Origin of the sequence: Brachybacterium subflavum (assembly GCF_009299795.1) — a bacterium.
Taxonomy (GTDB): domain Bacteria; phylum Actinomycetota; class Actinomycetes; order Actinomycetales; family Dermabacteraceae; genus Brachybacterium; species Brachybacterium subflavum.
The window spans coordinates 740440-794139 of sequence record NZ_VIGP01000001.1; the positions used below are offsets into that span (position 1 = coordinate 740440).

59 protein-coding genes (2 of these 59 cut by a window edge) are annotated in these 53700 nt (G+C 71.2%); 24 read left to right on the forward strand and 35 right to left on the reverse strand.

The genetic code is table 11. The annotated features are described in order from the left end of the window. Positions 1-864: the 3' portion of an alcohol dehydrogenase catalytic domain-containing protein gene (locus FHG10_RS03215; protein WP_152351857.1), read on the forward strand. It extends 330 nt beyond the left edge of the window; only the last 864 of its 1194 coding nucleotides appear in the window; its start codon lies beyond the left edge, outside the window; it ends in the stop codon at positions 862-864. A gap of 616 nt (positions 865-1480) precedes the next feature. Here FHG10_RS03215 and hxlA read toward each other — a convergent pair. Together hxlA and hxlB are read right to left on the reverse strand one after the other, a co-directional pair. After that, positions 1481-2104 carry a 3-hexulose-6-phosphate synthase gene (gene hxlA / locus FHG10_RS03220; RefSeq protein WP_152351858.1) on the reverse strand — a complete coding sequence of 208 codons (624 nt, stop codon included), beginning with the start codon at positions 2102-2104 and terminating at the stop codon, positions 1481-1483. 53 nt (positions 2105-2157) lie between these two features. Continuing rightward, the gene (gene hxlB / locus FHG10_RS03225; RefSeq protein WP_152351859.1) at positions 2158-2730 is read right to left on the reverse strand and encodes a 6-phospho-3-hexuloisomerase; all 573 of its coding nucleotides are present in this window, start codon (positions 2728-2730) and stop codon (positions 2158-2160) included. A gap of 92 nt (positions 2731-2822) precedes the next feature. Here hxlB and FHG10_RS03230 point away from each other — a divergent pair, with 92 nt between their 5' ends. Beyond that, the gene (locus FHG10_RS03230; protein ID WP_152351860.1) at positions 2823-3674 is read left to right on the forward strand and encodes a helix-turn-helix transcriptional regulator; all 852 of its coding nucleotides are present in this window, start codon (positions 2823-2825) and stop codon (positions 3672-3674) included. Positions 3675-3998: 324 nt separating this feature from the next. Here the strand turns inward: FHG10_RS03230 and FHG10_RS03235 are convergent, their stop codons facing one another. After that, positions 3999-5756: an oleate hydratase gene (locus FHG10_RS03235; protein WP_152351861.1), complete on the reverse strand. Its 1758-nt coding sequence runs from the start codon at positions 5754-5756 to the stop codon at positions 3999-4001. 87 nt (positions 5757-5843) lie between these two features. Between FHG10_RS03235 and FHG10_RS03240 the strand changes: the two genes are divergently transcribed. Both FHG10_RS03240 and FHG10_RS18375 read left to right on the forward strand, forming a co-directional pair. After that, entirely contained in the window at positions 5844-6491 is a 648-nt protein-coding gene (locus tag FHG10_RS03240) for a TetR/AcrR family transcriptional regulator (protein ID WP_227488000.1), read from the forward strand. Positions 6492-6657: 166 nt separating this feature from the next. Beyond that, complete coding sequence (locus FHG10_RS18375; protein WP_264674021.1) at positions 6658-6789, forward strand: hypothetical protein; 132 nt, start codon at positions 6658-6660, stop codon at positions 6787-6789. A gap of 61 nt (positions 6790-6850) precedes the next feature. Here FHG10_RS18375 and FHG10_RS03245 read toward each other — a convergent pair whose 3' ends face one another. The 4 genes from FHG10_RS03245 to FHG10_RS03260 are packed head-to-tail and all read right to left on the reverse strand — an operon-like array spanning position 6851 to position 9023. Then, the gene (locus FHG10_RS03245) at positions 6851-7087 is read right to left on the reverse strand and encodes a VOC family protein (RefSeq protein ID WP_193636175.1); all 237 of its coding nucleotides are present in this window, start codon (positions 7085-7087) and stop codon (positions 6851-6853) included. A gap of 30 nt (positions 7088-7117) precedes the next feature. Continuing rightward, a complete protein-coding gene (locus FHG10_RS03250; RefSeq protein WP_152351862.1) occupies positions 7118-7690 on the reverse strand; it encodes a DapH/DapD/GlmU-related protein in 573 nt (190 codons plus the stop codon). Between the two features lie 41 nt (positions 7691-7731). Continuing rightward, entirely contained in the window at positions 7732-8589 is an 858-nt protein-coding gene (locus FHG10_RS03255) for an aldo/keto reductase (RefSeq protein WP_152351863.1), read from the reverse strand. Next, complete coding sequence (locus tag FHG10_RS03260) at positions 8586-9023, reverse strand: cupin domain-containing protein (RefSeq protein WP_152351864.1); 438 nt, start codon at positions 9021-9023, stop codon at positions 8586-8588. Before FHG10_RS03260 ends, FHG10_RS03255 begins: the two co-directional genes overlap by 4 nt. A gap of 153 nt (positions 9024-9176) precedes the next feature. Here FHG10_RS03260 and FHG10_RS03265 point away from each other — a divergent pair, with 153 nt between their 5' ends. Further along, complete coding sequence (locus FHG10_RS03265) at positions 9177-10082, forward strand: helix-turn-helix transcriptional regulator (RefSeq protein ID WP_152351865.1); 906 nt, start codon at positions 9177-9179, stop codon at positions 10080-10082. Here FHG10_RS03265 and FHG10_RS03270 read toward each other — a convergent pair. The 4 genes from FHG10_RS03270 to FHG10_RS03285 form a co-directional block, all read right to left on the reverse strand. Continuing rightward, positions 10054-11076, reverse strand: a complete 1023-nt coding sequence (locus FHG10_RS03270; RefSeq protein WP_152351866.1) for an aldo/keto reductase — start codon at positions 11074-11076, stop codon at positions 10054-10056. The two genes, FHG10_RS03265 and FHG10_RS03270, sit on opposite strands and share 29 nt — an antisense overlap. Positions 11077-11177: 101 nt before the next feature. Beyond that, a complete protein-coding gene (locus FHG10_RS03275; protein ID WP_152351867.1) occupies positions 11178-11558 on the reverse strand; it encodes a cyclophilin-like fold protein in 381 nt (126 codons plus the stop codon). A 47-nt stretch (positions 11559-11605) separates the two neighbouring features. Next, positions 11606-12316: a DUF998 domain-containing protein gene (locus FHG10_RS03280; RefSeq protein WP_227488001.1), complete on the reverse strand. Its 711-nt coding sequence runs from the start codon at positions 12314-12316 to the stop codon at positions 11606-11608. Next, a complete protein-coding gene (locus FHG10_RS03285) occupies positions 12313-13218 on the reverse strand; it encodes an SDR family oxidoreductase (RefSeq protein ID WP_152351868.1) in 906 nt (301 codons plus the stop codon). The genes FHG10_RS03280 and FHG10_RS03285 overlap by 4 nt, the downstream gene beginning before the upstream one ends. A gap of 96 nt (positions 13219-13314) precedes the next feature. Here FHG10_RS03285 and FHG10_RS03290 point away from each other — a divergent pair, with 96 nt between their 5' ends. Next, on the forward strand, positions 13315-13992 hold the full coding sequence (locus FHG10_RS03290; RefSeq protein ID WP_152351869.1) for a TetR/AcrR family transcriptional regulator: 678 nt from the start codon (positions 13315-13317) through the stop codon (positions 13990-13992). A gap of 143 nt (positions 13993-14135) precedes the next feature. On the opposite strand, the gene FHG10_RS03295 is transcribed toward FHG10_RS03290, so the two are convergent. Next, positions 14136-14582 (reverse strand): hypothetical protein, encoded by a 447-nt coding sequence (locus FHG10_RS03295; protein WP_152351870.1) that lies wholly within the window; start codon positions 14580-14582, stop codon positions 14136-14138. Positions 14583-14831: 249 nt separating this feature from the next. Here FHG10_RS03295 and FHG10_RS03300 point away from each other — a divergent pair, with 249 nt between their 5' ends. After that, the gene (locus FHG10_RS03300; protein WP_152351871.1) at positions 14832-15230 is read left to right on the forward strand and encodes a cupin domain-containing protein; all 399 of its coding nucleotides are present in this window, start codon (positions 14832-14834) and stop codon (positions 15228-15230) included. 65 nt (positions 15231-15295) lie between these two features. Here FHG10_RS03300 and FHG10_RS03305 read toward each other — a convergent pair whose 3' ends face one another. Together FHG10_RS03305 and FHG10_RS03310 are read right to left on the reverse strand one after the other, a co-directional pair. Continuing rightward, positions 15296-16120, reverse strand: a complete 825-nt coding sequence (locus tag FHG10_RS03305; RefSeq protein ID WP_152351872.1) for an NAD-dependent epimerase/dehydratase family protein — start codon at positions 16118-16120, stop codon at positions 15296-15298. A 93-nt stretch (positions 16121-16213) separates the two neighbouring features. Continuing rightward, complete coding sequence (locus FHG10_RS03310) at positions 16214-16960, reverse strand: SDR family oxidoreductase (RefSeq protein WP_152351873.1); 747 nt, start codon at positions 16958-16960, stop codon at positions 16214-16216. A 237-nt stretch (positions 16961-17197) separates the two neighbouring features. Here FHG10_RS03310 and sigJ point away from each other — a divergent pair, with 237 nt between their 5' ends. Further along, positions 17198-18193 carry an RNA polymerase sigma factor SigJ gene (gene sigJ / locus FHG10_RS03315; RefSeq protein ID WP_152351874.1) on the forward strand — a complete coding sequence of 332 codons (996 nt, stop codon included), beginning with the start codon at positions 17198-17200 and terminating at the stop codon, positions 18191-18193. A gap of 134 nt (positions 18194-18327) precedes the next feature. Here the strand turns inward: sigJ and FHG10_RS03320 are convergent, their stop codons facing one another. Next, positions 18328-19182, reverse strand: a complete 855-nt coding sequence (locus FHG10_RS03320; RefSeq protein WP_152351875.1) for an NAD(P)H-binding protein — start codon at positions 19180-19182, stop codon at positions 18328-18330. Positions 19183-19338: 156 nt separating this feature from the next. On the opposite strand from FHG10_RS03320, the gene FHG10_RS03325 reads away from it, so the two are divergent. After that, positions 19339-19989 (forward strand): TetR/AcrR family transcriptional regulator, encoded by a 651-nt coding sequence (locus FHG10_RS03325; RefSeq protein ID WP_152351876.1) that lies wholly within the window; start codon positions 19339-19341, stop codon positions 19987-19989. A gap of 33 nt (positions 19990-20022) precedes the next feature. Here the strand turns inward: FHG10_RS03325 and FHG10_RS03330 are convergent, their stop codons facing one another. After that, the gene (locus FHG10_RS03330; protein ID WP_152351877.1) at positions 20023-20955 is read right to left on the reverse strand and encodes an NAD-dependent epimerase/dehydratase family protein; all 933 of its coding nucleotides are present in this window, start codon (positions 20953-20955) and stop codon (positions 20023-20025) included. Between the two features lie 127 nt (positions 20956-21082). Between FHG10_RS03330 and FHG10_RS03335 the strand changes: the two genes are divergently transcribed. Continuing rightward, entirely contained in the window at positions 21083-21856 is a 774-nt protein-coding gene (locus FHG10_RS03335) for a TetR/AcrR family transcriptional regulator (RefSeq protein WP_152351878.1), read from the forward strand. Positions 21857-21896: 40 nt separating this feature from the next. On the opposite strand, the gene FHG10_RS03340 is transcribed toward FHG10_RS03335, so the two are convergent. Then, positions 21897-22352 (reverse strand): hypothetical protein, encoded by a 456-nt coding sequence (locus FHG10_RS03340; protein ID WP_227488002.1) that lies wholly within the window; start codon positions 22350-22352, stop codon positions 21897-21899. Between the two features lie 48 nt (positions 22353-22400). After that, positions 22401-22643, reverse strand: coding sequence for a PspC domain-containing protein (locus tag FHG10_RS03345; protein WP_152351879.1), 243 nt, complete (start codon positions 22641-22643; stop codon positions 22401-22403). Between the two features lie 133 nt (positions 22644-22776). Here FHG10_RS03345 and FHG10_RS18380 point away from each other — a divergent pair, with 133 nt between their 5' ends. Both FHG10_RS18380 and FHG10_RS03350 read left to right on the forward strand, forming a co-directional pair. Further along, positions 22777-22908, forward strand: coding sequence for a hypothetical protein (locus tag FHG10_RS18380; RefSeq protein ID WP_264674022.1), 132 nt, complete (start codon positions 22777-22779; stop codon positions 22906-22908). 103 nt (positions 22909-23011) lie between these two features. Beyond that, positions 23012-23647 carry a dihydrofolate reductase family protein gene (locus FHG10_RS03350; protein WP_152351880.1) on the forward strand — a complete coding sequence of 212 codons (636 nt, stop codon included), beginning with the start codon at positions 23012-23014 and terminating at the stop codon, positions 23645-23647. On the opposite strand, the gene FHG10_RS03355 is transcribed toward FHG10_RS03350, so the two are convergent. From FHG10_RS03355 to FHG10_RS03365, 3 genes are all read right to left on the reverse strand, one after another. Next, on the reverse strand, positions 23644-24282 hold the full coding sequence (locus FHG10_RS03355) for a class I SAM-dependent methyltransferase (RefSeq protein WP_152351881.1): 639 nt from the start codon (positions 24280-24282) through the stop codon (positions 23644-23646). The two genes, FHG10_RS03350 and FHG10_RS03355, sit on opposite strands and share 4 nt — an antisense overlap. A 74-nt stretch (positions 24283-24356) precedes the next feature. Beyond that, positions 24357-24797: an alternative ribosome rescue aminoacyl-tRNA hydrolase ArfB gene (gene arfB, locus FHG10_RS03360; protein WP_152351882.1), complete on the reverse strand. Its 441-nt coding sequence runs from the start codon at positions 24795-24797 to the stop codon at positions 24357-24359. Further along, positions 24790-25386 carry a 1-acyl-sn-glycerol-3-phosphate acyltransferase gene (locus tag FHG10_RS03365; protein WP_152351883.1) on the reverse strand — a complete coding sequence of 199 codons (597 nt, stop codon included), beginning with the start codon at positions 25384-25386 and terminating at the stop codon, positions 24790-24792. The genes arfB and FHG10_RS03365 overlap by 8 nt, the downstream gene beginning before the upstream one ends. Positions 25387-25488: 102 nt before the next feature. Between FHG10_RS03365 and FHG10_RS03370 the strand changes: the two genes are divergently transcribed. The 3 genes from FHG10_RS03370 (at position 25489) to FHG10_RS03380 (ending at position 28044) form a co-directional block, all read left to right on the forward strand. Continuing rightward, the gene (locus FHG10_RS03370; protein WP_152351884.1) at positions 25489-26289 is read left to right on the forward strand and encodes a phosphatase PAP2 family protein; all 801 of its coding nucleotides are present in this window, start codon (positions 25489-25491) and stop codon (positions 26287-26289) included. A 130-nt stretch (positions 26290-26419) separates the two neighbouring features. Beyond that, positions 26420-27052, forward strand: a complete 633-nt coding sequence (locus FHG10_RS03375; protein ID WP_152351885.1) for a dihydrofolate reductase family protein — start codon at positions 26420-26422, stop codon at positions 27050-27052. A gap of 206 nt (positions 27053-27258) precedes the next feature. Beyond that, complete coding sequence (locus tag FHG10_RS03380; RefSeq protein WP_152351886.1) at positions 27259-28044, forward strand: DUF899 family protein; 786 nt, start codon at positions 27259-27261, stop codon at positions 28042-28044. A gap of 13 nt (positions 28045-28057) precedes the next feature. Here FHG10_RS03380 and FHG10_RS03385 read toward each other — a convergent pair whose 3' ends face one another. Both FHG10_RS03385 and FHG10_RS03390 read right to left on the reverse strand, forming a co-directional pair. After that, entirely contained in the window at positions 28058-28378 is a 321-nt protein-coding gene (locus FHG10_RS03385; RefSeq protein ID WP_152351887.1) for a putative quinol monooxygenase, read from the reverse strand. Positions 28379-28564: 186 nt separating this feature from the next. Continuing rightward, positions 28565-29290 carry a hypothetical protein gene (locus tag FHG10_RS03390; protein ID WP_152351888.1) on the reverse strand — a complete coding sequence of 242 codons (726 nt, stop codon included), beginning with the start codon at positions 29288-29290 and terminating at the stop codon, positions 28565-28567. Between the two features lie 376 nt (positions 29291-29666). On the opposite strand from FHG10_RS03390, the gene FHG10_RS03395 reads away from it, so the two are divergent. The 3 genes from FHG10_RS03395 (at position 29667) to FHG10_RS03405 (ending at position 32855) form a co-directional block, all read left to right on the forward strand. Next, a complete protein-coding gene (locus FHG10_RS03395) occupies positions 29667-30533 on the forward strand; it encodes an IclR family transcriptional regulator (RefSeq protein ID WP_227488003.1) in 867 nt (288 codons plus the stop codon). A 169-nt stretch (positions 30534-30702) separates the two neighbouring features. After that, the gene (locus FHG10_RS03400) at positions 30703-31290 is read left to right on the forward strand and encodes a hypothetical protein (RefSeq protein WP_152351889.1); all 588 of its coding nucleotides are present in this window, start codon (positions 30703-30705) and stop codon (positions 31288-31290) included. Next, entirely contained in the window at positions 31290-32855 is a 1566-nt protein-coding gene (locus FHG10_RS03405) for a GMC family oxidoreductase (protein ID WP_152351890.1), read from the forward strand. Before FHG10_RS03400 ends, FHG10_RS03405 begins: the two co-directional genes overlap by 1 nt. Before the next feature lie 134 nt (positions 32856-32989). Here the strand turns inward: FHG10_RS03405 and FHG10_RS03410 are convergent, their stop codons facing one another. From FHG10_RS03410 to FHG10_RS03420, 3 genes are all read right to left on the reverse strand, one after another. After that, a complete protein-coding gene (locus tag FHG10_RS03410) occupies positions 32990-33619 on the reverse strand; it encodes a stage II sporulation protein M (RefSeq protein WP_152351891.1) in 630 nt (209 codons plus the stop codon). 111 nt (positions 33620-33730) lie between these two features. After that, entirely contained in the window at positions 33731-34570 is an 840-nt protein-coding gene (locus tag FHG10_RS03415) for an SDR family oxidoreductase (protein ID WP_152351892.1), read from the reverse strand. 187 nt (positions 34571-34757) lie between these two features. After that, positions 34758-35741 carry a LysR family transcriptional regulator gene (locus tag FHG10_RS03420; protein WP_152351893.1) on the reverse strand — a complete coding sequence of 328 codons (984 nt, stop codon included), beginning with the start codon at positions 35739-35741 and terminating at the stop codon, positions 34758-34760. Between the two features lie 87 nt (positions 35742-35828). Here FHG10_RS03420 and FHG10_RS03425 point away from each other — a divergent pair, with 87 nt between their 5' ends. Continuing rightward, positions 35829-37619 carry an L-aspartate oxidase gene (locus tag FHG10_RS03425; RefSeq protein WP_152351894.1) on the forward strand — a complete coding sequence of 597 codons (1791 nt, stop codon included), beginning with the start codon at positions 35829-35831 and terminating at the stop codon, positions 37617-37619. Between the two features lie 63 nt (positions 37620-37682). Here the strand turns inward: FHG10_RS03425 and FHG10_RS03430 are convergent, their stop codons facing one another. Together FHG10_RS03430 and xylB are read right to left on the reverse strand one after the other, a co-directional pair. After that, positions 37683-39260 carry an AMP-binding protein gene (locus FHG10_RS03430; protein WP_152351895.1) on the reverse strand — a complete coding sequence of 526 codons (1578 nt, stop codon included), beginning with the start codon at positions 39258-39260 and terminating at the stop codon, positions 37683-37685. A gap of 93 nt (positions 39261-39353) precedes the next feature. Continuing rightward, the gene (gene xylB, locus FHG10_RS03435) at positions 39354-40763 is read right to left on the reverse strand and encodes a xylulokinase (RefSeq protein WP_152351896.1); all 1410 of its coding nucleotides are present in this window, start codon (positions 40761-40763) and stop codon (positions 39354-39356) included. Positions 40764-41042: 279 nt separating this feature from the next. Here xylB and htpX point away from each other — a divergent pair, with 279 nt between their 5' ends. Then, on the forward strand, positions 41043-41894 hold the full coding sequence (gene htpX / locus FHG10_RS03440) for a zinc metalloprotease HtpX (RefSeq protein ID WP_152352026.1): 852 nt from the start codon (positions 41043-41045) through the stop codon (positions 41892-41894). Positions 41895-41931: 37 nt separating this feature from the next. Here the strand turns inward: htpX and FHG10_RS03445 are convergent, their stop codons facing one another. Next, entirely contained in the window at positions 41932-42729 is a 798-nt protein-coding gene (locus FHG10_RS03445) for a VOC family protein (RefSeq protein ID WP_152351897.1), read from the reverse strand. Positions 42730-42874: 145 nt separating this feature from the next. On the opposite strand from FHG10_RS03445, the gene FHG10_RS03450 reads away from it, so the two are divergent. Next, the gene (locus FHG10_RS03450; RefSeq protein WP_152351898.1) at positions 42875-43558 is read left to right on the forward strand and encodes a hypothetical protein; all 684 of its coding nucleotides are present in this window, start codon (positions 42875-42877) and stop codon (positions 43556-43558) included. 12 nt (positions 43559-43570) lie between these two features. Here FHG10_RS03450 and FHG10_RS03455 read toward each other — a convergent pair whose 3' ends face one another. The 6 genes from FHG10_RS03455 to FHG10_RS18435 form a co-directional block, all read right to left on the reverse strand. Further along, on the reverse strand, positions 43571-44356 hold the full coding sequence (locus tag FHG10_RS03455; RefSeq protein WP_227488004.1) for a helix-turn-helix transcriptional regulator: 786 nt from the start codon (positions 44354-44356) through the stop codon (positions 43571-43573). 72 nt (positions 44357-44428) lie between these two features. After that, complete coding sequence (locus FHG10_RS03460; protein WP_152351900.1) at positions 44429-45277, reverse strand: sugar phosphate isomerase/epimerase family protein; 849 nt, start codon at positions 45275-45277, stop codon at positions 44429-44431. A gap of 61 nt (positions 45278-45338) precedes the next feature. Further along, positions 45339-46511: a Gfo/Idh/MocA family protein gene (locus tag FHG10_RS03465; RefSeq protein WP_152351901.1), complete on the reverse strand. Its 1173-nt coding sequence runs from the start codon at positions 46509-46511 to the stop codon at positions 45339-45341. 160 nt (positions 46512-46671) lie between these two features. After that, the gene (locus FHG10_RS03470; RefSeq protein ID WP_152351902.1) at positions 46672-48111 is read right to left on the reverse strand and encodes an MFS transporter; all 1440 of its coding nucleotides are present in this window, start codon (positions 48109-48111) and stop codon (positions 46672-46674) included. 303 nt (positions 48112-48414) lie between these two features. Then, on the reverse strand, positions 48415-49260 hold the full coding sequence (locus tag FHG10_RS03475; protein ID WP_152351903.1) for a SurA N-terminal domain-containing protein: 846 nt from the start codon (positions 49258-49260) through the stop codon (positions 48415-48417). Positions 49261-49492: 232 nt separating this feature from the next. Beyond that, complete coding sequence (locus FHG10_RS18435) at positions 49493-50518, reverse strand: transglycosylase family protein (protein WP_152351904.1); 1026 nt, start codon at positions 50516-50518, stop codon at positions 49493-49495. A 574-nt stretch (positions 50519-51092) separates the two neighbouring features. Between FHG10_RS18435 and FHG10_RS03485 the strand changes: the two genes are divergently transcribed. The 3 genes in view from FHG10_RS03485 to FHG10_RS03495 are tightly spaced (at most 1 nt apart) and all read left to right on the forward strand, a layout consistent with a single transcriptional unit that may run on beyond the window. Continuing rightward, positions 51093-52136, forward strand: coding sequence for a tripartite tricarboxylate transporter substrate binding protein (locus FHG10_RS03485; protein WP_193636176.1), 1044 nt, complete (start codon positions 51093-51095; stop codon positions 52134-52136). Next, positions 52133-52720 (forward strand): tripartite tricarboxylate transporter TctB family protein, encoded by a 588-nt coding sequence (locus FHG10_RS03490; protein ID WP_152351906.1) that lies wholly within the window; start codon positions 52133-52135, stop codon positions 52718-52720. Before FHG10_RS03485 ends, FHG10_RS03490 begins: the two co-directional genes overlap by 4 nt. Position 52721: 1 nt before the next feature. After that, on the forward strand, positions 52722-53700 hold the 5' portion of the coding sequence (locus tag FHG10_RS03495) for a tripartite tricarboxylate transporter permease (RefSeq protein ID WP_152351907.1). The gene runs 560 nt beyond the window's last position; only the first 979 of its 1539 coding nucleotides appear in the window; its start codon is at positions 52722-52724; its stop codon lies off the right edge, out of view.

A 53700-nucleotide genomic window follows, 5' to 3' on the forward strand; every position in this document is an offset into this window, starting at 1 on the left:
GAGGCGTGCGAGACCGTGAACCCCGACGTGTCCTGCGGCGCCTACGGGTTCAACCTGGGCGACTTCCAGGGTGGGCAGGCGGAGTACCTGTTCGTCCCCTACGCCGACTTCCAGCTGCTCCGCTTCCCGGACAAGGACCAGGCCATGGAGAAGATCCGTGACCTCGCCCTTCTCTCGGACATCCTGCCCACCGCGTTCCACGGCCTCGTCGAGGCCGGGGCCAAGCCCGGCTCCACCGTCTACATCGCCGGCGCCGGACCTGTGGGACGCTGCGGCGCCGCGGCGGCCCGTCTTCTGGGTGCGTCCTGCATCATCGTCGGTGACTACCACCAGGACCGGCTGGACCTGATGAAGAACAACGGCTGCGAGACCATCGACCTGAACCAGGACGTGCCGCTGACCGATCAGATCGAGGCCATCCTCGGCGAACCAATGGTGGACTGCGCCGTCGACTACGTCGGCAACGAAGCCCACGGGATCGGCCGCGAGGCCGAGGACATGAACCCGGCTCACGCCATCAACCAGGTCATGGACGCCACCCGCGCAGGCGGCGCCACCGGCATCGTCGGCGTCTACGGCCCCGACCCGCTGGCCTCCTCCAAGGCCGAGCAGGAGGGCACCTACCCGCTCGACTTCGGCAAGGCGTGGATCAAGTCGCCTCGGATCTCCGGCGGCCAGGCCCCGATCATGCACTACAACCGTGAGCTGATGATGTCGATCCTCTGGGACCGCATGCCCTACCTCAGCGACATGCTCAACACCCAGGTCATCAGCCTCGACGAGGCCCCCGACGCCTACGCGAAGTTCGATACCGGTGTCTCGGAGAAGTTCATCATCGATCCCCACGGCATGATCCCCGCCTGATCCCGGGCCGTCATGCACCCGGCCCGCGATCGTCGCTCCAGCGTCGGTCGCGGGTCGGTTCTGTGCACGGATCCGTCGCCGATCCCGTCCTGGACGATGCCCGGGTCGGGCCTGGCGCCGGTGGGGCCGGCATGCCGGAGCTCAGCGGCGGTGACGAGTGCGCAGGGGCGTGATCGGGGGAGACGGGGGCAGGTCGCTGCGACGCTCCTGACGCCCCTCACCTCTCGATCCGGATCGCCTCGCAGGGCGAGGGGGACGATCACTTGTGCCGGGGCCGCCGGCCCGCGCACATCGCGGAGGGACCGGTGTCACCGGCGCCGGTCCTGGCGGGGAGCTCCAGCGGGTGTGTCACGCGGACGAGCGCCGGTCCACCGCGGGGGCCGGCGCGGAGAAGGTCCGAGGGGGCCGCAGCGACATCGCCCACGGCGGGGCCGTCGGGATGCGCCGCGGCGCCGCCCGGCGCCGGCCGGGCACGCCCTGCGGCGAGGAGGATCACGTGGCGCTCTGCGCCGCGCGGGGATCGACTGCGGCATCAGTCCACCGCATCCGGTGGGAGGGGACAGGGTCCGGGCGTGCCGTCACCTGCCCCCTCACCACGGGATGCGGTGGGCGGTGGTCACCGGATGGCGGAGCGGATGGCGGCGGCCGCGGCGGCGACGTCCGATGCGCTGTAGATGGCGCTGCCCGCGACGGCCACGTCTGCTCCCGCCTGCTGGACGGCCTCGACAGAGTCCGCACTGACGCCGCCGGCGACGGAGAACGGGACCTCGGCGGCCTTGCCGGCGGCGAGCAGGGCGTCGAGGCTGTAGCCGTCCTCCGCCTGCTCGTCGAGGCCGGCGTGCATCTCCACGAAGACGGCGCCGAGGGCGACGACCTCCCGGGCCCGTGCGGCCTTGTCGGACACGCCGATCAGATCGACGACGACGCCCTTGCCGTGCTTGGTCGCCGCGGCGACCGCTCCGGCGATCGTGCTGTCACCGGCGACGCCGAGCACGGTCACCAGATCCGCTCCGGCAGCGAAGGCGATGTCAGCTTCCAGCTCGCCGGCATCCATGGTCTTGAGATCGGCGAAGACGGTCTTGTCGGGGTGGGCGGCCTTGACCGCCGTGATCGCCGCGAGGCCCTCGCTCTTGATCAGAGGGGTGCCGAGCTCGAGGATGTCGACGTAGGGGGCGGCCTTCGCGGCCAGGTCGAGGGCGGACTCGGTGGTCAGGGTGTCCATGGCGAACTGCAGTCGCATGTCAGGGTGTCTCTTTCTTGTGGTGGTGTCGATGGTGGAACGGGGAAGAAAGGTCATTCGAGGTTGGCATGACGGGGCCAGAGCGCATCCGCGCTCTGTCCGCTCTTCTGCCACAGGACGTCGAAGAGAGCGTCGCCGACGAGGACGAGGAGCTGCTCGAAGAGGCTGCCGGCGTACTGGGCCGACTGCTGTTCGGACCGGTCCGTCTTCGTCGCCGCCCGGATGACCAGGACGGCGTGGGACAGCTGAGCAAGCGGTGACTCGGGGTCGGTCGTGATCCCGATGACGCGGGCACCGACGGATCGCGCCGTCTCAGCCGCGCTCACCACCCCCGAGGTCGTGCCGGAACCGCTGGCGGTCAGGAGCAGGTCACCCTCTCCGATCGCAGGGGTCGTCGTCTCACCGACGACGTGGACCTGCAGCCCGAGGTGCATGAGGCGCATGGCCGTCATCTGCAGCGCGAGCCCGGACCGTCCAGCCCCGTGGACGAAGACTCGCCGGGCGTCCGCTGTCAGCTCGACGGCGGCCGCGAGCGCGGGCGCGTCGGGAAGGGCAGCTGCCCCCTCGATCTCGTTGACGATCCGCGTCAGCGAATCCTGGATACCTCGTTCTTCCATGTCGACCATCTTGGGCCGGTCCGCGGCGGTCCACTGCTGCCCAATGAGCGGGGCGCCCCCTTCGATCGGGTGGGCCTCCCGGATCGAGCTAGAGTAGGGGAGTGAGCGACCTCCCGACCCCGCTGGAACGTGCCCGCTCCCTGTCGCGGGACCGTGCCCTGACCGAGCAGGCCGATCAGCATGCGATCACCCTCGAATCGATCCTTGCCGTGCTCCGCTCCGGCCGACTCGCGGATGCGGCCGCGCGCAGGGAGGCCACGGAGATCGCCTCCTCCGCGCTCATCCGTGCTCGTTCGGTCCATGCGCAGCAGGAGAGCGTGCTCGAGCCGGTAGCCGAGGCATTCTCGCGCCTGCGCACCGAACTGCGTCCTCTGATCCGCTCCGGGCCGCTGCACGTCCAGTTCGCCGAGCCTCCTGCGCGAGGGCGGGCGCTGCCGGGCCCGGTCGCTCGGGAAGCCCGCGCCATCTCCCGCACAGCAGTGCTCTCGCTCATGGACCGCGCGGACGCTGCGCGCGCCCGGATCGGCTGGGACTGCGATGGCCGCCACCTGCTGATGGAGGTCCGTGACGACGGGGGAACCGCGGTGACGGCGCACGACGACTCCTTGCGTCCGATCGTGGAGCGAGTGGTGGCGCTCGGGGGAACAATGGACGTGGAGACGACCCCGGGCTGGGGGACGACGCTGCGGATCGAGATTCCACTGGACCCACCCAGCGCAGCGCTCACCGTGGAGGGCGCCGAGGAGCTCACCGACCGCGAGAAGCAGGTGCTGCGCCTGGTCGCGACCGGGATCTCGAACCAGCGCATCGGCGACCAGCTCGGGATCACGGCCAACACGGTGAAATACCACGTGGCCAACCTGCTGCGGAAATACGGCGCCCGCACGCGCGCCGAGCTCGCAAGCATCGCTCACTCCCATGATGCGCACTCTCCGAGCGCCCAGACTCGATAGCGGGCCTCGGTCCGGACGGTGACTGCGGTGCCCCGACCTGGCATCCGGCGCGGCAGATCCCACCATCGCCGGTCGGCCGGCACTGCGAGCGGTGGCGTACCCGCAGCATGGGCGTGGGTCCGGGCTGTCGAGCGAAGGTGACCACCAGCGGACATGGTGCGCATCCTTCTGGGCCGCCCATCGGCCACGCCAGAAGAGTCACCTATCCGTGCGGCGGTCCCCCTTCTCAGGCCTTGAGCACGCGGCACCGACATTCTGCCGACCAACCCCTGGGCGCGCCTCGGGGCCGGGCCGAGGCGCACTCCGGGTGGGCGGGCACGAGGCTCAGATCAGGCCGTGCTCCTCGAGGAGCTGACCGATCTCTCCGTGCTCGAGCCTGTCGCGCAGGTAGCTGCGCAGCGCGGCCGGGCCGGGGATCTCCACCTTCTTGCCGTCGCGCATGCGCGCCGAGGCCTCGAGGAGGTCGCGCACGTCATACGTGGAGCCCCAGGTCTCCGGCACGCCGCGCTCCACGTCGAGGAGCTCGTAGACGGCCTCCATGCCGGTGCGCACCGAGTACTCGGTGGTGAAGATCGTGTCGCGTCCGGTCTCCGCGAACTGCCCGAGGAACGCGAAGTTCTCGGCACCCTCCGGGACGACCCGAGGCCGATCCCCAGCGCGGCGGGGCATGAAGAAGCTCGTCACGTAGGGCATCATCACCGGCACGCACCGGGCGCCGGTCGCCGCGAGCTCAGCGATCTCCTCCACGGGCACACCCAGGTGATAGAGCCACTCCTGGGTGATCTCCTCTCCGGTGCACTGCGACAGGGGCTTCTTCACGTAGTCGCCCTCGACGTCGACGAACAGGCCGTAGACCCAGACGACGATCTGATCCTTCGGCTGCTTCTTGAAGTGCGGCTGGCGATTGACCGTCCAGCTCAGCAGCCAGGAGGAGTCCTCGGCGGTGACGATGCCGCCGGTGACCACGCGGCCGCTGAACGGATCGCGCTGGGCGATGCGCTCGATGTAGGCCGGGATGCGCTGATCGAGCGTCGTGACCGTGGCCGATTCCCACTTCGTCTCCTCGATCGAGGAGCAGAAGACCTCCGGGCGCCCGAACGACGGGTCCTTCTTCGCGATGCGCTTCCACAGGTCCCAGGCCGGGGCCGGGCCCTCATGGAGCACGGCGGGGGTGTGGTGGTCACCGTCATCGGAGTTGTCCACGAGCGACCCGATCGTCATCAGCGCGAGGTCGTGCTCACCGAGCTCGATGGTCTCCTCGGCGCCGTCGCGGCGGCAGCGGATCGCGGTGGCGCGGATCTCGCCGTTGCGGTGGGCGAAGTCCACATCGAGGACCTCGGTGTCGGACTGGAAGACGACGCCGTGTTCGGTGAGGTAGTGCATGAGCGGCAGGACGAAGGACTCGTACTGGTTGTACTTCGTGAACTTCAGCGCCGTGAAATCGGGCAGTCCGCCGATGTGGTGGACGAACCTGTGGAGATAGAGCTTGACCTCGAGCGCGGAGTGCCACTCCTCGAAGGCGAACATCGTCCGCCAGTACATCCAGAACGGCGAGTCGAGGAACTCACGGCCCATCACCTCGTCGATGCGCTTGCCCTCCATCTCCGCGCGCTCGGCGAGAAAGATCCTGAGCAGGTCCTTCTGCGCCCGCTTCGGCAGGCTGAAGCGGCCCTCGTGGCCCGCGTCCTCGCCCTGACGGACGGTGGCCCGGCGCAGCGAGTAGTTGGGGTCGTCCTTGTTGAGCCAGTAGAACTCGTCGAGCACGGAGGCGTCCTCGAGCTCGAGCGAGGGGATGGAGCGCATCATGTCCCACAGGCACTCCATGTGGTCCTCCAGCTCCCGGCCGCCGCGGATGACGAAGCCCTTGTCCGGCACGTCAAGGCCGTCGAGCGCACCGCCGGCGACGTCGTCCTTCTCGAGGATCGTGACGTTGGCACCGGGGATCCCGGCGTCGCGGATCAGGAAGACGGCTGCCGCGAGCCCGGCCAGCCCGCTGCCGACGATGTAGGCCTTCGTCTCCTGGGCGTGCTGTGCGGGGCGGGGACGCGCGAACGCCTCGTAGTTACCTGCAGTGTGCTGCATGGTCCATCCTTCCCGACGCGTGCCGGACGGCGGTCATCCGGCCTCGTAATTGAGTGTACTCAATAATGAGTCGACTACAATCGGGGTGTGAGCACTCAGGATGCCATGCGGCACGGGCGAGCGGCGGCGCTGGGCAGGCGCGAGCGGGCGAAGGCGGAGAAGCGCGCCCGCATCCTCGCTGCGGCGCGCGCGCTGTTCGAGGAGCGCGGTTTCGAGCGGACCTCGATGAGCGAGGTCGCGCGCGCGGCTGATGTGGCCGAGGGGACTGTCTTCCAGTACGCGGCGACGAAGGTGGAGCTGCTCATGATGGTCGTCGATGCGCTCTGGGGAGCCCACGAGCAGGCGAACACGGCCCCGGCGCGCTCCGCGCCGGCGGCGGGGGAGACCGCGGCCCAGATCGCGGCCCTTATCTCGCCGTTCGTCGCCGCGATGCGCCGCTGGCCCGAGCCCACGACGTGGGTCGCCCGCGAGATCCTCTTCGGTGCGGATATGCCGCACCGCCAGCGGGTCCTCGGCCGCGTCGAGGGGCTCGAGGAGCAGATCGCCGCGCGCCTGCGCGACGACCGGGCCGGCGCCCCCGGCGCGGCTGCGGCAACCGGCGCCCGGCTCATCGTCACCGGGGTCCTCGCCGAGCTCAACCGCTCCCGGCAGGGGCGCATCGACGGCGAGGACGTCGATGTGGTGCTCCGCCGGCTCATCGACCTCGTGGTGGCGGGGGTGGGCGCCGCCCGGTGACCCGGAAGCCGTCCGGGCCGTTCGGGCCGCCGCTGGCACCGGCCGGCGCCGCCGCGATTGCCCACCGCGCGGCCGGGCCTCGCCCGATCGGCGCACACGCTGGGACGGTGTCGCCCTGCGGTGAGGGCGCGTAAGGTCGGGAACCCGATTCTTGAGGAGGTCGACGATGCTGAACTGGTTGCGGAAGCTGCGACGGGTCCGCGGGGGTGCCCGGGCCGTCGAGCAGGGCCCCGAAGCCGTGGGCAAGCGTGCCGGACGGCGCGCGATCGACAAGGCGGCACGGCGCGCGCTGCGTTGAGCCGCTCAAGCGACTCGGATGCGCGAGGCATCCTGCACGCACCTGGGGTGACACCAGCCCCTCAGCCCGTGTGCGTCCCGACGTTGACCACTGACCCCGCGGAATCCCGGTAGAAGAAGCGCGTGACGCCCCAGTCCTCACGGGTCAGGGGATGGACGATCTCCACGCCGGCGGCGATCGCCGCCGTGTGCGCGGCCTCGATGCCGTCGACGAAGATCGTGCATGCTGGATTCTCCGTGACCGTCGCGTCCCGGGTCATCAGGCTTAGCTGGTGGCCGTGGGCATCCGCGAGCGTCACGATCCAGCCGTGGTCCCGGGAATGCTCTGATCACTCGGCTTCGAACTCCCGGATCACCCGGGCCGGCACGCCCCCGACGGTGGTCCGCGGCGGGACGTCCTTGGTGACGACCGCCCCCGCGGCCACCACAGCGCCCTCGCCGATCGTCACTCCCGGGAGGAGTGTCGCGTTCGCTCCGATCCATGCGCTCTCGCCCACGACCACGGGTCGGGGGATCGTGGTGGCGCGCCGGGAAGGCTCCAGGTCGTGGTTGAGGGTGGCGATGACGACGTTGTGGCCGATGAGGCAGTCGTCGCCCAAGGTGATGCCGCCCTGGTCCTGGAACCGGCAGCCGGAGTTGATGAACGCCCGCTCGCCGATGCGGATGTTCTTCCCGCAGTCGGTCGTGAACGGCGGGAAGAGCCGGAACGAGGAGGGAACCTCGCGCCCGGTGAGTCGCGACATGATCTCCACCCGCTCGTCGAGCGTGGTGACGCGGGTGTTCAGCTTCATGCACAGGGCGATCGCCTCGTCGGCGAGGTCGTCCATCATGCGTGCCGCCGGGCCGCCCGGGAGCGCGGGCGCGCCGGCGTCCATCTGCGCGAGGAACGTCTCGAGGTCCATGCGTCGTCCTTCTCCGTCGTCCTTCGTCGTCGCCATCCCGCTCACTTGCCGCTGAACACGGGGAAGGCGCTGGACTCGCCGTAGTCCTGACCCTTCATGCTCCTCAGCGTCGTCATGTCCTTCTCCGAGATCTCGAAGTCGAGCTGCGCGTTGGAGCGCATGTGCTCCGGGTTCGCGGTCTTCGGCAGAGGCACGGTGCCCAGCTGGAGCGCGTAGCGGATGCACAGCTGCGGGACGCTCGCGCCGTACGTCTCGGCCATCTCCTGCACCTCGGCGTCGTCCAGGATCTCGCCGTGCGCGATCGGCGAGTACGCCTCGACGAGGATGCCCTGCGCACGGCAGTACTCCAGCAGATCGTGCGGGGTGTTCCCGGCGTGCACCAGCAGCTGGTTCACGTGCGGGACGACGTCCGCGATCTCCAGAAGGCTCTCGAGGTCGGACTGCAGGAAGTTGGAGACCCCGATGGCGCGGATCCGACCGGACCGGTGCGCCTCCTCGAGGGCCTTCCACGCCTGACGGTTGCCCTCCGCGTAGTCGCCGCCGCGGAAGTCGTCCCAGGGCTGCGGGCTGTGGATGAGCATCAGGTCGATGCGGTCCAGGCCGAGCGTGCGCAGGGACTCGTCGATCGCGGCGACCGCGCCGTCGTAGTCCTTGATCTCGGCGGCGAGCTTCGTGGAGACGAACAGGTCGTCGCGGTCCGCTCCGGAGGTGCGGACGCCCTCCCCGACGCCCCGCTCGTTGCCGTAGGCCTGCGCGGTGTCGATGTTGCGGTAGCCGATCTCGACCGCTGACCGCACGACCTCGGCGGCCTTGTCGTCGTCGATGAACCAGGTGCCCAGGCCCAGCTTCGGGATCTCGACGCCGTGGGCGAGGGGATAGGTCTGGTCGAGGATGCTCATGCGCGCTCTCCGCTCGTCGGCAGCTGGTCGTAGAGGTCGTCGGCGACGGGCTCCAGCCATTCGTTGGAGACGTCGTCGCCCGGGGTGATGAAGGCGAGGTGGGAGAACCAGGCGTCGGCCTTCGCGCCGTGCCAGTGCTTGGTGCCCGCCGGGACCCGGATCACGGTTCCCGGCTCCATGCTGATGGGCTCCTCCCCGTCGGCCTGGCACCAGCCGGAGCCCGCGGTGCAGATCAGCACCTGGTCCCCGCCGCCGCTGCTGCCGTGGTGGATGTGCCAGTTGTTCCGGCAGGCAGGTTCGAAGGACACGTTGCTCACCGGCGCGCTTCCCTCGGTGAGCGGAGCCAGGTAGCTGCGGCCGATGAAGTACTGCGCGAAAGCCTCGTTCGGTTCCCCGAGCGGGAACATCTGGTCGAATCCGTCGTCCGTCGTCATGGGTGCCTCCTCATCATGGATCGCGCGGCCGAAGGGACCGCGCCGATCGTGTGGTCCCCACTCCAGCACGGTTCCGGCGCGCGGGGGAGTCTCCCGCGAGAGGGGTTCTGCGGGGGACTCCTTCCTCGCGGCGCCCGCGCGTACCCTCGGCCCATGGACAATCGAGCCGAGGTGCGCGAGTTCCTCACCTCGCGCCGCGCCCACGTCTCGCCCGAGCAGGTGGGGCTTCCCGCCGGGAGGAACCGGCGGGTGGCGGGCCTGCGGCGCAGCGAGGTCGCGGCCCTCGCAGGGGTGAGCGTCGAGTACTTCACGAAGCTCGAGCGCGGCGCGATCAGCGGCGCCTCCCCGGAGGTCCTCGACGGCGTCGCGAGGGCGCTGCTGCTGGACGACGCGGAGCGCGCCCATCTCTTTGATCTCGCGCACGCCGCCAGCCCCGTCGCGCGTCCGCCCCGCAGGCATCCCTCCCGGAGCTGGAGGCCGCACGAGAGTCTGCAGTGGATCCTCGACGCCGTGACCGCCGGCCCCGCGTTCGTGCGCAACGGACGCCTCGACATCGTCGCCGCGAATCCCCTCGGCCGGGCCTTCTACCAGGACGTCTTCGACATGCCGGGGCAGACGCCGAACATCGCCCGGTTCACGTTCCTGGACTCCCGGGCGCTCGACTTCTACCCCGACTGGGAATATTTCGCCGGCGTCACGGTGGCGATCCTGCACACCGAGGCGGGCCGCGATCCCCACAACAAGGAGCTGCACGACCTCATCGGAGAGCTCTCCACGCGCAGCGACGAGTTCCGCCGTCTCTGGGGCTCGCACGACGTGCGCCACCACGGCACGGGGTCCAAGACCTTCCGCCACCCCGTCGCGGGCGAGATCACCGTCGCCTACGAGGGCATGGCGATGGAGTCCGAGCCGGGGCTCACGCTGACCGTCTACGCGGCCGAGCCCGGGTCCGAGTCCGCCGAGCGGCTCCGGCTGCTGGCCTCGTGGGCAGCGAGCGAGGTCGGGGCGGACGGCGCCGACTCGGAATCGGTCAACGGCGGCGCAGCGCCGGGTCTGTGACGGCGGGCACGGGTACCTGATATCGGTCCTGAGGTGCGATGTCGTCGCCGGGTCGGCAGAGAATATCGATCCTGTCCAGTGTCGCGTCGTCGAGGGTGGTCTCGGCGGCCCGGAGGTTCTGCTCGAGGTGTTCCGGCGTGCGCGGGCCGATCAGGACGCTGCTGACGGCAGGGTGGGCCTTCACGAACGCCAGCGCGAGCTCGGGGAGGGAGATCCCGAGGTCGCCGGCGATCTCGCGCAGGCCGTCGAGGACGTCGAGCTTGTGCTGGGCCTCGGGGGTCGAGAGGTCGAACTCCGCCGTGGCGAGGTGGGCGCGCGGCGTGTCCACCGGCTGGTCGCGCCCGATCTTCCCGGCGAGCCAGCCGTTGGCGAGGGGGCTCCATACCAGGATGCCCAGGCCGTGCTTCTGTGCGACCGGGAAGATGTCTGCCTCGACGGCGCGCTGGAAGATCGAGTACGACACCTGCTCGGTCATCGGGCGCGAGAGCCCGCGCCCCCGGGCGACCCACTGCGCCTCGACGACGGCATGAGCGGGGTATGTGGAGGTGCCGAAGTCGATGATCTTCCCCTCCCGCTGGAGGTCGGTCAGTGCAGAGAGTGTCTCTTCGATGTCCGTGTCCCAGTCGGGGCGGTGGACCTGGTAGAGGTCGATGCGGTCGGTGCCCAGTCGGCGCAGGCTGCCCTCGACGGCCTTGCGGATGTACCGGCGCGAGGCGCCTCCGGCCAGCGGACCCTGGCTCGTCGTGTTGCGGAACTTCGTGGCGAGCACGATCTCATCCCGATGGCTGCCGAGGGCCTTCCCGAGAAGCTCCTCGGACTCGCCGGCGCTGTAGACATCGGCGGTGTCGAAGAGGGTGATGCCTGCGTCGAGAGCCCCATGGATGAGTCGATCGGCCTCGGCCTGGCCGACACCACCCCAGGCGCCGAGGTTCATCGCGCCGAAGCCGAGCACGCTGACGTTCATGCCGGTGCGGCCGAGTGTGCGCTGTTCCATGATGCTGCTCTCCTTCTGATGCTCCTGACGATTCCCGTCAGGGTCGGTCGTGTCGCCTGTCCGTGCGGGCCCGCATACTCGCTCTCGCGAAAGCGGCGGGATCAGTCGGCGACGAGGTGTGCGATGACGGGGGAGGCGGTGAGCTGCTCGAGCTGCTGCGCAGAGGCGTCGTAGCGACCGATGTGGACGAGCTCCTCGCGCGGCTCGAATCCGTCCGGGCCGTACCAGAACGCGATGCTGTTCCGCGGGGTGGAGCAGATGACGTCCCCGGGACGGTTGCCGGAGGCTGGTGAGCCCTCGAAGTCGAGCCCCTGGTCGAGGCGGACGAGCTTCTCCAGGCCCTGGTTGTCCGCGAATTCCAGACCCTCCAGCGGCAGCTGGGCGATCAGCGATCGAACGGTGGGGTTGTCCTGATCGACGGAGGCGTCGATGCTCGTGCGGTCGTTGTGGAAGCGAAGGGCGGTGCCGAGGATGTCGGTCATGGAAGGTCTCCGGAGGTGGTGGGGGAGGTGAGGTCGGGCGCGGTCACTCATCCACGGCACCCCGCGGCCAGCACAGCGATCCCGGCCAGCGCCTCGGCGGCCATAACGGTGTAGACGGCGATCCGCTCGGGGATGCCGTCGACGTCCGTGCCGGTCGTGGCCAGCAGATACACGAAGGCGAGGATCCCGAGCGCGCCCAGGGCGATGAGAGCTCCGCCGAGGCCGCGCGAACGTCGGTGGAGCAGGTGGGTCCCAGCGACGATCGCCGCGGCGTTCCCGGCTCCGATCGCCAGCAGTGCTCCGAGCCCGTGGAGGACGGCGGTGCCGTCGTCGACGGCGGCCTGGGACCCATGGAACAGCCCGACGAGGCTGATGCCGACCGCGTGGGCCAGCGCCAGGGCGAGGTATGCCCACCGCGGCCCGTTCCGCACGATCGCGGGCTGGATCAGGAGAGCCGTGATCAGGAACACGAGCCCGTGCAGGATGAACCCGGCGTTCATCACGGCGTGCAGGGGCGAATCCACCATGCGGCCCTGGAACTCGGCGATGTCGGGGACGCCGAGGTCGCTGATGTAGTTGAAGGCGTAGCTGTAGGCCGGGTCCCGCCACGCGGAGGCGGCGATCGCCTCCGCTCCCACGTACATCGCGGCGTTCAGGATCAGCAGCACTGCACCGATCCGGTATCGGAGCCCGCTCAGGGGCGGGGTCACGGCACGGGCGGCGGACGTGTCGGCGGTGCCCGGGTCCCCCAAGCTCATGCAGAGGGGAGGCTGAGGCGGGTGAGGCGCTCGGCCTCGGACCACAGACGAGCGGCAACGTCCGCGTCCTGCCCGCGCGTGGACACCTTGGCGGGGCCGGGCGGGCCGACGAGGTGGAGACGGGGGCCGTAGTAGCCGGCCTGGACCACGTCCGGCTGGGTCGCGGCGTAGAGCATCGGAGCGGCCCCGGCCGCGGCCGAATGCTGCGGCGTGATCCGCCAGGCGATGCGGATCGCCAGTATCGGGGTGTCGCCGTACTGCTTGCCGTTCTCGAAGATGCTGGTGGAGGCGTTGCCGGGGTGTGCGCCCAGCGACAGCAGGTTCCAGCCCCGGCGCTCGGCGATGCGGGCGAGCTCGCGGCTGAGGAGCAGGTCGGCGAGCTTCGAGCGCCCGTAGGCGCCATTGGCGTCGTAGCTCTTCTCCCAGTTGAGGTCATCGAAGTCGATGGGGGACTGGTTCCCGCTGGACATCGTGACCACGCGGGGTGCGTCGGCCTCGAGCAGCAGAGGGAGCAGCCGCAGCGTCAGGGCGAAGGGGCCGAGGAAGTTCGTGCCCAGCTGCATCTCGAACCCGTCCGACGTCTCGTAGCGCCGGGGGAGCATCATGACGCCGGCGTTGTTCAGCAGCAGATCGAGCGGCCGCCCCTCAGCGATCAGCTGCCCCGCGAACTCCTCCACGCTGGAGAGGTCTGCGAGGTCGAGGCGCCGGACCTCGACCCCGGCACTCGGATGCTGGGCGAGGATATCGGCCCTCGCCTCTTCGCCCTTGGCGGGGGAGCGCACCGCCATGATCACGCGCGCGCCCGCTCCCGCCAGGCCCCGCGCCGCCTCCTTGCCGGTGCCGCTGTTCGCGCCCGTCACGACGGCGAGCTTCCCGTGCTGTTCCGGAACGTCGTAGGCCACGGCGCCCTCCTTAAAGACTGGTGGTCTGTTCTTGGGTGCGAAACTAACACACCGGTGGTCTGTAAACAACAGACGGGCGGTCTGTAGGATGCGCGCATGGACTTCCAGAGGGCGCGCAGCGAGGAGCAGCGAGAGCGCAGGCGGCGGGCCATCCTCGACACCGCGGCGTCGATGCTCGAAGAGATGCCCGTCGCGCAGCTCAGCCTCAACGAGCTCAGCCGACGGGTGGGACTCGCGAAATCCAACGTCCTGCGCTACTTCGAGTCCCGCGAGGCGATCCTGCTCGAGCTGCTCGACGCAGAGCTGCGGGCGTGGATCGAGGAGCTGCGCGGGAAGGTGGAGCCGGTGGCCGCGAGTGCGCGGGCGCGCGGCGATCAGATGGCGAGGGCGCTCGCGGAGACCATGGCCGAGCGGCCCGTGCTCTGCGATCTCATCGCGTCGCAGGCCGCCGTGCTCGAGCGCAACATCTCTCGCGACGTCGCGCTGCGCCACAAGCGCGCGACAGCCGCATCGGCCGGCGAACTCGTCGATGTCATCCGCGTGGTGCTGCCCGAGCTCAGCGACGACGAGGCCTACGGGGTGGTCGTCGTGACACTGCTGATGGCGAGCGCCGCCTGGCCCCATAGTCGGCCCTCGGACGCGCTCCAGGCGGCGTACGACGCCGATCCGGAGGTCGCCGCGAGCTATCTCGGATTCATCGACGTCGTCGCCTCGACCGTCGCTGTGCACATCGCGGGCACGATTCTGCGCCGCGCGGCTGCGGGCGACGCCTGACCGCCCTCGTCCCGTCGCCGATGGTGGAGTGGCCCCCGGCGCTTCACCGGCGAGTTCCCTCGATACGCCGGTCGACGCCGGGTTTCGGGGTCTCCTTCACGGGTTCTCCTCGCTGAGCAGTCGCAGGGATTCTCCAGCGGCGATCACGACAGCGCGGAGCCCGGTGCGGCCGATGACTCCCCAGCCCCTGTCGCAGCCCGTCGATCGCGCAGGATCACCGCGATGACGATACCCAGGCCGAGAAGCGCGACGATCGCGTTCGCCGTGGTGAGCCCGACGGCCTCGGCCGGAGTGGCGCCGTGGAGGTGCATCAGGTGGTAGAAGAAGTGCGGGACGGCGAACACCGAGTAGGCGAGCGCGGCAGGGATCGCGAAGTGCGCACTCGGACGCACCAGCGCGATGCCCAGCAGCAGTGCGATGCCCAGGGTGGCGCCGCCGAAGTCGCGGGCGTAGTGCTCGCTGAACGGCGGGGTGAGGTCGACGGTGGGGAAGTGACGGTAGAAGGCGGCCGGTACGAGCGCGTTCGATGCCCCGACGACGAGCTCGTCGAGGAACAGGATCGCCAGAGCCAGGCGGATCGCGATGTTCACGGTGGAATCCTCTCGGTGCGGGGCGGGCCCGTGCGGTAGCCCGGGCGCCGCGGCACGATGCGCGGTCGGCCCTCATGACCGCACAGCACGACGGGATGTGAGGGCGTGGAGCTGTACCGGCCGTGACGCCGACGCCCCGCGCCGGGCCGTGACGTCCCGCGGGATGTGCGCGGGCGCCGCCTCACACAGAAGGCCCGTGGTCGGTCGGATGGGCAGGGGACGGACCTCCCGTCCCGAGAGGAGTGCACCATGAATGCATCCGCGCCCGACATCCGCCTGCTGGACCAGGCCCACGTCGCCGTCGGCGTCGGACCGGCCCACGTCATGACCGTCAGCATGACCCTGGAACCAGGATCGCCGGGCTCGCCTCCGCATCGTCATTCCGGCCCCGTCTTCGGCTACCTCCTCGACGGCGAGCTCGACTTCGAGCTCGAGGGCGAGCCGGAGCGCATCATCCGCACCGGCGAGGCGTTCTGGGAGCCGGGAGGGGACCTGATCCATTACCAGGCGGCCAACCATCTGTCCAACGCTCCGACCACGTTTATCGCGGTGATGGTCTGCGCTCCCGGCGAGGAGATGATGACCGTCGTGAGCGAGCAGGAACTCGCCGAGCGCGCGCATCTGCGCTACCCCCGCTCCGGGCGATGAGACGACGGCGGGGCCCGACGAGATGTCGGGCCCCGCCTGCCCGCGGACATCCGCCGGCCGTGTCGTCAGGGCCTGCGGAACGACTCCCGCCAGCTCGGATGGAGAGGTCGCCAACCGGCTGCGCGGGCCTTGGCGTTGGAGGCGCCCCGGCCCCTCGGGGCGCCGTCGGGCAGGGGTTGGACGGCGGGTGCCGGCGCACCGATGCCGGACGCGTAGACGGGCAGCCACGTCGTCGCCGCGGCGGGCTCGTCGTCGACGATGTTGAAGGTGCCGTCGGCCCAGTCGAGGGCCTGCACGGTCGCCGAGACGGCGTCCTCGACGTGCACGAACGAGGTGATCGCCTCCGTCGCGGGCACCATCCCGGCGCTCACGGCGCCGGCGACGCGCCCGCCGGGCGCGTACCACGTGGAGGGGCCGTAGAGCATCCCGTATCGCAGCACGGTGGAGCGGGGCATCGTCGCCACCAGATCCTCCATCTGCGCGACGGCCGAGCCGGGGACGAGCGGGTCCTCCTCGACGGCGGGCGCCCCGCCCTCCGCGTAGGCCCAGGCGATGCTCTGCACGAGCATCCTCTCGACCCCGGCGGCGCGGGCGGCGGCGACGAGGTGCTCCGTGCCCTCCCGGCGAAGCCGGGCGTTGGCGTCGGTGTCGGCGTCGCCGAGGTCCGTGAGCTCGTGGAGGACAAGGTCGGGGGCGTCCTCCGCCACCACCTCCGTGAGCCGCTGGGCATCGTAGACGTCGACCACCACGCCCCGCGCGCCCAGCGCGCGGAGGGCCTCGAGGGTCGCCTCGCGGCGTGTGGTGGCGGTGACGGTGTGCCCCGCTTCGACGAGACGGGGGATGAGGCGGCGTCCGATCACTCCGGAGCCGCCGGCGAGGAAGATGCGCATGATCGATCCTGCTTTCGTGGATTCGTGGATTCGTGGATTCGTGGATTCGTGGATTCGTGGATTCGTGGATTCGTGGGGGCTCTCCCGGTGCGGTCAGGCCGATCGGGAATCGAGCCAGGCGTCGAACGTCATCTCTCCGTGTCGCGTCCCTCGGGCGGGCAGGAGCGATCCGTCGCGCATGCCGCGCCCCCATGCCCCTGGCAGCGGGATCTGGAGGACGGGGCGACGCCGTCCGGACGCCGCGAGGAGCCGACGGACGAGGTCCGCCATGTTCTCCTCCCGTGGTCCCGCGAGATCCGGCACGAGCCCCTGCGGCTCGCCGGTCGCGATCGCGACGAGCTCGGAGGCGACCTCGCTCGTGGAGATCGGCTGGGAGCGCATCGTGGGGACCACCTGGAGAGGGCCCACCTTCCCGTGCCCGATGAGCTGCAGGGCGAAGTCGTGGAACTGGGTGGTCCGCAGCAGCGACCAGCCGCCGTCCCGGCTCGTCAGCAGGTCCTCCTGGGCAGCCTTCCCCGCGTAGTAGTTCGCGCGCACGCGTGCCGCCCCGATGATCGAGATCGCGACGTGGTGGGGCACGCCGGCCTCGCGCTCGGCGGCCAGCAGGTTCTCGGTGACGGCGGTGAAGAACTCGACAGAGGCGGAGGTCGAGGTGCTGCTGGTGGCGGAGGCGTCGATGACGGCAGACGCACCCCGCAGCGCATCGGCGAGTCCGACGCCCGTCACCAGGTCGGTCCCCGTGCTGCGACTGAGCGGCACCGGCTCGCACCCTGCCTCGTGCAGTGCCTGGATGACGTGGCGGCCGAGTGTCCCGGTCGCCCCTGCGACGACGATCTTCATCGGGTGCCTCCTCGCGTCGACGCGTCGGCCTCGGGCGCTCGCGGTTCCGGGCAGGCGCGCCCGCGTGCTGTGAAGGTCAGTGTCCATGTCATACCCTCACGACCGTCCTGCAACCCAGAATGTGAGGCGAGCGCGCGCGGCAGATGCGGCGCGGCTCCCGTCCACGCGGGCCGAGCGCGTCCACCGGTGCTCACACAACGCTCTGCGGCCCGGTCCTGTCGACGAAGGGAGCATGCCATGGAGCCGATCGAGGCGCACGAGGGCCCGGAGACGACGGGGCCCGGAACCGACGGGCCGGGGAGGGAGGGGCCCGGCATCACGGAGCCGGGGACGGACGCGCCGGGGGCGGAGGGTCCCGACGCCGAGGCGCTGGGGGAGAGGCGCCATCTGCTCTCCCTCGCGTTCCGGATGCTCGGCACGGTCGCCGAGGCCGAGGACGCCGTGCAGGAGACCTACATCCGCTGGTACCGGCTGCCGGAGGAGGAGCGTGCGGCCATCCGGGTGCCGCGGGCGTGGCTGACGCGGGCGGCCAGCCGCATCTGCCTCAACGTCCTGGGGTCGGCGAGGCGCCGCCACGAGAGCTACGTGGGCCCCTGGCTGCCCGAGCCCGTGCCCGCCCTCGCCTTCCCGACGGGCTCGACCAGGGCGGAGGATCCGCTGGACCGGGTGACCCTCGACGACTCGGTGAGCACGGCTCTGCTGGTGGTCCTGGAGGCGATGACTCCCGCCGAGCGGGTCGCGTTCGTGCTGCACGACGTGTTCGCCGTGCCCTTCCCCGAGGTCGCGGAGACCGTGGGACGCACCCCCGCCGCGTGCCGTCAGCTTGCCGCCTCGGCCCGGCGAAGGGTCCAGGCGGATCGCGGCCGACGTGCGAGCCGCAGCGAGCACGACGACATCGTGCGGGCCTTCGCCGCCGCCGCGCGCAGCGGCGATCTCGCCGGGCTGGTGGCCGTGCTCGACCCCGACGTCGTGCTGCGCTCCGACGGCGGCGGCCGGGTGACGGCTGCGCGCAGACCCGTGCTCGGACCTGATCGGGTCGCACGGTTCCTGTTCGGAGCGCTCACCAAGAACCCGGGGGCGACCGTTCTCGAGCAGAACACGCCCGACGGCCTCGGGTTCGCGCTCTGGGACGAGGCGCGGATCTTCGGCGTGGTCACGCTCGAGGTCGTCGACGGGGCCGTGAGCGAGGTCCGGCTGATGATGAATCCCGAGAAGCTCACGCTCTGGAACTGAGCGCACTGCGCGCGTCGCCGATCAGGACGCCGCCGCGCCCTGCCCGACGTCGGCGGAGCCCCGAGCGGACCCGGCCCCGAGCGGATACGAGTCTGGCGCTCCAGGGCCCTGGCGGACCCGGGACCCGGTCGTTCTCACGCGCCGAGGTCCTCCGCCAGCATGTCCGCGGGAGTGTGCGGCGCCCTGCCCAGCAGGCGCGTGAGCGTGGGGTCGGAGCCCGAGAAATGCCCCTCCCGGGTGGCCTGGAACATCGACAGGCTGAACCGTGCGGCTGCTTCCGGGACGCCGGCATCGACCTCGCCGGCGACCCAGTCCTCGTCGTCGACGACGATGCGCTGGACGGACTCGCCCGTGAGATCGGACGCCGCCGCGGCGAAGTCCGCGAGGGTCACGGGACGGTCCGGGACGAGGTCCACGACACCGTCGAAGCCCCCGTCGCTGAGGAGGATCGCCGCAGACGCCTCCGCGGCGTCGCGGCGGTCCACCCAGGCGAACGGGCCGTCGGCCGGCCGGGCGATGGTGCGCGTGGTGCGCCATGGTCCGAGCAGCTGGTCGAGATCGCCGTAGAAACCGTTGCGCAGCGAGGTCCAGGCGACACCGGACTCCGCGAGGTGCTGCTCCGTGGCGGCGTGGAGCGCCAGCGGCGGGTAGGGGGTGTCGAAGCCGGCGCCGAAGGCGCTCGTGTAGAGGATGCGGTGGGCGCCGGCCGCGACGGCCGCGTCGATGGCGCGGCGGTGCTGGGCGAGGACGTCGGCCGTCAGGTCGCTGGAGGAGACCAGGAGCACCTGGTCCGCTCCCTCGAACGAGTGCCGCAGGGCGTCGGGATCGTCGTAGGTCCCCTGGCGCACGCGCACCCCGCGGCGTTCGAGGTGGGACGCGCGCTCGGGGTCCCGCACGCTCACGCCGATCTGCTCGGCAGGGAGCCTCTCGAGGAGCCGTTCGACGGTGGTGCCGTTGAGGGTTCCTGTTGCTCCGGTCGCGATGATCACGGCGGTCGTCCTTCCATCGGGGGTGAGCCCCTCTCGGCCGGAGGAGCCAAGTTGACCCGGGTGGTCAACTTCCTGTGGGGTACGATCCTCGACGAAGTTGACCACATAGGTCAAGTTCTTCCGGCATCAGGAGTGACGAAGGACGGGGGAGCCTGGATGGACCGCCTGGATCCCGGTGCTCTGCGGGCCGATGCGCGACGCAACCACGACCGCATCCGCGCCGCAGCGGTGGAGGTCTTCCGCGATCGCGGCCTGTCGGCTCCCCTCGAGGACATCGCCGCCGCGGCCCACGTGAGCAAGGCGACCGTGTTCAACAGGTTCGGCGGGCGCGCGGGTCTGATCGATGCCGTCATCGACGAGGTCGGCGCGCAGGAGCTGCTCGACGTCATCGAGCGGGCTCGGACGGTCGCCGACGTCGGGGAGCGGATCCGCTGGTACGTCGCGGCGCTGCGCGATCTGCAGTACCGGTCGCCTGCCGTGAACGGTGTGATCCTGCGGCAGGTGCCCGGCTCCCGTCAGCTCATGGAGTTGTGCAGCCGAGGAGAAGCCTTCCACGAGGAGCTCGTCGAGCAGGGGGTTGCGTCCGAGGCTCTCGCCCAGGCGTTCGAGCCGGAGGACTTCCATGCCCTCGCGATCGGGACGGCGCTCGTGCTCGAGGAGCGCGGCAGGCCGCCGCGCCCCGGGTACGACCGACGCACGGCGTTCCTCCTCGACGGGATCGCGCGGCCCGCCCGGGTCGCCCGGCCCGCCCGGCACCCGTCCCACGACGGGTCGGACGAGGGGGCTGATCCCGAAGTTGGGCTCTGACGGCGGCGGGCGACGCCTGCCCGCCGCCGAGGGTCACCGCTGCAGGGACGAGAGGATGATCCGGTCCAGATCGGTCGGCTGCAGCCCGTAGTCCCTGGTCAGCGTGCCCGGGTGGATCACGGCGCGGCGGCGCCACAGGTACAGCTGGTGCGTGAGCTCGCGGAACGTGGGGGAGAAGAGGCCGATCGCGCGCAGCAGCGGCGAGGGGATGCCCGTGGCTCCGCGCCGGCGCTCGCCGACCAGCGCCGCTGTGCGCTCCGCCAGCTCGCGCTGGCTCAGCGGCTCCGGTGAGGGCGCCATGAGGATCGCGTCGCCGTGCGGTGCGAGGTCGTCGGCGCGCTGAGCGGCGAGGGCCATCGCGGCCGCCATGTCCGGGATCGACGTGAGGGTGCGCGGCACGGACGGGTCCCCGAGCACCCACGCGCGCTTGCCCGCGGCCGCGGGCTGGAGCACGAGCTGCAGGAACACCGAGGTCTCGGGCACCGCCGTCGGCCCGAGCAGGTCGGCCGCGACCACGGAGAGCGTCGTGGCCGGGTGCGCGGCCCGAGTGCGCAGCAGCTGGGCACGGACCTCGCCGAGCGGCGAGGCGGGGGCCAGGGGTGCGCCCTCGTGGAGATCCGCGGCCCCTTCGCCGAAGGCGTAGACGGACTCCGGGAAGACGACGGGGATGCCCGCGTCGGCCGCCGCGTCCATGACCGCGCGCTCGCGCTGGGGCAGATCCCGGCGCCACGCGGAGGCGTCGTAGCTCGAGTGGATGCAGTGGAGGATCGCATCGGCGGTGGCGCCGTCCGCATCCGTCAGGGCGGAGCGGAGCGTGGCCGGATCGCCCGCGTCGCCGCGCACCAGGTGCGCGCCGGCCTCCACGTCGGCGCCGCGCCGCAGCACCGTCACGTCGTGGCCGGCGGAGAGGAGATCGCGGGCCAGCTGGGTGCCGATCTGGCCGGCGCCGGTGATGAGGTATCGCATGAGGGAACTCTTTCTGTGAGCGCTGCTCGCTGTCTGACGGGGACGACGCTAACCCGGTGCGCACAGAAAAACAAGAGCAGTGCTCACAGAATTGCCCCAACGGGCGTGCGGTGCGAGACTGACCGGCATGGAGAAGCCGACGAGTGCGACGAGTGCGACGAGCGCGCGACCACGCCGCAGCCACGCCCAGGCGCGCGCCGAGATGCGCGAGGGCATCCTCCGCGTGGGCGGTGAGCTGCTGGAGAAGGACGGTCCCGCCGGGCTCTCCGTCCGCGAGATCGCGCGCGGGCTCGACGTCGCCTCGTCGGCCATATACCGCCACGTGTCCAGTCGCGACGATCTGCTCACGCTCCTGCTGGAGGACGCCTTCACGGACCTCGCGGACCGCGTGGACGCCGCCCTCGCGGTTGCCTCGACGAAAGGGGGTGCCGGGAGACCCGGTCTCGCGGCGCTCGCCGACACGATGCGGGGGTGGGCCCTCGAGCAGCCTCAGCGGTGGGCGCTCGTCTACGGGTCGCCCGTGCCCGGGTACGCGGCGCCGGCGGAACGGACCACGGGGCCGGGCACGCGCGTGATGGCGAGGTTCGTGGAGATCCTGGCGGCAGGCGAGGCGGCTTCCGCCCGCTCGGCGCAGGAGAGCACACCGACTGGTGGCCGGAGCCCCGTCCTCACGAGCGCTCCGGGGGAGGCATACTCCGACGTGCTCGCGTCGGGAGCGGCCGAGCTCGGTGTGGACGCGTCGCCGGAGCTCGTCGCGGCGAGCGTCCTGGCATGGACGGGGCTGGTCGGGCTGATCTCCGCGCAGCTCTTCGGGCAGCTCGGGGCGGACTTCGCGCCGCACGGCGACGAGATGCTCGCGCAGTGGGTCGACGCCACGGCAGGGGCGTTCGAGCTGCGCTGACGCACTCGACCATCTCGCCGGGGATCGGCTCGAGACGCGTCTAGCAGGCAGGGTTCCCGGTGCCGTCCCGAGCGTCGAGCAGCGACCGCAGCCAGCCCACGCGCCGCACCTCTCCGCCTGCTTCCGCGATCCGTGCGCGCAGCTCCCTGTCGTTGGTCACCGCGAGGACCGTGCCGCCCTCGGCTCTCCGGCGGCGGACCTCGGCGACGATCTCGTCGTCCCCGGCGGCGGGAGCGCGTACCACGCGCACCCCACCGGTCTCGGCGATGTCCCGGGCCCGGCCCTCGACGACCAGGCTGATGAGGGGACGGACGAGGCCGGCGGACGGCTCCTCGCCGTCCGCCCCGGGCGCGCTCGACGGCATCTCGAGGTGCTCGAGCCGGTCCCGGAGGCGCTCGGCGGCGCCCGCCCGATCCCGCCACCAGCCGTCGGGCACAGAACCGACCACGTTCGCCCCGTCGATCACGAGCGCCATCGGCTCCGGAACCTCCGTCATGGCACCACCGTCGCACACCGATGCGCAGCGGGGCTCCGGCCCGGCTCCTCAGGCGCGACCCAGGAGGCGCTCGAGCGGGATCGAGTCGTCCTGCCAGGGCAGCAGGAGCCAGGCGACGAAGTAGGCGGCGAAGCCCACGAACGGCAGCAGGAACGCGATGAGCAGCAGCAGCCGCACCCACCACACGTTCAGCCCCGTCCGGGCCGCGATGCCGCCGGCGATGCCCGCGAGCAGACGTCGGGGTCCGCGGTGGAAGCCGACGGAGCGGATCGAGTCGAAGAGGGTTCTCATGCCGAGGACGGTACGCACCGAGCGGACCGCCCGCACGGGGGATGGCCCCCGAGAGGCCGCCCAGCACCTGCCCTGGTCCCGCGGGCCCTGCCCGCGTAGGGTCGGAGGACACCGACGAAGGAGGACGATCTCCATGCTGAAGTGGTTGCGAAGGATCCGCCGAGCGAGCGGGGACGCCCGCGCTGTCGGGAAGGGGCCCGAGGCCGTGGGCAAGCGCGCCGGTCGGCGCGCGGCGCACAAGGCCGTCAACCGCGCGATCCGCTGACGGCGCTCCCGCGCGATCTCCGCGGCGGACGCTCGCCCCTCGGCCCGCCGAGGGGCATGTCCGCGCTCCGTGCAGCCTCCACGGATCCACGAAGGAGTGGCGAATGGGAACCCTGACCTATACCGCGACGATGTCGCTCGACGGCTATGCGGCCGACGCCGATGGTGACTTCCAGTGGTCCGCGCCCGGCGATGGCGTGTTCGCCGTGCACGTCGAGCGCCTGGCCGAGGTGAGCACCGAGATCATGGGCCGACGCACCTTCGAGCTCATGGAGTACTGGGAGGCGGACCCGGAGACCGGGCCCGACGGCGAGGAGTGGAGCGGGGCCGAGCGCGAGTTCGCCCGCCGCTGGCAGCGCCTCGAGCGCATCGTCGCGTCCTCGACGCTCGACGAGAGCCGTGTCGATCCGGCGCGCGCCCGGCTGATCCGGCACCTGGACCTCACGGGTCTGCAGCAGATCGTCGACGAGGCTCCCGGGCAGGTCGAGATCTTCGGACCGACCACGGCGGGCGACGCGATCCGCGCCGGCATGGTCACGGACTTCCATCTGTTCGTGGTCCCGATGATCGTGGGCGGAGGCCTGCGGGCGCTGCCCGACGGGGTCCGTCTCGATCTCGAGCGTGTCCACGAGCGGGCGTTCGCGAGTGGTGCGGTGCACCTGCAGTATCGCGCCCGCGGCGGGGGTCGGGCTCACGAGACGGGCGGGCAGACGGTCACGGAGTCGCCGGAGGGCGCCTAGAGACCCCGCCGGACCACGAGCACGTTGTCGGTGACCTCGGCGGTGCTCGCGCCGTCGGGTGCGGTCGCGGTGCGTCGTCGGGGCTCGACGACGAGTCGGTCCCATTCCTCGGTGAGCGCGAAGGCATCGAGCGTCCGCTCGGGCGCGGGGAACTGCATGTCATGGTTCCAGGACCAGGGCGCGACCGAAGCATGGTCGATGACGAGCAGCAGTCCGCCCGGGGCGACCTGTCGGGAGGCCCGGGCGATGATCGCGTCCCTGTCGATCTCCACCGGTGACTGGAAGTAGCAGGCGAAGACCAGATCGAAGGACCCCTCGGGGATGTCCTGGGCGAGATCCGCCTGGACGGCGGTCACGCGGTCGGTGAGCTGCTCCGCGCGGGCGGTCTCGTCGATGCGTCGTGCGGCGGTGGCTGAGGCGTCGGTCGCGGTGACGGTCCATCCCCCTCGGGCGAGCCAGAGGGCGTCCCCGCCCTGTCCGGCCCCGAGCTCGAGCGCCGTGCCGGGGTGGCGCGCGAACTCGCCGATCAGGTCGACCAGCATCGGGCTGGGGGATGGGGCGTTCGTGGGAGCACCGCGCTCGGCATAGTGCGCCTCCCAGAATCGCTCGCTCTCGGTGGAGTGGTCCGCGTCCATGCGGACATCATGGGCGCGCAGGGCGCGGCAGGACAAACGGCATCACGGGCGGTCGTGCCGTGGTCCCGTGCGGGCTACTCCCGCTCCGGTCGACGGCGCGTTGCCTTGGTCTGCGAGCGCTGCCTCTTCGCCTCGAGCCGGCGACGCTGGGAGCCGCGGGTGCGGCGCGTCGGCCGACGGGGCACCGGAGGGGCGACGGCCTCGCGCAGCAGCCGGGTAAGGCGCTCCCGCGCTGCCACGCGGTTGCGGCGCTGGGCACGGTGCTCCGCGGCAACGACCGCGAGCACCGTGCCGGCGAGCCGGGGCGCGAGATGGTCCAGCGCGCGCTCGCGCTGCGCCCCGTCGAGCGCCGTGGTCGTGGCGAGATCGATGCTCAGCTGCACGCGGGAGTCGGCGGTGTTCACGCCCTGCCCGCCAGGGCCGGAGGCGTGGGAGAAGAGCTCGACGAGCTCCGACGCGGGCACCACGAGCCCGCGCGGAGCCCCCGGGCCCGGCGGGACCTGCAGATCATCCACGGGGCGCGTCCCCGTCGAGCCCCTCGCTCTCCTCCGCCAGGCGCGGCTCGACGCGGCGCTCGGGCCGGACGCCGGCCTTGTCGGCGTAGAACTCCCTGATCACGTCCATGTCCGCGGCGACGTCCCCCGTGAGGTCGAGCGTCGGCCCGAGACCTGCCGTCATCGTCGTGCGATCCACGAAGCCGAGCGTGACGGGCATCCCCGTGCGCCGCGCGATCCGGTAGAACCCCGACTTCCAGTGCGTGTTCCCTCCGCGGGTGCCGTCGGGCGTGATGACGAGGCCGAACACGGAGCCGCCGTGGACCCTCTCGACGACCTCGGCGACCACGCCCCGAGGGTCGGTGCGGTCCACGGGGATCCCGCCGAGCGCTCGCATGAGCGGTCCCCGCCAGGAGCGGAACAGCGTGTGCTTGCCCAGCCAGTGCACCTCGATGCCCAGACGCCAGGCGATCGCGAGCATGAGCACGAAGTCCCAGTTGGAGGTGTGCGGGGCGCCGAGCAGGATCGTCGGGCGCGAGGGTGCCGGCCGGGCCACGAGGCGCCAGCGGCTGATGGCCCAGAAGGCGCGGGCGAGGAGTCGGCGGATCATGCGCACACGGTAGAGGATCCGTCTCCGCGTTCCTGTGCCTCCCGCGACATCGGGGCGCCGGGGGAGTGCGCTCGGGCGGCGGGGCCCCTACTCTGAGCTGCGATGGTCTCCGACGCACGCTCGACTCCCGAGGACCGCCTCGCAGAGCGTCTCGGGGCGGCCGGGACAGTGCGCGAGAAGACCCCCGGCGCGGGTCGCGGACTGCGACTGTGGTCGCGTCTGACCTCGATCCCCGTGCTCGCCGTCCTCCTCGTCGCGACGACGATCGGGGCGGCCGGCCCGCTCCAGGGCATCGACGGCAGGCTCGACCGGCACTGGCTCTACCACGTGGCGCCGCAGCTGCTGCCCTTCGTCCAGGGCGTGCTGGACCGGATCGCCGGGCAGGCCGTGTGCCTCCCCGTCCTCGCCGCGGTGGCGATCGTGCTCGCGGTGCGCCGACGCTCCTGGCGGCCTCCGCTCGTCGCGCTCGCCGCGGAGCTCGCATTCCTCGTGGGCATCGGGGGTCTGAAACTGCTCATCGCCCGCCCCTCGCCGACCCTCGACGACGCGGACCTGCTGGCCGGCGGCATCCAGGAGTTCGGCGAGAAGGGCATCAGCTTCCCGTCGGGGCACGCCTCCGAGGCTGTGCTCATCTACGGCGTCGTCGCGTATCTCATCGCCCGCTACTCGCTCGCCGCGCCGCGCACGCTGCGCCTCGTGCGCATCGGCGTCGTCCTCCTCGTGCTGAACTCCGTGGTCACCTCGCTGCTGCTGGGCTGGCACTGGGCGAGCGACCTGCTGGGAGGCGTGCTCGCCGGGGCGCTGTGCCTGCGGCTCGTGATCCTCGGTGATCAGCGCTGGGGTCGACGGGACGACGCCGGCGACGCCGACGCGCCGGATGCGCCGCAGGGCGCGCAGGAGTAGGTTCTCAGCACACGCGCGCCCCACGCCGGCGGTCTGAAGTCGGCGGCCTGACACCGGCTGCCTCACGCCGGCTGCCTGACGCCGACAGCCCCACGTCGACACCCTCGCGCGCCGAATCGAGGAGCCCGCGATGAACGGTCCCGACACGCAGCCCACCCGCACCGAGCAGTCCCTCACCGTGGACCTGATCCTCTCCCTCGACGGCTGCGCCGCGGGGAAGGGCTGGCCCGGATGGTGGGGGCTCGAGAGCCCCGAGTACCTCGACTGGCTCGCCCAGCAGCCCGACTCCCTCACCCTCATGGGCGCGAACACGTACCAGGTGATGGAGGAGATGTCCGAGCAGGCCCAGCAGATCGACGTCTCCGAGGACGAGAAGGCGAGCTTCGCCCAGCTCGCCGACGCCGACCAGATCGTCTTCTCCGCGACCCTCAGCGCGCCCCTCGCCTGGCCGGGCACGCGACTGATCAGCACCGACGCCGTCGAAGCGGTGCGGGAGCTCAAGCGCACGTCCGTCAAGCCCCTGGTCACCATGGGCAGCATCGACCTGGGCTGCTCCCTGCTGCGCGCCGGAGTCGTGGACCGCTTCCGGGTGGTCCTGTTCCCGGTCATCACCGGACGCACGGGGCTCGAAAGGATCTGGGAGCGGTACCAGGACGTGGCGCTCGACCTCGTCGAGGCGCGCACCTTCGAGGGCGGTCTGCAGCTCCTCGAGTACGTGCCCACGCCGCTCGACGCGCCGCCCGGCACCGCCTGGGAGCGCTGAGCCGGTCTCCGTCCCCGGGCCGCGCGGAACATCACCGCCGACCGTGCCGCGATGACCGCCGCAGGATCGGACATTCCCCCGCGCAGGCGTCGGCGTAGCGTCTGGCGCATATCCGGCCCCGCGAGGAGGGGCCGGAGACCTCGCGGGCTGTCGGCGACCGGCACACGGCGCCCCGGTCCGCGAGGTCCTGCGAAGGAGGCTCGAGGATGAGCAGCACAGCGGAGAGCAGCAGCACGGCGACGGGGCGCGCACTGCCGCCTGTCGTCGACATGGACACCTGGCAGGCCCGGCGCGACGAACTTCTGGTGCGGGAGAAGGCGCACACCCACGAGGGCGACGCGATCGCCGCGGCGCGTCGGCGCCTGCCGATGGTCGAGGTCGACGGGGCCACGCCCGTGGTCGGGGCCGACGGTCCGGTGCCCTTCCTCGACCTCTTCGAGGGCCGCGACCGGCTCGTCGTGTACCAGCACATGTGGCACGACGGCGCCCCGCACCAGGGGCAGTGCGAGGGCTGCACGCTCTCCGCCTGGCACCTGCAGGGCGCGACCTACCTGCACCAGAACGGCGTCTCGCTCGCGATCCTCACCGTGGGCGCATGGGACGAGGTCGCCCCGTTCACCGAGTTCATGGGCTACGACACCGTGCCCTGGTACTCGGTGCGCGAGGCGCCCGCGCCGATCGGCGGCGACATGGGGTACGTCGCGAGCTTCGTGCGCGAGGGCGACCGCGTGTTCCTCACCTATCGGACGACGGGCCGCGGCGTCGAACGGGCGAACCCCACTATGGGGCTGCTCGACATGACGGTCTGGGGACGGCGCGAGGACTGGGAGGACAGCCCCGAGGGATGGCCCGGGCAGAACCCCGCGTGCTGGAGCTGGCGCAGCGACGAGAACGGCACCCCCACCTGGGGAGAGGACAGCCGTCCCACGCCGCAGTGGACCCGCCCCGGCGCCGGGCCGGTCACGACCCTCGGACGCCGCGGCGGGCACTGAGCACAGGGCTCGATCAGTCGACCTGCAGCTCGCCCATCGGGCCCCAGTCCTCCACGTCGACCTGCTGGGAGACGATCTGCGGGGTCGCGCTGAGGTACTGCGGGAAGTCGCCCTGCATCTTCTTGAAGTGCGGGGAGTTCACGTGCGGTCCCGCGCCCTCATCGGTGAAGGCCTCGATGAGCACGTAGGTGTTCGGATCCTTCACACTGCGGGACCACTCGAACCACTTGTTGCCCTCCTCGGCGAGGGTGGCCTCGGTGAACTCGCTCGCGATCTCGGGCCACTGATCGGCGAACTCGGGCTTCACCGGGAACTTGACGTTGATGAGGATCATGACGGTCCTTCCGCTCGATCGGGTGCGGGCCGGGGACGGTCCGCTCGCGTCCCAGCATGATGCCCGATCGGCCGGCGCGGAACCGCGCTTCTTGCCGGATGAGAAGCGCGGTTCCGCGTCGGGAGGCTGAGGGCGGGGTCCTGCCGAGCAGCGGTCTGCTCCGACGGGTCCGACGCCGCCGACCGCTCAGCGCTTGACGGTGCCTGAGGTCGCCCCGGTGCGGGTGGCCGTCTTGGGGTAGGTGAAGCGGTACTGCTTCTTGGCGCTCGAGGTGACCTTCACGGTCGCCTTCCCCTTCGAGAGCTTGACCTTCTTCACCGTCTTCCAGGTCTTGCCGGACTTCACCTGCAGCTTCGCGCTCGCGGGGTTGTAGGCGCGGTACTCGTCCCAGTCGAGGTTGAGGCTCGTGGCCTTGGCCGAGAGGGTCACGGTGCGGCCCTTGCGGCTGGAGCTGAGCGAGGCCTTCGACTTCGCCCGCACGTAGAAGGACTTCTTGGTGTGGTCGGTGTAGTACCTGTAGTCGGTGTACGTGCCCCACGTGTCGCGCTTGGTGTATCCCGCGTCGACGTCGGCCGGGCCCACCGTGTACTTGCCCAGGCCATCGAGCCACGGGCAGATCTGCGGACGACTGAGGGTCTTGCCGTTGGAGGACGACGCCCAACTGACGAGGTCGCGCCCGCGCGTGATGTCGACGTCGATCCGGGACTCCTTGTAGTCCTTCTGCTTCTTGGTGGTCATCGTGACGGTCACCTTGCGGCAGTAGCTCGACGTGATCACCTGGTCGGAGACCTTGTAGCTGGTGATGTCGATCGGGTGCGTGCTCGCGCTCGCCGCGGGGGCGAGGGCGACGGACGCGAGAAGTGCGATCAGGACGGCGACCACCGGCGCCATCAGTCGCTGGATTCTGGACACAGGACCTCCCAGGGAAACGGGCAGCAGGATAAGGGGGGTGATGCAGGTGGGGCAGGAAAAACTGCGAAGGAGGATGTCGTGCGGCGCCCGCCAGCGGACGCGGCATCCAGGGCTCCCTCCGACCCTCGATGGCAGGAAGATAACCCGAGACGGCGACATTCGAGAAGAGTCCGACCGATGTGACGTGACGCGACCCGTCGTGACCGCACGGGTCGTTCGTCGTGAGCATCGTGGGTCCGGCGCGTTCACGCTCTCCCGGCCCCTGCGGGGCGAGCTCCGGCGAGCGCTCAGGACGCAGCTCCCGGGAGGCACCGCCCGCGGGTGCGGTCGACGCTCCCGGTATGACAGTGGCGAGCGGACCTGAGAGGATGGGCTCGTGACGACGGTGTTCAACCAGAAGCGGGGCGATGAAGCCCCGGAAGGTCGGAGCGAAGCTCCGGACCGACTGGGCGAGGACGCCTCGCTGGACCCCCACGAGGACGCTCCCGCAGGTCAGATCCCCCGCGCGTTCGCCGTGCTCGAGGCCGTGGCGGCCGGCGGCAGCAGCACGGCACGCGCGATCGCGGATGCCACGGGCATCCCCCTGCCCACCGTGTACCGCCTCGCCCAGGAGCTCATCCGCGCCGGCTACCTGGTGCACCTGAAGGACGAGAAGCGCTTCGCGCTCGGGTACCAGCTGCACCGCCTCGCCGTCGGCCTCCACGAGGACCTCGGGATCCCGCGCGCCGTGCGCAACGAGGTGTGCGCGATGCACCGCGACCTCGGCATGGCCTCCTACCTCGCGATCCACCGCGGCACAGACTTCGTGGTCGTGTTCGTGGCGGACTCCCCGCAGGCCCCGCGCCTGAGCCCCATGGGCTTCGGATTCCACGAGAGCCCCCACGCGACGGCCTTCGGCAAGGTGGGGCTCGCGGCCCTCAGCATCGAGGAGCGCGACGACTACCTCGCCGGCCGCACCCTCCTCGCGCACACCGATCGCACCCTCACCGATCCCATGGTCCTGCGCCGACAGCTCGACGAGATCTCCGAACGCGGCGTGGCCTGGGAGCACCAGGAGTTCCAGAGCGGCACCGACTGCCTGGCCGCGTCCTTCAAGGCCGACGACGGCATGCTCATCGGCACCGTCGCCGTCTCCGCGCCGGTCCGCGCCTACGAGGGCCGCACGCGCCACATCGAGGACCGCGTGCGCGCCTGCGCCTCGCGTGCGGGCCGCGCCTACCGCCTGGGCGGTCACCAGGGCTGAGGGCGGGTCCCCGCCGTCCGCCCCCGGGGATCGGGGCCCGACGCACTCGCCCGTCGGTCCCCGTTCTCGCCCGACGAGAACGCCCGTGGCCCGGGGTCCCGCCACCTTCCTAGTGTGTGTCTCGGATCACCGACGATCACCGGCGACGACGCCGGAGGAAGGACACGTCATGAGCACATCGGACTGCGGCGAAGCGGTCAACGACGTCGAGGGGACCGCGGAGGCCCATCGCACGCTCGTGGCCCTCATCAAGGCCGCCTTCCCCCACCAGAAGACGGTGCCCGACTCGGCGTACGAACGGGTCGCCGACACGGTCCTCTCCCAGGCCGAGGAGAGCGCGTGGCTGCGGGCGAAGGTCGCCCAGGGCCTGGACTCCCTGCAGGGCCTCGCCGACGGGCGCTTCCACGAGCTGCCCCAGGAGCAGGCATACCTGATCCTGCTGCGCATCCAGCACACGACGTTCTTCGGCTTCATCCGCCAGACGGTCGTGGTGAACCTCTACGAGGACGAGGAGCTCTGGGAGGCCGTCGGCTACGAGGGACCCTCGTTCGAGAAGGGCGGGTACATCGACCGCGGCTTCGACGACCTCGACTGGCTGCCCGACCCGCGCATCGAGGAGTACGACGGCGAGCCCCTGCAGGAGGTCGTCTCCGACCTGCCGACGGCGGCGTCCACCCGCAGCACGCGCGGTGCGGCCGTCCCCGCAGGACAGAGCAAGGCGCGCTCGACGCGCGTGGGATCCGGGAGGAAGAACTGATGACCAGCATCGACCACGACGCGAAGCCCGTCGTCATCGTCGGCTCCGGCGCCGGCGGCGGCACCCTCGCCTACGAGCTCACCAAGCAGGGCATCGAGTGCGTGCTCCTGGAGGCCGGACCCTACCTGCGCAACGAGGACTACATGAACCTCGAGTGGGAGGCCTTCAACCAGATGGCCTGGACCGACACCCGGACCACCTCGGGCTCCTGGCGGGTGGCGACGGACTTCCCGAACCTCCCCGCCTGGATCGTCAAGGCCGTCGGCGGCACCACCACCCACTGGTCGGGCGCGACCCCGCGCTTCAAGGCGCACGAGTTCTCGCCCCGCAGCACCTACGGCCGCATCGACGGGGCGAACCTGCTGGACTGGCCGATCACCCTCGAGGAGCTCGAGCCGTACTACACGCGGGCCGAGGACGCGATCGGCTCCACCCACCGCGGCGGACGCAAGGCCTTGCCCGCGAACAACAACTTTAAGGTGCTCGCGGCCGGAGCCGAGAAGCTCGGCATGAAGCACTACGCGACCGGCCCCTACGGCACCAACGCCGAGCCCTACGACGGACGTCCCGCCTCCATCCAGGACGGCTTCAACTTCCAGGGCGACAAGAACCGCTCGAAGTGGTCGACGATGGTGCGGGAGATCCCACGGGCCCTGGAGACCGGGAAGCTCGACCTGCGGCCCGACTCGCACGTCGCGCAGATCCTCCACGACCGCAGCGGACGCGTGGACGCGGTGCTCTACCTCGACTCCGAGGGCAAGCTGCACCGCCAGTGCGCCTCCGTGGTGTGCGTGGCGGGCAACTCGATCGAGACCCCGCGCCTGCTGCACATGAGCTCGTCCTCGATGTTCCCGGACGGACTCGCGAACTCCTCCGGGCAGGTGGGCCGCAACTACATGCGCCACCTCACCGGCAGCGTGTACGCGCAGTTCGACAAGCCCGTGCACATGTACCGCGGGGAGACCATGGCCGGGCTCATCGCCGATCAGTCGGTGCACAACCCTGCCCGCGGCTTCGCGGGCGGCTACTACATCGAGACCATCTCCCTGGGTCCCGCCTTCATGGCGAGCTTCGTGGAGCCGGGAGCCTGGGGCCCGGAGTTCACCTCTCTGCTGGACGGGTACGAGAACACCGCCGGATGCTGGATCGTGGGGGAGGACATGCCCCAGGAGTCCAACGCGATCACGCTGAACTCGACGGTCACCGATCAGCACGGCCTGCCGGTCGCGGACGTCCACTACGACGACCACGCCAACGACCTGGCCATGCGCGAGCACGCGTACTCCACGTCGCAGAAGCTCTACGACGCGGTGGGCGCGGTCTCCAGCCACCGCACCCCGCCCTATCCCTCGACGCACAACCTGGGCACCTGCCGCATGAGCGAGCGCCCCGAGGACGGCGTCGTGGACAAGTGGGGCAGGGCGCACGACGTGCCGAACCTGTTCATCTCCGACGGCTCGCAGTTCACGAGTGGCGCGGCGGCGAATCCGACGCTCACGATCGTCGCGCTCGCGATCCGTCAGGCCGAGTACCTCGCCGACGCCCTGAAGAAGGGCGAGGTCTGAGGACAAGGACGACGGACACGTACGACGTGAGCCGCTGACCCGAGCAGTCGACGGGCCCGCACCCCGGGAGAGATCCCGGAGCGCGGGCCCGTCGGCTGCTCGCCGTTCCCCGTGGCCGTTTCTCCGCGCCGAGGTCACCGGCCCAGCATCAGCGGGACCAGGTAGGCGAGCGAGAACGCCTCGTAGAGGGCTCCGATCACGAGCAGGACGAGCGCCGGGAGCAGGAGCACGCCGAGGGTGCGCAGGCCGCGCAGGTAGCCGTCGCGCCGACGCTCGACCCCCACGCTCGCGGGGCGCAGCCACGCCCTGCCCAGCATGAAGGCGCCCAGCATGACCAGCACGTAGGCCTGCACCTCGAGGAGCAGTGTCAGCGAGTGCGGCACGAGAGTCGTGCGCACGGTGGGGTCGACGGGAGCGAGGGATGTGCCGATGCTGAGCGCTCGCACGGCGAAGATCGCGATGCCCGCGAAGGGCACGATCAGGGAGGGCACGGAGATCGAGGCGATGACCACCGTCCCCACGTTGATCGCGAAGATGACCAGGGCGAACAGCAGCGGTGTGGCCATCAGCGAGCTCGCGAGGGCCGTGGATCCGTTGGATTCCATGTCGGCCAGGCTCGCGGCGTTCAGCCCGGGGAAGAGCGCGCCGGCCGCCATGCCGGCGAGCACGAGGCCGTAGGCCAGGAGATTCAGCAGCAGGTAGGCGCGCCGGTTCTCGCGGATGATGCCGAGGACGGGGACGAGGGGACTGTGCAGGGACCGCATGGTGCGTCCTCCTGGGGTGAGGGGGGCCGGTTTCCGGCTCTGTCCCCTCACCCCAGACCGTGTGGTCACCACAGGGTCAAGCTTGGCCCTGCGGCCGAGGGCGCGCGTCCCTCAGCTGAACTGGATGCCGCCGTCGACGAGGATCGTCTGGCCGGTGACGTAGTCCGAGTCCTCACCGGAGAGGTAGGAGACCAGGCGCGCGATGTCATCGGGTTCCGAGACGCGGCCCAGATGGATGGACTCCGCGTTCTCCGCGAGCGCCTCGCCGCGCTGCTGCCCGTTCTTCGCCGCGAGCTTCTCGTCGATGAGGTCCCACATGGCGGTGCCCACGATGCCGGGCCCGTAGGCGTTCACGGTGATGCCGTGCTCGGCCCACTCCATGGCCGCCGCCTGGGTGAGGCCGCGCACGGCCCACTTGGTCAGCGAGTAGGGACCGAGGAAGGCGAAGGGACGGAAGGCCACGATCGAGGCGGCGCCGATGATCTTGCCGCCGTGGCCCTGGGCGACCATCTGCTTCGCGGCCTGGCGGTAGGAGTTGAACACTCCCGTGATGTTCACGTCGAGGATCTTCTGGAAGTCCGCGGCGTCGTAGTCCAGCAGCTCCTTGACCTGCGCGATGCCCGCGTTGGCGACGAACACGTCGAGGTGTCCGCCGGCGGAGACCGCGGTCTGCACGAGCGCGGCCACCGAGTCCTCGTCGCTGACGTCCACGGTGGTGCCGGTCGCGGTGCCGCCGGCCTCGGTGATCGAGGCGACGGTCGCGTCGATGCCCTCCTGCATGCTCGGCAGGTCGGCGACGACGACGTGCAGGCCGTCGCGCCCGAGGCGCTGCGCGATGCCCTCGCCGATGCCGCGGGCCGAGCCGGTCACGACCGCGACCTTCCGCCCCTCCGGGGCCTTCGCGCGGGCCTTCTCCACGGTCGAGAGTTCCTGGGATCCGGTGCTGCTCATGGCGTCTCCTCATCGAGTCGTTCTGCTCATCGAACTGATTGCGCGAGCGGTGCTCGCGGTGGCCTGCCAGCAGGTCGCACCCTCAGCAGAGCAAGGGGCCGGGCCGACGGGCAACGCGGGTTCTCGTCCAGCGAGAAGCTGCCGGCGCTCCCGCTCGAACGGCACGCCGCCGAGCCCTGTGGGCAGATCACGCGCGGAGCGCCTCGACTCCGGGGCCGACCATCGTCGGCACGCTCGAGAGGATCAGCTCGTGCATGGCGGCCGCAGCCGCGCTCGGGCGGCCGTCGCGGCGCAGCGCGAGGTTCACCGTCCTCTCCAGGGCGGGACGGACCAGGCGCGCGGAGCGCAGGCCGTCACGGCCGCGGACGACCATCGCCGGCACCACGGCGACCCCGATGCCGCGCTCGACGAAGCGCAGCACCGCGTCCATCTCCGCGCCCTCGACGGCGATCCGCGGGGTGAGGCTGTGGGCCGCGAACGCGGCATCGGTCGCGGCGCGCAGCTCGTAGGAGCGGTTGAAGGCGACCTGGGGGAGGTCGGCGAGCTCGGCGAGGGTCATCTCGTCGGCCATCGCCGTCGGGTCCGTCCCGGGTTCATCGGCCGACGGGCCGGGGTGCTCGGAGCCGCCCCTCGTCGAGGTGACCACGACGAGCTCCTCGCGCAGCAGGGGCACGAGCTGCGCCGCGGATGCCGCGTCGAGGGAGCGATCGCCGCGGCGCCCCTCGCGGGTGACGGTGAGCGCGAGGTCGAGCTCCCCGGCGTCGAGGGCCTCGGCGAGGGTGTGCGCACCTGCCTCGAGCACGTGCAGCTCGATCTCGGGGTGGCGTCCGTGGAAGGCGGCCAGGACGTCCGCCACGAGCGACACGCACAGCGTGGGCGGGGCGCCGATCCGCACGATCCCACGGCGCAGGCCCGCGAGCTCGTCGAGCGCTCGGCGGGCGGCGCGCTCGTCGGCCAGCATCCGCCGGGTGATCGGGAGCAGCGCCTCGCCGGCCGCGGTGAGCGCGGCGCCGCCGCGGCCGCGATCGAACAGCGGCGCGCCCAGCTCGGCCTCGAGACCGGCGATCTTCCGGGAGAACGAGGGCTGGGTGAGGTAGAGCTCCTCGGCCGCGCGCGTGAAGGTGCCCAGCCGCGCGGCGGCGTCGAAGGCCCGCAGGTGATCGATCCTCATGGTCCCCACGGTATATGCACGTCCCGCATCGAAGACAGACGAGAGTTGCATTAGCGCTATGGAAGACGCGTCCGTAGCGTCGGCCCCATGAGCGATGACGCGACCACCCCCGACGACCAGGCGCAGAGCGCGGACCCCACGGCACCTCCCACCCGACTGCTCTCGACCTCGGTCCTCGTGATCGGCACCGGTGGAGCCGGCCTGCGCGCCTCGATCGAGCTCGCCGAGCGCGGCGTCGAGGTCCTCGCCGTCGGCAAGCGGCGCACCCACGACGCGCACACCACCCTCGCCGCCGGCGGGATCAACGCGGCGCTGGGCACCATGGACCCCGAGGACTCCTGGCGCCAGCACGCCGCCGACACCCTGCGCGAGTCCTACTTCCTCGCCGACCCCGAGATCGTCGAGACCGTCACCCGCGCCGCCCCGCGCGGCATCGAGGACCTCGAGCGCTGGGGCATGCCCTTCGCCCGCGAGGCCGACGGCCGGCTCTCCCAGCGCTTCTTCGGCGCCCACACCTATCGCCGCACCTGCTACGCCGGCGACTACACGGGGCTGGAGATCCAGCGCACCCTCATGCGCCGCGCCCGCGAGCTGGACGTCCCGATCATCGACACCGTCTACATCACCCGGCTGCTGGTCGCGGGCGGCGCCGTCTTCGGCGCCTACGGCTTCGACGTCGTCACCGGCCAGGAGGTGCAGATCGACGCCGACGCCGTGATCCTCGCCGCCGGCGGGCACACCCGCATCTGGCGGTACACGTCCTCGCGGCGCGACGAGAACACCGGGGACTCGTTCCGCCTGGCCGCGCTCGCCGGCGCCAGGATCCGCGACGCAGAGCTCGTGCAGTTCCATCCCTCCGGTCTGCTCGCCCCCGAGGACGCCGCCGGGACGCTGGTCTCCGAGGCCGCCCGCGGAGAGGGCGGCGTGCTGCGCAACGTCCGCGGCGAGCGCTTCATGGAGCGCTATGACCCGAAGCGCAAGGAGCTGTCCACACGCGACCGGGTCGCGCTCGCGAACTTCACGGAGATCGCCGAGGGCCGGGGCACGGAGAGCGGCGGCGTGCTCCTGGACGTCTCGCACCTGCCGCGCGAACAGATCCTCGAGAGGCTCCCGCGCGTCTACCGCACCCTCATCGACCTGCAGATGCTCGACATCACCACCAGCCCCATCGAGGTCGCGCCCACCGCCCACTACTCGATGGGCGGGGTGTGGGTGCGTCCCGAGGACCACGGCACAGGGGTCGACGGGCTGTACGCGATCGGCGAGGCGTCCTCGGGGCTGCACGGCGCGAACCGCCTGGGCGGCAACTCCCTCATCGAGCTGCTCGTCTACGGGAGGATCACCGGCGCCGAGGCCGCCCGGTACGCCCGTGAGCGCACGCGCATCGAGCGCGATCCCCGGGCCGTCGCGATCGCCCACCAGGAGATCCGTTCCTTCCTCACCGGCGACGGCATCGAGGTGCCGCGCCGCCTGCAGCGCGAGGTGCGCGACGTGATGAGCGCCCACGCGGGCGTGGTGCGCACCGAGGAGGGGCTGCGCGAGGGCCTGGAGAGGATCCAGGAGCTCGAGACCCGCGCCCTCGAGGTGACCGCCCACCCCGACATCGCCGGCTTCGACGACCTCGCCCACGCCTTCGACCTGCTCGGCTCCCTGCTCGCCGCCCGCGCCACCCTCGAGTCCGCGATCGAGAGGCGCGAGACCCGCGGCTGCCACAACCGCGCGGACTTCCCGGACCAGGACCCTGCGCTGCGCGGGAACATGGTGTGGAGCCCCGACGCCGGCGCGGTCTTCGAGCCCCTGCCCGAGGTGCCCGAGGGGCTGCGCGATCTGGTCGAGGCTCCGTCCGACGACTCCTCGGAGGGCAGGCTCGTCGAGTGAGTGGAGATCCTCGCCGCCGCGGACCCGAGGACCACCTCAGGCTTTCCGGGACCGCACCGGTGCTCAGGCGCCCCGCAGGTTCCGGCGCAGGATCTTGCCGCTCGAGGACTTCGGGATCGCATCGATCATCACGACCTGCCGGACCTTCTTGTAGGGCGCGACGCGCCCCGCGACGAAGTCCATGACGTCCTGCTCCGTGAGCTCCGCACCCTCCTGGAGGACGACGAAGGCCCTGGGGATCTCCTCGCCGGCCTCGTCCCGACCGCCGACGACGGCCGCGTCGGCGATCTGCGGGTGGGCGAGCAGGGTCGCCTCGAGCTCGGCCGGCGCGACCTGGTAGCCCTTGTACTTGATGAGCTCCTTGAGCCGGTCGATGAGGGAGACCGCGCCCTCGGCGCTCACGGTCGCGATGTCGCCCGTGTGCAGCCAGCCGTCCTCGTCGATGGTCAGCGACGTCGCCTGCTCGTTGCCCAGGTAGCCGACCATGACGTTGGGCCCCTTGCAGCACAGCTCCCCGGGCTCGCTGACACCGGTGACGGGCACCGGGATCTCCTCGCGCGTGGCCGGGTCCTGCAGCATGCACTCCATGTTCGGGACGGTGATCCCGACGCTGCTCAGCGGCAGGTCGTCCCTCCCGGCGGGGATCAGCTGCGAGACGGGGCTCATCTCCGTCATCCCGTACCCCTGGCGCACCGAGCAGCCCAGGCGGCGGGCGACCGCGCCTCCGACCTCCCCGTCCAACGGCGCGGCGCCGGAGAACACCGTGGTCACCGCCGAGAGGTCGAACTCGTCGACGAGCGGATGCTTGGCCAGGGCCACCGCGATCGGCGGGGCGATGAACACGAACGTGCAGCGCTGGTCCTGCACGATCCGCAGGAACTCCGGCAGGTCGAAGCGCGGCATCGTCACCAGGGTCGCGCGCTGCAGGAGGGCGAGATCCAGGAGCACCGTCATCCCGTAGATGTGGAAGAAGGGCAGCACGGCCAGCACGCGGTCCTCGGGCCCGACGCCCACGAGGTCGGCCGACTGCGCCACGTTGGCGACGAGGTTGCGGTGGGTGAGCATCACGCCCTTGGGCCGGCCGGTCGTGCCCGAGGAGTAGGGGAGCACCGCGAGGTGCGTCGAGGGGTCCACGGACACCTCCGGAGCGGGGGCGCCGGAGGCGAGCAGGTCGGCGAGAGCCTCGTGCCCCTCGGCGCCGTCGAGCACGATCACCCGCTCGGAGGGGATGCCCGCCGCGGCGGCGCCCTCCGTCGCGGCGGACAGCAGCGGGGAGACGGTCAGCAGTGTCCGCGCCCCCGAGTCCTCGATCTGGGTGGCGACCTCATGACCCGTGGCCAGTGCGTTCACCGTGGTCGCCGTGGCGCCCGCGCGGAGGATCCCGTGGAAGACCGCGACGAAGGCGGGGGAGTTGGGGGAGTGCAGGGCCACCACGTCCCCCACGCCCACGCCGCGGGCGGCGAGCGCGCCGGCGATCGCATCGACCTGGTCCCGCAGGGCGCCGTAGGTGGTCTCTGCTCCCGAGGCGCCGTCGACGACGGCGACCTTCTCCAGGTCCTCCGGGGAGAGGGAGGAGAACAGCAGGTCGTAGAGCGTCAGATCGGGGATCTCGACGTCGGGGCGGGGGCTGCGGAACGGCATGGTGTCTCCTTCGACGACTCATCGCACGGACGGTGCGAGGAGTCTATGGGCGCACCCCTGCGCCGGGTGGGAGATCCCGGGGAGGAACCGTCATCACGTCCAGTCGGAGGTGCGCGCCTTGAGCTCCCGGTAGGCGTCCATGACCTGGGGCGTGGGCTCTGCCGTGAGAGTGCGCCCGCCGGCGATCTCCCAGGTCGGCGGCTCCTCCTCGCCGGTCAGGGCCCAGGCCGCCTGCCGGGCCGCGCCCAGCGCGACATACTCGCCCTCCGGTGCGATCGTCACCTCGCGGCCGAACACCGCCGGCGCGAGACGACGCACCGCCTCGTTCTGCGCGGCGCCGCCGATCAGCACGATCCTGCGCGCCCGACCGCCGGGCAGCGAGTCGCCCAGGAGGTCCTCGAGCGCAGAGATCCCGTCGGCCAGGGAGCACAGCAGGCCCTCGACCGCGGCGCGGGCGATGTCCGCGCGCGTGGTCGCGGTCGACATGCCCTGGAGGGTGGCGCGGGCCGTCGGCCGGTCGGGCGTGCGCTCGCCGTCGAAGTACGGCAGCAGGGTGACGCCGCCCGCCCCCGGCTCCGAGGCGAGCGCCAGGTCCGCGAGGCCCGCGAAGTCCACCTGCAGCAGCTCGCGCGCGAAGTCGAGGATGCGGGCCGCATTGATCGTCGTGGCCATCGGCAGGAAGCGCCCGGTGGCGTCGGCGAAGCCCGTGACGGTGCCGGAGGCGTCCGCGGGGCGCGCGTCGCTCACCATCGCGCACACCCCGGAGGTGCCGATGGAGACCGAGACGTCGCCGGGGCCGAGCGAGAGCCCGAGGGCCGCGCCCATGTTGTCGCCGGTGCCCGCGGCGATCGCCGCGCCGGAGGCGGTGCGGGCCATGACCTGCTGGGGCGCGGCCGGCAGCTCGGGGAGCGCGAGGTCGCGCCCGCCGGTCGCCAGGCGCAGGAGCTCGTGGTCCCAGCCCTCCTCGCGGGTCGAGTAGTAGCCGGTCCCCGAGGCGTCCCCGCGGTCGGTGAAGAAGGCGTCGCCGCCCGCGGAGAGATGGCGGGAGACGAAGTCGTGCGGCAGGAGCACGCGCTCGGCCCGGTCCAGGGACTCGGGCTCGTTCTCGGCGATCCAGCGCAGCTTGGTCGCGGTGAGGGAGGCGACGGGCAGTGACCCGATGCGGTCGACGGTCGCTGCGGCGCCCCCGATGTCCGCGATCAGCGAGGCGGCCTGCGGGGCGGAGCGGGTGTCGTTCCACAGCAGCGCCGGGCGCACCACCTCACCGGCCTCGTCGAGGAGCACCATGCCGTGCTGCTGGCCTCCCACGGAGACGGCGTCGGCCCGCTCGAGCAGGCCCCCGCAGGCCGTCCCGAGGGCCTCGATCCAGGCGCGGGGATCGACCTCGGTGCCGCCGGGATGGGGCGCGCGCTGCTCGGCGAGGACCTCACCGCTCTCCGCGTCGACGAGGACGGCCTTGGTCGCCTGGGTCGAGGAATCGATGCCGAGCACGGCGGTGGGCATGGGGCCTCCAGGGAGCACTGGTCGGGGAGCGCCCCGGGCCCGTGACGGGCCCGGGGCCGGTGACGGGTCCCAGCTTACGGGGCGTGATGTCGCCCGCATCACGCCCCGGACGGGGAACGGGGCGGCGCCGTGGAGCGTTCCCCCAGCAGAGCCCCGCCGCACCTCCAGGAGACGTACATAGTGTGGGGCGAGCCGACAGGGCATCCGGCACCGTGCACCAGCGGCAGGTGCCGCCCTCCCCTCCGGTCCGACGAAGGAGAAGCCGTGGGACGCAGCGTCATGAACATCGTGAAGACAGCCCTGCTGTTCGGCGTGCTCTGGGGCGTCCTGCTCGCCGTCGGCTACCTGCTGGGCGGGAACTTCATCTGGATCTTCGCGCTCATCGGCCTGGTCGGCACCTTCATCAGCTTCTGGAACTCCGGCACCATCGCCATCCGCTCGATGCGCGCCCGCGAGGTGTCCCCGCAGGAGGCGCCGGGCCTGCACCGCATCGTGCGGGACCTCGCGGACCAGGCCGGGCAGCCCATGCCCCGGCTGTACATCTCGCCCACCCAGCAGCCCAACGCCTTCGCGACGGGCCGCAGCCCGAAGCACGCGGCCGTGTGCTGCACCGAGGGGATCCTGCAGCTGCTGGACGAGCGGGAGCTGCGCGGCGTGCTCGGCCACGAGCTCATGCACGTGTACAACCGCGACATCCTCACCAGCTCCGTCGCCGCGGGCGTCGCGGGCGTGATCACCTCGCTCGCGCAGATGGCGCTCTGGTTCGGCGGCGGGCGCGATCGTCAGGGCGGCGGCGGCATCATCGGCGCCCTGCTCGCGATGATCCTCGCGCCGCTCGCCGCGACGCTCATCCAGCTCGCGATCTCCCGCACGCGCGAGTACTCGGCGGACCACGACGGCGCCGAGCTCACGGGCGATCCGCTCGCCCTCGCCTCCGCGCTGCAGAAGATCTCCGGCGGCGTCGCCGCGCACCCGCTCCCGCAGGAGCAGGAGCTGCAGGACACCGCGCACATGATGATCGCGAACCCCTTCCGCGGCGGGGGCATGGGGCAGCTGTTCTCCACGCACCCGCCCACCGAGCAGAGGATCGCCCGTCTCCAGCGCCTCGCCCAGGAGATGGGTCGGGCCTGAGCCGGACGGCCCTCCGCCCCCGGCGCCGCGGAGGCGTTCAGCCCTCGGGGACCGCTTCGCCCATGGCACTGATCTGGAAGGTGGCGCCTTCGGGGTCGGCGACGGTCGCGATGCGGCCGAACGGGGAGTCGACGGGGCCGTCGAGCAGGCTCCCGCCGAGCTCCTGCACCCGGGCGACCGCGGCGTCGGCCGCCTCGACCGCGAGGTAGATCCGCCAGCCGGTGGCGTGCTTCGGCATCACTCCCGCGGCATCGCAGATGCCCCATCCGTTCTTCCCGTCGGCGCCGTTGGTGACGTACCGGAAGCCGTCGTCGTCCATCGGCTCGCTCATCGGGACCAGGTCCGCGTCGACCACGCTGCGGTAGAACGCGCAGGCGCCGTCGAAGTCGTGCGTCATCAGCTCGAACCACACGGGCGATCCCGGCGAGCCGGTGAAGTCGAAGCCCTCGAGCGTGCCCGCCTGCCAGAAGCCGACGCCCGCCTGCGTCGAGTCGAGGACCACCACCATGCTTCCCTGATCGCCCACGGGGTGGGGGCCGGCGACGATGACCCCGCCGTTCTCAGTGACCCTGCGGGCGCGGGAGTCGATGTCGTCGACGAGGAGATACACGCTCCAGGCGGCGGGGAGCGGGTCGCCCTCCGGGCAGGTCATCCCGGTGACGTCCATGAGACCTCCGACGAGGGCTCCGTCGTTGCGGATCAGGTGGTAGTGGTTGAAGTCTTCGCCCATGTCCTCGAACTCCCAGCCGAACAGGCCGGAGTAGAAGGTCTTCGCGGCGTCGACGTCGTGGACGCTGACGTCGAGCCAGGTGGTGCTTCCGATGCTGCGGGTCATGGTCTGCTCCTTCGTCCGAGTGGCACGGGACGGGGCCGTCCCCTGCGCGAGCGCCCTGCCGGGGCGACCGGCGCGCTCACCACGCTAGATGCCGCCGCCCGGCGCGGTATGTCCGTTCCTGCGCGGTGCCGGTATCGTCCGGGCTATGGCCGACTGGTTCCGCAGCACCACATGGACGACCGAGGACGCCGAGCAGTTCGAGCTGCGACTGGGCAGGGCCAGACCCCACAACCGCGCCCAGTACCTGCGGATCCAGGGTGTGCACCTCGAGCGGGAGGGCCTGCGGGCACCCGCGCGCGACCTCTGGCGTCGGGCCATCGATCACGGCGAGCCGGATTCGGAGCGCTGGGCGGCGATGGAGCACCTCGCAGGCTCGCTCCACGAGGACGATCCCGAAGAGGCCGAGCGCCTGCTGCGCGCGCTGCTCGCGAAGAATCCGCCTCTGCAGGGCACCAGCCACGTCGCGCACGTGGAGCTCGCCGACCTGCTCGCCCGACGCGGCACGCGCGCCGCGCTGCGGGAGGCGCGCTCCCTCCTGCGGGCCTCCGAGACGGTGGGCTCCAGCGTGCCGATACAGGACTTCCGACGTGAGCTCGTGCGCGCCAGGGTCCATCACGCCGGGGGCCAGCGGCGCCGCGCGGCGCAGGCTGCTCGCAGCGCGCTCGCGGCCGCCGGCCGGGAGACTCCCGCGGCGTCCGCGCCGGGCCTGGCCGTCCAGGACCTCGCACCGGAGCTCGAGACGTGGCTGCAGTCGGTCGCGGCGACCGCGCGCTCCGACGGGCAGGCGGCCGACGAGCGAGCGCGCCGCGCCCGGTGGCGTCGGGGCTGACCGGCCCCGCGCTCATGGGCGGCGGAGCGAGGGCAGCGCCGAGAGCAGCGGGACCGGGCTCGACCCGTCCTGCGCGCCGAAGCGCAGCGTGACGGCGCCCGCCGCCAGGAGCGGCGCGGGGTGCACGGCGACGACGGGGGCGGCGGGCACCAGCTGCTCCTCGACGCTCGCGTGCGCCGGCACCGCGAAGCCGAGCAGGAACGGCGCGCCCGGGCAGAGCGGAAGGCGTGCATCGAGGCGTCCGCGCAGCAGCATCCCGGCGCGCGGGAGTCCGATCGGCGCGGGGTGCGGATACCAGCCCACCCAGACCGAGGGGTCCCCGCGCGGGCTGAAGCCTGCGGGCAGATCGAGTCCGACGGCGATCGCGCCCGCCCCGTCGCCCGTGATCGTGAAGGGGCGCACGGGGCGGCCCGCGACCTGGTCCGCGAGGCGCCGCAGCGACGCCGGCGGCAGGCCGACACCCGCCCGGAAGCGGCGGGAGAAGCTCGAGAGGGAGTCGAAGCCGACCTCCGTGGCCACGTCGACCACGGGGAGTGTCTCGTCGGCCAGGAGCATCCGTTTGGCCGCGTCGATCCGCAGAGCGGTGAGATAGCGGCCGGGGGAGACGCGGTAGCGCGTCGTGAACAGCCGCGAGAAGTGGAAGGGGCTGTAGCCGGCCTGCTCGGCGAGGTCCTCGACGCCGAGCTCCGCCGAGCGTCCGCGCGCCAGATCGAGCACGGAGGCCCAGCGGGCGGCCGTGCGCGCATCGTCGGCCGTAGCCGGAGCGGAGCCAGCACTCGGGGGCGTGATCGCGGTCACGTCGGAGAGTATACGAAGGAGCCCCGACATCGACCCGTGGGTCGATGCCGAGGCCCCGGCGGGAGCGCCGCGTCAGTAGCCGATCGAGCGCAGGTACTCGCGGGAGTCGCGGATCGCGTCGATCGGGTCGCGGCCGTAGGTGTCGTCCTGCTCGATGAGGAAGTACTCTGCCCCGGCCTTCTCCGCGGCGGGCAGGAGATCGGGCCAGTTCATGTTGCCCTGGCCCACCTCGGCGAACTGGGCGAGGCTCAGGAAGTGGCCGTAGAACTCCCTCATGTCCATATCGCCGTCGTCGAACCGCTGGAAGATCTCGGCATCCAGCGGCGCGATCCGGAAGTCCTTGACGTGGATCAGCTTGCAGGCGCCGGCATAGGCCTCGAGCATGTCCAGCGGCGCCATGCCGCCGCGCTGGACCCAGTGCAGGTCCACCTCGAACAGCAGCGACGGCGCGACCCGGCGCACGATGTCGAAGATGCGCTCGCCGTCGAACTGGATGAGGTCCACGTGGTGGTTGTGGTAGCACAGCGTCACGCCCTGCTCCGCGAGCCGGGCGGCGTAGGGCTCGACCTCGGCGGCCCACGCCTCGCAGGCCTCCTTCGAGACCATCGCGGAGAACGGCATCATGCCGATGCGCAGGAAGCGCGAGCCCGTGCGCCTGCACGCCTCCACGGCGCGGTCGAACTCGGTCTCCAGGGCGAAGCCGTTGCCGCCGGGCGCGATCGAGGCGCTCATGGCGGCGGTCTCGACCCCGAAGTCCTCCTTGCCGCGCACGAGGTCGTCGATGAGCTGGTCGGTCATCTCGACCTGGGAGACCTCGACGGCGTCGATGTCGAGGTCGCGCACGCTGCGCAGCACCTCGTACATCCCCTTCTCGTTGATCTGGTCCTTGAGCATCATGAGCTGGAGTCCGAGGACGGGCATGGTGGCTTCTCCTTCGAATGCGGTGAGAGGTGTTCTGGTGGGCGGGCCGACGGCCCGTGCATCACGAACGGGTGGGGAACTTCCCCTCGGCCTCGATGCGCGCGTTGAGCTCGGTGAGGTACTCGTCGGCCGGGTACTCGACCAGATCGATCTCGCGACCGGTCCATGCCGAGAGCTGCATGCCCGAGGCCAGGCGCACGCCGTTGATGCCCTCGGCGCCGTCGGCGATCAGCGGCGTGCCGTCGTTGATGTGCGCCGCGAAGTTGGTGAGGACGTCGATGTGCTGCTGTCCCCAGACCGACTCGTACTCCTTCTCCTCGACGGTGAAGAGCGAGCTCGGGTCCATCTGACCCTGGAACAGCTTGGCGACGTCCTGCATCGTCATCTCGTTGCTGAGCTCGCGCTCGTTCTTGGACAGTCGGTGGATGGTGACCGTCTTCGAGTCCTCCACGACGATCTTTCCCGCGTCGAACAGGAGCTCGAGGCGGTCGGTGCCGATGATGTCGTTCGTGGAGGTCATGAAGTGTCCGGTGGCGCCGTCGCCGAAGTCCACCACGGCGTTGACCTCGTCCTCGGTGGCGATGTCGCGCTGGAACCCGAAGGCGAGCTTGGCGAACACCTTCTGCGGGACGCCGCACAGCCACTGCCAGAGGTCCAGCTGGTGGGGGGCCTGGTTCACCAGGACGCCGCCGCCCTCGCCGCCCCAGGTGGCGCGCCATGCCGACTGGTCGTAGTAGCCCTGCGGGCGCCACCAGGTGGTGATGATCCACGAGGAGTGGCGCAGCGCGCCCAGCTCGCCGGAGCCGATGAGCGCCTTGAGGTCCTTGTAGACCGGGTTGGTGCGCTGGTTGAACATGATCGCGAAGGTGGTCTCGGGATGCGCGGCAGCGAAGGCGTTCATCTCCTCGACCTGCTTCGTGTACACGCCGGCCGGCTTCTCCGTGAGCGTGTGGATGCCCTTGCCGATCGCGGTGATCGTCATCTCCGGGTGCAGGTAGTGGGGGACCGTGGTGACCACCGCGTCGACATCGCCCGAGTCCAGCAGTGCGACGTAGTCGTCGTAGAACGGCACTCCCGCGTGCTTCTGCGCGGCGAGGTCCTTCTTGGCCGGGTCCGTGTCGGCGATCGCGCCGAGGGACATGCCCTCGATGTTCCCGTCGGCCAGGAGCCCGGCGTACATGCCGCCCTGGGCCCCGAGTCCGATGATGCCGAGTCGTACGTTCTTCTCCGACATGGTGTCTCCTGTCTGCGATGGGTGACTGTCTGCGATGGGTGACTGTCTGCGGTGGGTGACGGGTGGCCCGCGATGCGGGCCGGGTGGGGCGGGCCGGCTCCTCGAGCTCCCCGCGTCGATGGAGTCGGCGGCCCCTCGTGAGGAGCCGCCGACGGTCGGATCAGGTCTGCGTGCCCTCGGCCTCGTGCTTGGCCTCCAGGGCGGCGACGTTCTCGTTCACGCGCTTCTTCGACAGCGGGTACCAGAAGGCGAAGACGAGGGCGGTGGCTGCGAAGAGCAGGCCCGGCAGCAGGGTGGTCAGGCTGTAGACCCCGCTCAGCACACCCTCGGTCTGCTGGACGCCTCCCTCCTCGTAGCCGATCCAGGCCAGGGCCCAGCCGGCGAGTCCTCCGGCGAAGGCCTGGCCGAGCTTACGGGCCCACGAGTAGATCGAGTACACGGTCGCGTCGTTGCGCTCGCCGGTGCGGATCTCCTGGAAGTCGATCACGTCGGTGATGAACGCCCAGATCAGCAGGTTGATGCAGCCGATGCCGAGCATCATCAGCATGTAGCCGATCATGAAGACGATCGGGCTGTCGGTGCGGATCACGCACAGGATCAGGGCGGCGACGAAGGCGAGCCCCATGCCGAAGATGCCGAACTCCTTCTTGCCGAACCGCTTGCCCAGCGCGGCCGCGAAGGGGACGAGCAGCAGGGTCGGGATCAGGCCCACGAGGTTCACGAGCGAGAGCAGCGAGCCGTGGTTGTAGAAGTCGTTGTAGACGTACGGCAACAGCGCCATCAGGGACATCTGGCCGATGAGCATGAGCAGCGCGCCCACGACGATGCCGGTCAGCGCGCGGTTCGTGAGGAGCGTGCCCATCACAGCCCCGAAGCCCATGCGCTCGGCCTTGGGCTTCGGCGGGGTCTCGATGCGCTCCTCGGCGTTGACGTAGCAGAGCACGTAGCAGACGACCGCGAGGATCGCGCAGGCCAGCGCCGCGAGCATCATGCGGGTGCCGGAGAGCTCGGAGCGGCCGTCGATCTGCACGTAGACGACCAGGGGGAGCACCACGGAGACCGCGAGGTTCGCGAGGGTGCCGCCGAGCGAGCGGAAGACGGACAGCGACGAGCGCTCGCCCACCGTGTTCGAGATGACCGAGGCCATCGAGCCATAGGGGATGTTGATCAGCGTGTAGAAGACCGAGCCCCACAGCATGTAGGTGACGATCATCCAGGCGAGGCGCGCCCCGTAGGCGCCGTCCTGCAGGAACGGGCTGAACATCAGCACGGCCATCACCGCGACGGGAATCATGATCCGCAGCAGCCAGGGCTTGAAGCGGCCCGACCGACCGGGCTTCAGCACGTCGATCAGGCGTCCAGCGCCCACGTCGGTGAAGGCGTCGACGATGCGGGCCGCGAACAGCAGCGTGCCCACGTGGGCCGGGTTGATGCCCATGACGTTCGTGTAGAAGATCAGGAAGAACGAGGACTGCAGCAGGAACGTGAAGTCGTTCCCGAAGTCGCCGAACATGTACCCGAACTTGTCGCGCCATCCGAAGGGCCGGATCCGGTGGGGTGTCGGGGCCGGCGCGATGTCGGGAGCCTGGGTCGTGCTCATGTGCATCTCCGTGTCTCGTCCTTGAGAGGCAGAAGGGGGGAGGGAGCACGCGTGACGTCGATGCTCACTGCTTCGCCGTGGTGATCGGCGGGGACCGGGGTCCGCTGCGCCTGTCCTCCGATTGTGGACGGCTCTGCACGCGCGGCAACCTTGTTGCCGCGCCTTGCTCCGACGCCCGGGAGACACGACGCCCGGGAGACACGACGGCCGGGAGATGCGCCGCCCCGGGGACGCGGAGCGCCGGCGGGGATGCCCTGGAGCATCCGCCGCCGGCGCGTCGGAGAGGTGTCGGGAGGCCCGACGTCAGAGGTTGATGGTCACGTCCGCGTCCTTGCGCAGGTCCTGGGCGATCTTCGTGGCCGCTTCGCCCTCCTGCTGGGTCTTCGCCTGCTGGGCGAGCTGGTCCTTGACGTCCTTGTAGGCGGGCACCTGGGTGGAGCCGCCGCCGTCGCTCGCGCCGGAGGACCCGCCGCTCTGGCTCTGCGCCTGGCCGGCCTGCTCGTACTGCTTCTTCAGCTGCGCGTACTGCTGCTTGAGCTCCTTCTCGCTGGGATCGGAGATCTTCGCCTTCTTGTCGATGTACGCGGTGAGCTCGAACTGGGAGGCGGCGTCCTGGCGGACCTGCTTCTCGCTCGACCCCTGCTGCTCGAGCGCCTTGACGACCTCGTCGCCGGACTTCATGCCGTTCTGCTGGGCGATGGTGTCCAGGGTCTTGTCGATGTCGTCGTCGCCGGCCTTGATGCCGACCTTGTCGGCGGCCTGGGTGAGCAGCTGGTTGTCCACGAGCTGGTCGGCGACCTGCTTCTTCAGCGAGTCCTCGTCGGGCGCCTGGCCGCCGGACTGCTGGGACATGGTGGCCTGCTGGTACTGGGACTCGTAGGCCTGGCTGAACTCGTCCTTGCTGATCTTCTTGCCGTTGACCTCGGCGACCGTATCGGGGACGCCGGAGAGGTCGGGCTTGCCCTGCTGGTCCTGCTGGGACTGCAGGCCCTGCTGGCCCCCGTCGCTCGCGGACTGCTGGGAGCCCTGCTGCTGACCGGAGCCGGACTGGTCGGCTCCCTGCCCGCCGCCGCAGGCGGCGAGGGCGAGGACGGCGGTGAGGGAGACGGCGCCGAGGGCGCGTCGGGCGGTGGTCCTGATGGTGGTCATGGATCCTCCTGGGGTGGACGGCCCGGGCGACGGTACAGGTCGAACCCTGGGGCCGTGTTCGTGGAGTGTTCAGTGCTCGCCCAGCCCCGGATGGGTTGGGCCGACGGACGGGGGAGGAGGAGGGAGGAGACAGGAGTGCGGGAAGCGCAGAAGACCGCGGCGGCGAGGCACGAGTGCTTCGCCGCCGCGGTCTTCGGATCCGCGGAGTGCGGGAGGGACTCCCGAGTCCGGATCAGTACAGGTTCAGGAACGCCTGCAGGGTCTTGACGCTGCCCGAGTCGAGCTGGTCGCCGCCGTTCTGGGAGGCGCCGACCTGGTGCTCGATGCCCTTGACGGTCGCCGAGCCGAGGTCGCCGTCCTGGGTGTTGCCGGTCCAGGCCTGGACGGCCTTGACGGTCTGGGCGTCCATCTTGCCGGTCTGGTCGATGTTCAGCCAGTCCTGCAGGGCCGAGACGGTCTTCGGGCCCATCTTGCCGTCGACGTCCAGGGAGCCCGCCACGGACATGCCGGGGGCCGAGGAGTTCGAGGAGGACTGCGAGGTGCTCTTCTTCGCGGTCTCCTTGGTGAAGCCGTTCTCGGTGCAGTTGTCGGCGATGCCGTCGCCGTCGCAGCTCCAGTCGCCCTGCTTCTCGCTGGACTTCTTGGTGCTGGAGGTGGACTGCGAGGTGCTCTGCTTCTTCTCGGTCTTCTTGGTGAAGCCGTTCTCGGTGCAGTTGTTCGCGATGCCGTCGCCGTCGCAGCTCCAGTCGCCCTGGGGCTTGCTGGACTGCTTCGAGGAGGTGCTGCTCTTCGAGGACGACGTGCTCTTGGAGGAGCTGGAGGACGAGTCGCTCGAGCTGCTCTTGCTGTCCGAGCTCGAGGAGCCGGTGGAGGCGCTCGCGTTGGAGTTGCCGGAGCCGGAGAGGCTCACACCGCAGACGGGCCACGCGCCCTTGCCCTGCTTTGCGAGCACCTTCTCCGCGACGGCGATCTGCTGGCTCTTGGTGGCCTTGTCCGCGCTCGAGGCGTACTTCGTGCCGCCGTAGCCCGCCCAGGTCTGCTGATCGAACTGCAGGCCGCCGTGGTAGCCGTTGCCGGTGTTGATGGACCAGTTGCCGCCGGACTCGCACTGGGCGACGGAGTCCCAGCCGGTCGCGGCGTGGGCGTCGGTGGTGCTGGTCGCCATCATGCCGGTGGCGACGAGGGCGCCGCCGGCGATCGCGATGGCGCCGCGGCGGAGGTAAGCGTTGAGCGTCGAGGTGCTCTCATGGGTCGACATGGGAGATGGCTCCTTCGAGAGTCGTCGATAAGGGGGAAGTCCTGGAGCAGCTGCCGAACCGCCGGGGGTGCAAGCGAACCGGGGTGCATCTGCGTCGGCCACCGTACGGGCGCGGCGGGGGAGCGCCTCAAGGGTGGTGAAGAAGAGTTGGCAGAGCCTTGACCTTGAATGCCCGGTGGCTCACACGACACGCCGTTACCTGCGCGTGACCTGAATGTTGGGGGAACGAAGTCTGGTCGTCGCGCCAAGGATCCGGGGCTCAGCGCGTGACGTGGCGCGCTTCCGGTGGCGTCGACGCAGGTCATGTCCGTAAAGAATCGCCGCATCAGGTAAAAGCGCACGGTGCGGCCGCGCGCGAGCCACGGTGGGGCCGCGCGCGGGCCATGGTGCAGCGGCGGGGGAGCCCGGGCGAGCTCCCGCCACGCGAACGGGACGCGCGGACCGGGTCCGGGCCGCGCTAGGGTGTCGGCTCCTCCCTCCCCGGCGCGGACCCCGTGCGGTCCGGACCGGGCCCGCACGGCATCGCCGCCGCGCACCTCCTCACGGTGGCGCGATGCCCCGTCCCAGGAGTCCCATGCCCCCCGAAGAACCACCGAACGTCCACCCGCCGGCATCGCGACCGGCCTCGGGGACGGCCCCGGCGCGCCGCACGGCCCTGAAGGTGCTGGGCGGCGTCGTCGCCGCGGGCGCCATCGGCACCGCCACCTACGGGTCGATCGCCTCCGCCTCCGGCGGTGAGGACCTGCGCTCGTCCCTCACGATCATCGCCCCCGCCGCCGCCGGCGGCGGATGGGACACCGCCGCGCGCTCGATGCAGCAGGCCCAGCGGGCCGGAGGCATCGTGAACAACACGCAGGTCGTGAACATCCCCGGAGCGGGCGGAACGATCGCGCTGTCCAGCCTCGCCGGCCAGCGCGGCCACGCCGAGACCCTCATGATCGGCGGCACCGGCCTGCTCGCGGCGACCATCCAGTACGGGTCCTCCACCACGCTCGACGACGTCACGAACCTCGGCGTCGTCGTCGAGGAGAACGACGTGATCGTGGTGCCCGGCGATTCCGAGTTCGAGAGCCTCGACGACCTCGTCGAGGCGTGGAAGAGGGACGTGGGCGGCATCCCGTGGACGGGCGGCGGCTCCTTCGACCAGCTCGTGGTCACCCAGCTCGCCGTCGCCGCCGGCGTCACGGGCTCCGAGGTCAACTACATCTCCTCCGACGGCGGGGGAGAGGCCACCCAGGCACTGCTGAACGGCACGGCGAAGGCCGCCTCGAGCGGCTACCCCGACTCCGTCGACATGATCGAGTCCGGGAGGCTGAAGGCACTCGCCGTCGTCGCCGAGAAACCGATCGAGGGCATCGACCTGCCCACCACCGTCGACCTCGGCTACGACGTGACCCTCACCAACTGGCGCTCCATGCACGCCCCGGCCGGGATCAGCGAGGACGAGATCTCCCAGCTGCTCGCGATCATCGAGGAGACGATCGCGACGCCGGACTGGAAGGAATCCGTCCGCCACTACCACTGGGCGGAGAACGTCGTGGACCGCGACGAGATCCAGCACTACCTGGACGAGCAGGCCGAGCTGATCCGCTCGCTGTACGAGGAGCTCGGCGTATGAGCACCACCCCGCACACCCCCGGCGCCCCGGACACCGAGCCCGGCGCCTCGTCGGCCGAACCGGAGACCGGGCTCCTCGCCGAGCTGTCCGTCCCGATCGTCATGGCCGCCTTCGCGATCTACCTGCTCGTGGGCATCGTGACCATGAAGCTGCCCGAGGGCACGTCGTTCCCCGGCCCGCGCTTCGTCCCCGAGATCCTCGCTGGGAGCATCGCGGTGCTCGTGATCGTGCAGGTCGTCAGCGTCCTGCGGCGCCACAGCCCGCTCGCACTCGACCGCACCCGCCCCGCCGGACGCGACGAGACCGAGGGCATCGCCGGCACCGTCACCCGGCGCGTCGGCATCGCCTGGGGCCCCTTCGCCTGGGCCGTGGGCGGCTTCGCCGTGTTCGCGGTGACCCTGCCCTACCTCGGCTGGATCCTCGGCGGCGGCCTGCTGTTCTGGTGCGTCTCGCGGTCCTTCGGGTCCCGCCGCCCGCTCATGGACGTGGTGATCGCGCTCGCGGTCTCCTCCGTCGCCTACATCTGCTTCGACATGGCGCTCGGGCTCGCGCTGCCCTCGGGCCTGCTGGGAGGGGGATTCTGAGATGGATTCGATCAGCATGCTGCTGGGAGGGCTCGGCGACGCCCTCACCCTGACGAACCTGCTGTGGGTGCTCATCGGGTGCCTGCTGGGCACCGCGGTGGGCGTCATGCCCGGCCTCGGGTCCTCGATGGCGGTCGCGCTGCTGCTGCCCGTCACCTTCGCCCTGGATCCGACGGCGGCGTTCATCATGTTCTCCGGCATCTACTTCGGGGGACTCTTCGGCGACTCGACGATGGCGATCCTCATGAACACCCCCGGGCAGGCCTCGGCGATCGCCTCGACCTTCGAGGGCCATACGATGGCCCGCTCGGGCCGCGCGCCGCAGGCCCTCGCGACCGCCGCGATCGGCGCGTTCGTGGGCGGCATGACGGCCTCGGTGCTCGTGGTGTTCTTCGCGCCGTGGCTCGCGGCCTTCTCCACGAGCTTCGGCCCCGCGGAGTTCTTCGCCCTCGCCGTGTTCGCGTTCTTCGCGACCAGCTCGGTGCTCACCGACTCCGCGATCAAGGGCCTGCTGGCCCTCCTGCTGGGCATCGGCATCTCGGTGATCGGCATCGACGGCGTAAGCGGCGCCCCGCGCTTCACCGCGGGCTCGCCGCTGCTGTTCGACGGGATCTCGCTGGTCACCGTCACCGTGGGGATGCTCGCCCTCGCGGAGGTCATCTACGTGGCCTGCCGCGAGCGCTTCGACCCCACGCGCTCGCCGATGAGGGCCTCCGGTCGGCCGTGGCTGAACCGTGCAGAGCTCAAGGAGGCGGCACCCGCCTGGGCGCGCGGCACGATCATCGGGCTGCCCTTCGGCGTGGTCCCGGCCGGTGGATCGGAGCTGCCCACCTTCCTCGCGTTCGGCCTCGAGCGGCGCCTGGACTCGCGGCGCAGGAATCCGCGCTTCGGCAAGGGAGCCATCCGGGGCCTGGCGGCACCGGAGGCGGCGGGCAACGCGACCACCGGTATGGCGATGGGTGCCCTGCTGGCCCTGGGCC

Coding starts and splice junctions, on each gene's coding strand:
- hxlA (WP_152351858.1), bottom strand. CDS start 2,104: ATGCGACTGCAGTTCGCCATGGACACCCTGACCACCGAGTCCGCCCTC.
- hxlB (WP_152351859.1), bottom strand. CDS start 2,730: ATGGTCGACATGGAAGAACGAGGTATCCAGGATTCGCTGACGCGGATC.
- FHG10_RS03235 (WP_152351861.1), bottom strand. CDS start 5,756: ATGCAGCACACTGCAGGTAACTACGAGGCGTTCGCGCGTCCCCGCCCC.
- FHG10_RS18375 (WP_264674021.1), top strand. CDS start 6,658: ATGCTGAACTGGTTGCGGAAGCTGCGACGGGTCCGCGGGGGTGCCCGG.
- FHG10_RS03250 (WP_152351862.1), bottom strand. CDS start 7,690: ATGGACCTCGAGACGTTCCTCGCGCAGATGGACGCCGGCGCGCCCGCG.
- FHG10_RS03255 (WP_152351863.1), bottom strand. CDS start 8,589: ATGAGCATCCTCGACCAGACCTATCCCCTCGCCCACGGCGTCGAGATC.
- FHG10_RS03260 (WP_152351864.1), bottom strand. CDS start 9,023: ATGACGACGGACGACGGATTCGACCAGATGTTCCCGCTCGGGGAACCG.
- FHG10_RS03265 (WP_152351865.1), top strand. CDS start 9,177: ATGGACAATCGAGCCGAGGTGCGCGAGTTCCTCACCTCGCGCCGCGCC.
- FHG10_RS03270 (WP_152351866.1), bottom strand. CDS start 11,076: ATGGAACAGCGCACACTCGGCCGCACCGGCATGAACGTCAGCGTGCTC.
- FHG10_RS03275 (WP_152351867.1), bottom strand. CDS start 11,558: ATGACCGACATCCTCGGCACCGCCCTTCGCTTCCACAACGACCGCACG.
- FHG10_RS03280 (WP_227488001.1), bottom strand. CDS start 12,316: ATGAGCTTGGGGGACCCGGGCACCGCCGACACGTCCGCCGCCCGTGCC.
- FHG10_RS03290 (WP_152351869.1), top strand. CDS start 13,315: ATGGACTTCCAGAGGGCGCGCAGCGAGGAGCAGCGAGAGCGCAGGCGG.
- FHG10_RS03300 (WP_152351871.1), top strand. CDS start 14,832: ATGAATGCATCCGCGCCCGACATCCGCCTGCTGGACCAGGCCCACGTC.
- FHG10_RS03305 (WP_152351872.1), bottom strand. CDS start 16,120: ATGCGCATCTTCCTCGCCGGCGGCTCCGGAGTGATCGGACGCCGCCTC.
- FHG10_RS03310 (WP_152351873.1), bottom strand. CDS start 16,960: ATGAAGATCGTCGTCGCAGGGGCGACCGGGACACTCGGCCGCCACGTC.
- sigJ (WP_152351874.1), top strand. CDS start 17,198: ATGGAGCCGATCGAGGCGCACGAGGGCCCGGAGACGACGGGGCCCGGA.
- FHG10_RS03325 (WP_152351876.1), top strand. CDS start 19,339: ATGGACCGCCTGGATCCCGGTGCTCTGCGGGCCGATGCGCGACGCAAC.
- FHG10_RS03330 (WP_152351877.1), bottom strand. CDS start 20,955: ATGCGATACCTCATCACCGGCGCCGGCCAGATCGGCACCCAGCTGGCC.
- FHG10_RS03335 (WP_152351878.1), top strand. CDS start 21,083: ATGGAGAAGCCGACGAGTGCGACGAGTGCGACGAGCGCGCGACCACGC.
- FHG10_RS03340 (WP_227488002.1), bottom strand. CDS start 22,352: ATGACGGAGGTTCCGGAGCCGATGGCGCTCGTGATCGACGGGGCGAAC.
- FHG10_RS03345 (WP_152351879.1), bottom strand. CDS start 22,643: ATGAGAACCCTCTTCGACTCGATCCGCTCCGTCGGCTTCCACCGCGGA.
- FHG10_RS18380 (WP_264674022.1), top strand. CDS start 22,777: ATGCTGAAGTGGTTGCGAAGGATCCGCCGAGCGAGCGGGGACGCCCGC.
- FHG10_RS03350 (WP_152351880.1), top strand. CDS start 23,012: ATGGGAACCCTGACCTATACCGCGACGATGTCGCTCGACGGCTATGCG.
- FHG10_RS03355 (WP_152351881.1), bottom strand. CDS start 24,282: ATGGACGCGGACCACTCCACCGAGAGCGAGCGATTCTGGGAGGCGCAC.
- FHG10_RS03365 (WP_152351883.1), bottom strand. CDS start 25,386: ATGATCCGCCGACTCCTCGCCCGCGCCTTCTGGGCCATCAGCCGCTGG.
- FHG10_RS03370 (WP_152351884.1), top strand. CDS start 25,489: ATGGTCTCCGACGCACGCTCGACTCCCGAGGACCGCCTCGCAGAGCGT.
- FHG10_RS03375 (WP_152351885.1), top strand. CDS start 26,420: ATGAACGGTCCCGACACGCAGCCCACCCGCACCGAGCAGTCCCTCACC.
- FHG10_RS03380 (WP_152351886.1), top strand. CDS start 27,259: ATGAGCAGCACAGCGGAGAGCAGCAGCACGGCGACGGGGCGCGCACTG.
- FHG10_RS03385 (WP_152351887.1), bottom strand. CDS start 28,378: ATGATCCTCATCAACGTCAAGTTCCCGGTGAAGCCCGAGTTCGCCGAT.
- FHG10_RS03400 (WP_152351889.1), top strand. CDS start 30,703: ATGAGCACATCGGACTGCGGCGAAGCGGTCAACGACGTCGAGGGGACC.
- FHG10_RS03405 (WP_152351890.1), top strand. CDS start 31,290: ATGACCAGCATCGACCACGACGCGAAGCCCGTCGTCATCGTCGGCTCC.
- FHG10_RS03410 (WP_152351891.1), bottom strand. CDS start 33,619: ATGCGGTCCCTGCACAGTCCCCTCGTCCCCGTCCTCGGCATCATCCGC.
- FHG10_RS03415 (WP_152351892.1), bottom strand. CDS start 34,570: ATGAGCAGCACCGGATCCCAGGAACTCTCGACCGTGGAGAAGGCCCGC.
- FHG10_RS03420 (WP_152351893.1), bottom strand. CDS start 35,741: ATGAGGATCGATCACCTGCGGGCCTTCGACGCCGCCGCGCGGCTGGGC.
- FHG10_RS03425 (WP_152351894.1), top strand. CDS start 35,829: ATGAGCGATGACGCGACCACCCCCGACGACCAGGCGCAGAGCGCGGAC.
- FHG10_RS03430 (WP_152351895.1), bottom strand. CDS start 39,260: ATGCCGTTCCGCAGCCCCCGCCCCGACGTCGAGATCCCCGATCTGACG.
- xylB (WP_152351896.1), bottom strand. CDS start 40,763: ATGCCCACCGCCGTGCTCGGCATCGATTCCTCGACCCAGGCGACCAAG.
- htpX (WP_152352026.1), top strand. CDS start 41,043: ATGAACATCGTGAAGACAGCCCTGCTGTTCGGCGTGCTCTGGGGCGTC.
- FHG10_RS03445 (WP_152351897.1), bottom strand. CDS start 42,729: ATGACCCGCAGCATCGGAAGCACCACCTGGCTCGACGTCAGCGTCCAC.
- FHG10_RS03450 (WP_152351898.1), top strand. CDS start 42,875: ATGGCCGACTGGTTCCGCAGCACCACATGGACGACCGAGGACGCCGAG.
- FHG10_RS03460 (WP_152351900.1), bottom strand. CDS start 45,277: ATGCCCGTCCTCGGACTCCAGCTCATGATGCTCAAGGACCAGATCAAC.
- FHG10_RS03465 (WP_152351901.1), bottom strand. CDS start 46,511: ATGTCGGAGAAGAACGTACGACTCGGCATCATCGGACTCGGGGCCCAG.
- FHG10_RS03470 (WP_152351902.1), bottom strand. CDS start 48,111: ATGAGCACGACCCAGGCTCCCGACATCGCGCCGGCCCCGACACCCCAC.
- FHG10_RS03475 (WP_152351903.1), bottom strand. CDS start 49,260: ATGACCACCATCAGGACCACCGCCCGACGCGCCCTCGGCGCCGTCTCC.
- FHG10_RS18435 (WP_152351904.1), bottom strand. CDS start 50,518: ATGTCGACCCATGAGAGCACCTCGACGCTCAACGCTTACCTCCGCCGC.
- FHG10_RS03485 (WP_193636176.1), top strand. CDS start 51,093: ATGCCCCCCGAAGAACCACCGAACGTCCACCCGCCGGCATCGCGACCG.
- FHG10_RS03490 (WP_152351906.1), top strand. CDS start 52,133: ATGAGCACCACCCCGCACACCCCCGGCGCCCCGGACACCGAGCCCGGC.